Below are 57,671 nucleotides of genomic sequence, written 5' to 3'. Positions count from 1 at the left end.
GAGCCTCTTCCGCCTTAACAGCGAGTCGCTGGAGATGCTTGAGATCATGAAGTTCATCTAAATTCGTACTCGAATGACGCCAAGCTCCCCGATGAGAACCTGCATTTTGTAAAAACAAATTTAAAATCATTCTTCGCTTCGTTTCGCTCACCTTCATCACCTCTGCCAAAGTATGTTTATTATATTGTAATAAGGTTCCTTCTATTTGTAAACTATGCTTAGTGGATTACTCGGATTTAATTGAAATAAATGAGTCCATTTTATTGTAATTCCAAGCAGATGGAACAAAAAACAAGGTTCAATCAAAGAATAACTTCTCTGATTGAACCTTGTTTTTTTCACTGGTTTACTTTATTACTTGGCATCCCCTGCTGGCTCTGTCTCCACTTTATAGTTGGCGGAAACATAGGTCACTGTTTTGGCTTCCGTAATCACATCCGCATACATTTCATCCGGTTTTGGATCGCGAAGTGTATATGTAACGACGGCTCGACCATCTTGTTCAAAACGGATGCCCGTGATCGCAATACCGTAACCTGCGTTCGGTTTTTCACCGCGAGTCAGCGTTACTTTGTTCACATTGTCATTTACTTTCTCAACAGTAACCGCTACTTGTTCAACAGGTGCGGGTAACGCTGTGTTTCCGTCCAACTTACGCATTGCTTTGTATACCCAAGATGCTGCCTCACCACGAGTTAGCTCACTCTTCGGATAAAAGTTGCCATTGCTGTCAAGCGCTGCAATTTTATAAAGAAGCAAGCGCTGCAAGCTGCCTTGATATCCTGGCGTGATTTGTTCTTCATCCTTCACCTGAATAAACATTTTAATTAACGGGAAATTCCCTTTCTTTTCTAAAGCACGAACAAGCAAGTCGCCAAACTGTTCACGTGTAATGACAGCGTTCGGATTTACATCCTTCGGAATCTCCAAGCCATTGTAATGCGCAATAATAAAAGCATTTGCATACCACGCATCATTGGGAACATTTGAATAAGAATCGGAGGCCAAAGGCTGTTTAACAAAGCGCAGTGTGTCCAAATTCAAATTCAAGCCCTTGACAATCATTTGCACACTTTGTGCATAGCTGATCTTTCCCTTGGGAACAAAATGCTCATTATCGATTCCGCTCACCACGCCTCTGTCTTTCAATGCGGAAACAGCCTCTGATTGTGCCGCGTCTACATCCGAAAAAGCAAATGCCGAACTGAAAGATAAACTGCTTATTAATAAAGTAGCTGCCGTTATCGTTGCTATTTTTTTCATTATGAATGCCTCCATATGTTTCACTATTTTGTGTTGTATCCTCTAGAGTTACTCTATAAACGACCCCCGCAAGAAAAAAGTTGCAAAGATCAAATAAAAAAAGACCCCAAACGTTTTTTACGTTTGGAAGCCTTTAACGAAGTTTGGTTCGGTATAGAGCCATCTTCTCTCGACCCTTCGCAATTTTCTTTCGCCAGGTATGAATGAGTAAGAGGAAAATTGAACCTCGGGCATTTGACAGCCCACTCGCGAGCATAGATCTTGTAGAGAATATAGGATCGCATGCTGTGCCTCGTTACATTCAAGCTCGTTAACCTGTAAAGATATTTCTAACAGTTCTGGCGCATGCATAATCACATGATAAGCTTCAACCGCCCCGGAAGCCGAAATAATAGCTCTGGATATATAATCCGGAAATACAGTCACCCAATCATCACCCGCAATTGCGGGAAAATAAAATAGATCGTCACAACGGCCTTCAATCTGCGCAATAGCCGTAAACAGGGATCCACAGGCGCACGGCTCGCTTTGCTCTGTTAACAAGTCGTTCAACCGATAGCGAACAATCGGCTGAGTGAAGCGGGAGAAATCTGTAACGATCGGCACAAATTTGCCTAATTGGCGATCCACATACTCTTTTTGAATACAAACAATATCTTCATTCAGGTGTAAGGTTCCTTGTGAGCATGTCGCAGCGAGCAGCCCTTCCGTACATTGGTAGACCTGATGAACCTTACTCTCAAATACCTGCTCAATATACTTTCTATCGATGGGATCAAGGACCTCGGCAACAGCAACAATACGTTCAGGTCTAATGTGCAACATACCGGAATGCTGTAATTGAGCCAATACGCGCAGCATCGACGGAGGCGCGACCAATAGAGTAGGTTGCTGATCATTTAAACGCTCTAGATGATGCTCTATCTTGTCCAGCAAATCATAGAACAGAAACTGAAGTCTGCGACTACCCACAGTTCCGTACAAATTGCTATTGGCTCTCAGAAAAAAACTGATGCGTTGGGGCGTAAATATCGATTGGGGCAGCACCTTGGCCAGAATCGTCCCCGCCCAGGTGAGCCGTTCTTTGCGGTTTACAAGGAAGAGGCCTCGATTGCCGGAGGTTCCTGAAGAGAGACCCACTGTAATCTCACCGATCATTGGTGTGAACTGACGTGATTGCTCAGCATCAAGCGCTAGCCTCATCGCGTCTTCTTTCCGAATGCTTGCGGTATTCAATTGATCAAAATGGTCCATCATCATTTGTTTATCAATGATCGGAAATTCTCGCCATTCCTTCAGTGGCCGATCTTCCCAAAGCTTTGCGTAAAAAGGTGACTGTTGTCGTACCACGGCCAAGTGCTGCTGTATTTTTTTCTCTTGCCACTGCGCTAAGGCGTCACGATTGTTGAACTTTGGGCGGTATCGGGTGCGCACATACTGCGCCAAAACATGAAAAGTATCCATGCTCTTCATAGCCGTTCTCCTCCTTGTACCCACGACCATACTTCCGGACAATGGGATGGAATGATACGCACATGAGGATGCATTCTCTGCAGGTCCACAACTCGTTCGAAACTTTCCCGATATCTCGTTTTATCAGGCATAATCAGGCTCGCCACAGGATGTGGTGGACGATTTTCCTCCACCGCTTTCCTTGACCATGCAGCATCGGCGCAAAGAAAATAAGTGCGCTTCTGGGTAGAAAGAAATAGTCCAATCTGACCGTCTGCATGGCCAGGCAAATCAACAGCAAGCAATCGACCATCTCCTAATACGTCCCATGCATATGGAAATGGCGACGATTCTGTTCCAAGCTCAACCTTGCGGTCGTTAGAAATGAGAGTCGAACGAGCCTCTAGATCACTTGGCAGGAGCTCTGGTAAAAAGGCACGCCGCAGTGCAGCGATACCACTTAGTCCTTTCACACCATCGTATGCCTCAGCCACAAACATGAATCTTGCGTTGGGAAAATCCTTGAGACCCGCAATATGATCCGCATGAAAGTGGGATATAATCACGATTTTGATATCCTCAGGCGCAATGCCTTGAGCGCGAAGCTGGTTGACTGCGCTTTCCGAAGCTCGGTAGTTAACCGGCGTCAACATCCGATACAACCGCGCAGGGAACCGATGCGTCGCCGCCAAAAACCGCTCCGAATAACCTGTATCCCAAAGGATATAACCCTTCTCTGGGTGATCGATCAATGCAAACAGGGCAGGAATCCTAATACGGCCAAACTTACCTCCGCGTATTGTCACCCATTCAGGATGTATACAATACCCTGCTGCAAATAGTTGAAGCTTTACTTGAGGCAGCTTCCAATCGCTATTTCCCATGTTCGTTCCTCCACCACTTCGCAAAAGCATCCAGTCCAGCTGCCACACTGACTCGTGGCGAATAACCTAGTTCGTGCTGCGCTGCGCGAATATCCAGTGTTTGGCTGCGACCCAACATGCCCACCATCGCCTTGGTTAGTCTTGGCTCACGTCCATCCCGTGACAATCCGGCCATCGTCTCCATCACTGACGCGGCGGCAAAAGCCACGGGATACGACAGCTTTTTCATGCGCAATGGCATGCCCAGCTTGTCAAAAAGCGCTGCGCAGCTTGCACGAAAGGCATCGGTTCTCCGTTCGTAATATGATACGTGCGCCCAAGAACCTCGTCTGGCGCACGCTGACTTAAAACAAGCGCATCGACCACATTGTCGATGTACGTCAGATCGATAAGCGCGCGTCCGCCATCAATCATAGGCACACCAGTCGTCGTGTTCGCCTCGATGATGCGCGGTAAGATCGACGTATCGCCAGGACCGAAAATAGCCCGCGGCCTGATAATGACAGCCCGCAGCCGGCCTAAGGCCGCTTGTGCGATCGCTATCTCTGCTAACCGTTTCGTTGCAGCATAATGGCTTGCTTGTCTTTGGGGCAAAGCATACCTCTCGGTCACATTCTTCCTGTCACCATAACGGAAGCATACACTAGGTGTCGAGACATGAATAAGTCTTTCAACGTTATGGCGCATGCAACCTGCAATGACATGTTCAGTTCCCGTTACATTACTCGCATAGAAATCTTCGTAAGCTCCCCATGAAGCTGAGCGCGCCGCACAGTGGAATACAACATCTTGTCCTGAACATGCGTCCATCGCCTCTTTCTTTCGACGAATATCCAGCGAAATGTACCGGACACCCTGCTGCTCCAGCTGCGCGCCGATCTTGTCGTTGCGACCGATGACGGTAACTTCCCAACCCTCATCCCGCAATCGCCAAGCCAGTCTTTTACCCAGAAAGCCTGTTCCTCCGGTAACTAAAGCTCTCATATGACTTCTCCGTTCCATTCGATATCAGCCGTTGAAGCCTCGACTAACGTTTGTTGCCTTCGTTTGGCCATCTGCCTTATTTCCAACAGCATAGCTGCTTGTTGAAAAAAAGGCCTCCTATCTTCCCAACGAAAGATGACATCGCGAGTCGTTGCCAATTTCTTTAACCAGATGAGGCGTTTTTGTTTACGGCTTAACAGATTCTTAAATCCATACAGCAGCATTGGCAGAGCAATCATCGCTCTGGATTTAACTCCAGGTTTCAAAACCGAGCTCCTTACCTCCTCCGGTTTTAAAAACACATCAGCCATCCCATATTCAGCAGCAAGCAGATGAAGACCGCTTGTCGCTCGCGGATTGCATTCCAGAGGAAAAAGGTTGCCTTCGGCCGTTTCAATGAAATCGAAACCAATCTGTCCAGTGAACTGTTCTTCGCCCACAAATCGAGCTACCCACTGCTGTGCTTTATCGTGGAATAAAGGTTCGAAATAAATACAAGCGCCGCCATCTATCGCATACTTTGCTTCATAATCAGCGTGCGCGATAATCTTTCCTCGATGAACGACACTATAGGTGCAAATACTTTTTCCCGAAATAAATTGCTGAGCGACCCATGGATAACTCTCCTGATCTAGGTCATCAGTTGGAGGTTTGTGGTGTCGAATTACCCTTACTTTTGCTGCGAATCTCGAAAATTCAGGCTTCAGCACATATCCGTCTCTAAAAGTATCGGTTTTGGCTATGATTTCACCGGGAGACTGAATTAATAAGGTTTCTGGCACTTCAAATCCAAGCTCCTCGGCTCTTCGAATGAAGCTCCATTTGCTATGTAAACGCCGCAGCTGCTGAATCGGCGCACAATAAATACGGCAAAACTGCTGCAATTTTTCCAAACCTGACGCGATATAAAAGATCTCCTCACAAGTAGGGATTAACAGATCGATCTTTTCATTTTCAATAATTTGCACCAACGTCGCCAGAAAGCCTGCTGTGTTCTGAGCGGGACTCGGTACTGTGTGCCAGCATTTTACTGCCTTTGAACCGATGCATAGATGCTTCTTGGCGCTTTCGGCAACATGGACTTGGCAGCCTTCAGCAGCTAATAGTCGAACTAGTTCTAATGCTGCTGGTGCCCTTCCTCCCGTGATCAACACTTTCAATCCCTTAATCCTGTCGTTACCTTGCTCAGTAATCAAAGATAACGCCTCCCATTGAAAACCCGGCAGATGTGCCGAGAAGCAGGATACGATCTCCCCGCTCGATCCTCATCTGACGAATGGCTTCGTGAAGACCCATCGGAATCGATGCTGCAATGGTATTGCCATGATCTGGTGTAATATTCATCATCTGCTCTTCAGCAATCCCCAGTTTTCTGCGCAAAAGACGCATGGCCATCGCACTGCCTTGATGAGGAATCACCAACTTACAATCTTTCATCTGCGTTCCGGCAGTACGAAGCAAATCGCTTAAGAAATCAGGCAATAATCGCGAGGCCATGCGGAAGATGGCTTCCCCGTTCATATCGAACGAGTAATCCTCATCTTGTTCGGAACTATATAAGCGCGCAGGCAGCGCTGTGCCCCCGCCGCGGATTTCTGAATAATGGGCGCCTGAGCTGTAGGTCTCCATCTTCGCATGCACGATACAAGAGCTGCCCCCAGCCTCTGTTCGCTCAATAATGACTGCAACCGCCCCATCTCCGAATAAAGCCGCGCTTTCTTTCTGCTGCCAATTCAAGCCCTTCGATGCGATTTCGCTGGCGACGAGCAGTACTCGGCGGTATCGTCCCGCATCCACCATATAAGACATCACATCCAACCCAGCTACAAAGCTGAGACAGGTTGAATTAATATCAAAAGAAGGAATACCCGAATGCTCGAAGCCCATTTCTCGTTGAATAAGCGCTGCTGTGCATGGAATCGGCTGCTGCATCGTCCCGCTCGTACTGACAAGACAATCGATATCCCCAAACGCAAGACCGGCAGAAATAAGCGCGGCGTGAGCCGCACGTGCGCCCATGTAAGAAGCTGTCTCTTCTTCAACAAAATAACGTGTTTCAACACTTGTTTTTTTCAATACCCAACCTTCTGAAACTTGAAGCTTATCACTCATTTCTTTCGCAGAAATGTTACGTTTGGGCAAGTATTTACCGGATCCGATGATTCTGACTTTACGTGTTGACATCAACTGTCCTCCATTCACAGAAGTAACTCACCCTTATTGTAAAGGAATGCAGTTGGATAAAAAGTACTAATTTTCTGTAGTACCACAATTCGACACCATGTGGGAAGACCCTTTTCCTGCCGTTATAAAATGTGCCTATTTACTTCCTTCGCAGCATGTGATATCTTTATTTCGATAATCATAGAAATAAAAATTAATGACAGGGATGAGTTCATGATGATCGAAGATAAACCGGAAGTACGCCAAGCCGTCAAAGTATACAAAGCACTCGGTGAACCTACCCGAATCAAAATTGCTATGCTGCTTACCGAGGAAAAAAATATGTGCTGCTCCGAGATTATGAGCATGCTGGAATCAGTCGCTGGCTCAACATTATCTCACCATCTCAAGCAGCTAACCGATTGCGGTCTGTTAACCACGCGCAAAGACGGCACATATATTTACTACAGCGTGAATCGTGAACTGGCACAAAAATATGCGCCATATTTACTGGAATAAATTTTTGAGTTTATTTCTATATTTTTAGAAATATAAAATAATTGGATAGAAAGAAGGGAATTATTCGTATGTCTTACACATGGAAAATTTATATGCTGGCGGTCGTCAGTTTTCTTGTCGGCACATCAGAGTTTATTATCGCAGGTATTTTGGATAAAGTTGCTGTGGATATAGGGGTCTCCTTAGCATCAGCAGGTCAGCTCATAACCGTATTTTCGCTAGCTTACGCTTTCGGAACCCCTTTGTTGATGGCCATTACGGCTCGTATGGAGCGCCGCAAGCTGCTGCTCTATTCACTAGTTATATTCGTTATTGGAAACTTTCTTGCCTTATCCGTACACGGTTTTGAGTATTTGATTGCATCAAGAATCATTTTGGCTCTCAGTACCGGTGTATTCGTAGTTACCGGACTGACGGTTGCGGCGAAAATTGCTCCACACGAGAAGCAAGGCAGTGCCATCGCTACGCTTGTGATGGGCTTCAGCACAGCGTTAATCGTCGGTGTTCCTCTGGGAAGAGTTGTTGCTTCGGCGTACCCTTGGCAAACCATCTTTGGAGGAATCGGCCTTCTTGGACTGCTGGCGATTGTTGCCATTGCATTCACGATTCCACGCATGGAAGGTGAAGCCCCTATCCCGCTCCGAAACCAACTTGCATTATTAAAGCAGCCACGTATTGTGGTAGCCTTATCGATCACGTTTTTCTGGATAGCCGGATATTCAATCGCCTATACGTATATTTCTCCTTTTCTTCTTAAAGTTACAGAAATGAATGAAAGTGGAGTCAGCATTGGCTTGTTCGCATTCGGGATCGCCAGCTTGATAGGTTCCAAGTTCGGAGGCTACAGCACAGACCGCTGGGGGGCAGGCCGAACGCTAATTGGCGGGATGCTGTTTCATACCTTAGCACTCATTCTCTTATCGATTTCTGCCCATTCGCCGGCTATCGTGTTCCCTATGCTGATGCTGTGGTCCTTCTCAGCTTGGTCGTCAGGCCCTACGCAGCAGTATAATTTGATCTCTCTCGCCCCTGAGGCTTCCGGTATCATGCTTAGTCTGAACAGCTCTGTCCTACAGCTTGCCATGGCGGCCGGAGCCGGTATCGGCGGCGTGGTTGTGGAGAAATCATCCCTTACATCCATCACTTGGATCGGCGCGGCGGGTGTAGCCGTCGCCGCAGCAACAGCCATCGTTTCCTTTGGCCTATCTCATGCCCGGACTAGAAAAATGGTGCTGGACCGATAACATTAAAAGAACCGCTCTGCGATTTATGAGGCATGTCCCTGCCATAAATCCAAAGAGCGGTTTTTTTGTAGTTTTCGTTGCTTTGTATACGCTGTCAGATTCCCTCGACGATTCGTTTGGAACGCGTCATGACTTCTTTGAATAATTCATCCTCATCAATAGTAAGCAGCTGTCTATGCTTCATAAGCACTTTTCCGTTCACAATCGTAGTATCCACGTCTGATCCGTTAACACTATACGCGAGTAACGAGGCTACATTGTGCAGGGGCTGCAGGTGCGGTTTTTTCATATCGATTAAAATGATATCCGCTCTCTTACCAATCTCAAGCGTCCCTACTTGCTTGTCAATATTCAGCAGCTTTGCACTCTCCCTAGTCGCCATCCGCAGCACTAGGCTAGCGGGAAGCTGCCGGGGATCGCCGTACTCCAGCTTCTGCAGCCATGAAGCTGCTTTAATTTCTTCAAACATATCGACGGTTGTAGCGCTCCCTGCCCCGTCGGTACCTAAGCCAACTGTAATTCCTTGCCTCATCATGTCCAAGATGGGAGCGATTCCGCATCCCAATTTCAAATTGCTCACCGGATTATGAGAGACACCACCGCGCATCCCTTTTAAGTAGCCGATATCTCTTCTATTTACATGAACGCTATGAGCTAACAGGACATGTGATTTCTCCATCAAACCTAAGTTATACAAATATTCAGTTGGCGTTTGGTTATATTTTTCTCTGATTTTGATGACTTCTTCTTTGGTTTCTGCTAGATGGATGTGGATCGGAACATTTTTCTTTTCCGCAAGCTGAATCACTTCTTTTAATGGAGCCGGTGGACATGTGTATGGAGAATGCGGTCCTAGCATCGTCGTAATTCTTCCTTCTGCTTGTCCGGACCAACGATCAATCAGATCAATCGATTCCATGACCCTTCTTCCTCCGTCATCTTCCATAAACACCAACCCTCTAGTTAACGAGGCGCGCAAACCAACCTCCTGAACCGCTGCGGCAATTTCATTCATATGAATGTACATATCGGCAAAAGCTGTCGTCCCGGATTTAATCATTTCTGCCATCGAAAGTTTTGCACCCCAATAAATATCCTCAGGCGTCATTCTAGCTTCTGCAGGCAGCATTTTCTTTTCCAGCCAATCCATCAAAATCAGATCATCAGAAAATCCCCTTAATAAGCTCATGGGTGTATGTTGATGCGCGTTAATTAAGCCAGGCATGGCAACCATCCCGGTTCCTTGGATGACTTCACGGGGGTTTACAGACAGCCCCTTTCCCATAGCTTTAATTTCATGACCCTCGATCAAAATATCCCCGATATACGTGTCCTCATCCATCATAGATAATATGGTCACATCTTTAATCAAAATTGTCATCATCATTCGCCTTCCTCTCCTGTGTTACTCACAACAATAAACCTTTCCTTAAGGGAAAGGTCAATTGCCGTTAGGAACTTGAAAGACGATCTTACGTATCTATTTAGAAGGAAAAAACCTCATTTATGTTTATCATTAACCAATACTGCTTGCGTTTGTGGTATTTGACTTATAGGTTTAAAGTCATATTCGCATATAAACCCACTTTACATTTACGTAACGTGAATGTTTAATGTAAAAGTAGAGAAAGGCGGCTGCTATGAAAATTAAGGAAATTGCAGATAAACTTAAAATCTCTCCCCGGACTATTCGCTTTTATGAAGAAAAAGGGCTGATCGCCCCCGATAAGCAAGATGACAATCAATACCGCGACTTCACCGAGAAGCACATTTGGCGGCTGCAAACCATTATTTCCTTAAGAGAAGCAGGAATGAGCATTGATCACATCAAAAAAGCTCTGCAAGACATCGATGGACAGGATCATGAAGAGCTGCAGTATTATCTAGAACTTCAGCGTTCCGTCCTGTTTGCCAAATGGGTTGAAATCAAACAAATTATTGAAACAACGGACGATATGATTCAGATTGTAAAAAATCAAAAATCACTGCCCTTACCCGATATCTATGAACTCGCGGAAGGATCCCGCAGATTGCGAGAGCAGCGAAATAGCTGGCAAGACAAGTGGGGTTTTGATCATTTGGCAATTGCACATGACCAAACCGTTTTTAGCGATAATGGGGCATACAAAGATTATGAGCGAGCATTGGAGTTGACTGTAAAGTGGCTTTCACCAGCTTTCGGTGAAATGGGATTGGATTTAGGAACGGGAACAGGCAATTTGGCCGGTAAAATCATTATACAAGGAGCAAAAATGGCGGGAGTCGATCAATCGAGGGAAATGTTAAAACATTGCCAAAAAAAATTCCCTGGGATTGAAACTAAACTTGGGAATTTCCTAGCGATACCTTACTTGGATGGAAATTTTGACTTTGTCGTCACGAGCTTTGCATTTCACCATCTTACAGATGATCAGAAACTGCTCGCCATTGAAGAAATGCGCAGAGTCCTAAAACCCCATGGGCGTATTTGTATAACCGACTTCATGTACACGGATGAAGGATTCCGAAGCAGCAGCGAGCATCATCATTACACTTCGTTAAGTACTTTAGTCGTGGTATTCGAGAATCTAGGCTATGTAACCAAACACGAACAAATCAATGAAAGCCTCCATATCGTATATGCAGTGCCGATTAGATAAATCGTACCTTTCCCTTTGCTGTAAGCATGTTTTTCGAGCTTACAGCGGCACTTATGAGCCGCTCCACTTCTGTAACGCTGAAAATCAGTGTTACAGCTCCACCTAACGACCTTTTACTCCCTTTTCCTTTGCTGTAAGCATGTTTTTCGTGCTTACAGCGGCACTTACAAGCCGTTCCACTTCTGTAACGCTGAAAACCAGTGCTACAGCTCCACCTAACGCCCCTTGTTCTGAACGATGTTCTCCTAAAGTTGAAACTTTTTTGCCTATTGGATTTGCGAATTAACGGAGAAATAGCACCAACAAAAGGGCGATTAATCCAGGAAGCCCTTGAATTAGCAAGATCGATTTCTTAGCTGTAGCACCTCCGTAAAGGGCAGCAACAATGACACAAGCCAGAAAGAAAATCTCTATGTGCTTGCTTACCGAAGGATCCCGATACAGGATGCCCCAAATTAAACCAGCAGCCAAAAATCCGTTATACAATCCTTGGTTGGCAGCCAACGATTTTGACGCTTCTGCAAACTCTTTGGTCAATGAGAATGCTCTCAAACCCCTCGGCGATGTCCAAAGAAACATTTCCAAATACAAGATGTATAAATGTAAAAGAGCAACAAGACCGACAGCGATTAAGCTAATCATAGAACACCTCTTCGTGGTTAAGGCTTACCCCTCTATGAGCAAATAAGCTTGTTATTCTCATCATACTCATTTTCAATGGATAACTAAAGTCCTAATAATATGTCAATCGCCTTATTGTATTTGTTTAATCTTTCATAATCCTTCTCCGTTGGCTTCGGAATGCGGCTGATGTCTTTATTATCCTCAATATCCAAAAGCTTGACATTCGCGGCTAACGGATTTTGTTTGATTCGCCTTATAAACTGCTCATACGATTCGTCAGCTCTGCGCGTCAGACAATCCAATGCTTGAATAATCTCTTCACTGAAGCCTTCTTTTTTCAAATCAAACAGCGTATAACTAGAATCCTCCACGACATCATGCAAAACAGCTACGATGGATTCTTCCAATGTTCTTGTCTTGCTGGCTAGCCGAATTGGGTGCAAGATATACGGATTACCGCCTTTATCGGTTTGACCGTCATGAGCTTTGGCCGCTAATAATATCGCCTTCGTCAGTGTACCCATATGTACCTCCCCATTCACCTATGTTAATTGAAGCTATGAAGCAGACGTACGCTGATTTCCAAAAAGACAGAAAAAAAACCGGCAACGCTAGCTACCGGCTTCTTTTATGACCCTTCGAGCGTCTTTCTCCTTATTTGGAGATTCGATTTACGATTTTCAAAACCGCATCTCTTGTCAATTTACTTCCGCCCATGGAAATCAAATTGACTGTCGCATGAGCTAACGCTAAAGGAATCTTACAAAATTTCAAGGCCGGACCTTCCTTTAAATCAGCGATATAAGCATCCGCGATATCTAGGTTACGACGCGTATACTGCTGCATTTCTTTGAATCCCCAGCCATCAGGGTAAAAGTCAACGCCACGTTTAAGATCTTCTTCTCGATTTCGAAGAATATTAACAGCTTGCAAGCCTCTTCCGAATGCGACTGCTTTCGTAAGATCAGACTGCGTCCCGTCATTCCAAGCCCATAGTTCTGAGAGCATTTCTCCAACCATACCCGCTACACTATATGTATAACGATCCAAATCTTCTTCCGTATGAATATGCCATCCATGCTGCACCCATTCTGCCATTTCCAAAGCCATTTTCGCCATATAGCGGCTTACTATGGGAAAAGCAGTAGTCGGACAAAGTAGAGACCATTCATGAAGCTGCATCGTAACATCCGGTAATACCTCACGATACGGTGAAAGCACTTTTTGCGTTTCTTCAATAACATGCGGGGATTCGAATGCTTCGTGTATGCTCATGAGAAGTTGTACTTTCAACGGATCTTCAAGCTGTTCATGATCCTCGATTTCATCTATAGCTCGCATACATAAATAGGCAGAAGAGACAGCCTCTCTCAAGCCTAAATCCAGTTGACTAATCGGAATATAAAAAGTGCGGCTTGTCTTCTTCAACATGGTCATAGCGTCGTTCAGGACAATGTTAGTAATGGGTACTACCTCCAAGTAATCGCTTAGCTTAGCATATATACATAACTTAATATTATGATAACATACTTCGCCATTGTCAATGCAAATTCGTCCTCAAAAAAGTTCGCTACAGGATAGATGATGACATATTTGAAGTTCTAGCCTATTTACGCGTATAGTAAAGATAGATGATCTGCGAAGAGGAGTCAGAAATGAGAACAGAAAACCAAATTAAACGCAAAGTCAACGAGCTGCGCCAGCAGCAGCAAACCCTTCAATCGCGTGTAGCACAGGCGGGGAACGATGCCGAGCATGAAGCGCTAAACATTCATAACGAACGACTTACTGATATGATTGACCTTTTGGAATGGGTATTAAACGAACCGATGGGAAGCTATCACGCGTAAAAAAGAAGCGACGAAACAAAGAACGGAGCAAGGCTGCTGCAGCCCTTTGCTCCGTTCTTTGTTTCATGAAGCTCAGCCAAATTTATACGTGATTCCGTGCCCGCCTTTCGGATATACCCAGTCAATATTATAAGAAGGGCAAGCGATTCGGCAAGTTCCGCATTCAATACAATTTTCGAAAGCCACGGTCGTAATTTTAAGCTTCTTCTCCCATTCATATACATCCGATGGGCAGAAATAGTTGCAATCCTTGGTCACACAGTTCAGACACGTTTGCGTATCCTTAATAACGAGGTGCGATTTATCATCACATTTGTAACGAATGGTAAATAGCTTATCCGCAATATCGCTTTGCGTCATCCGTTCATCGCCCTCCATCCTTTATAGCCAAGCTTCATTAGATTCATCGTGCCTCCGGCAGCATTCCTAATCAGCTTCACGGCCATTTTTTGTTTGTCGGCTTTGGTGATCCCATCGACGAGGAACATGTTATAAGCGGCTTCATTCAACGCTCTTGGCAGCTTATCAAAAAGGAGTTCAGGGTCTTGTTCTCTGAGGAATTGATGCATTCCTTTATATTTTTGCAAGTCTTTGTGCACAAATGATTCACGAATCTTCATGTCGTAAGCTTTCAGCGATGCTGCTGAAAAATCGCCGCGTTCCTTTGCTTCGACAATGGCCTCCCCAGCCAAACGCCCTGAAGTCATCGCTAAATTCGTGCCTTCCCGATGCACAAAGTTGATGAGCTGCGCAGCATCGCCACATACGCACCAACCTTCGCCGGATAGAGGCGGAATGGAGTGAAAGCCACCTTCGGGTATTAAATGACCGGAGTACTCCTTGGTTTCTCCGCCTTGGATGAGCTTGCGGATCATGGGATGCTGTTTAACGGCTTCTAGTACAGCATAAGGCTTCACTTTTTTGTCTCGCAGGTGATTGACCATGACACCTACTCCGAGAGAAATGGTTTCTTTATTCGTATAAAGAAAACCCATGCCTGCCATACCGAGCGATGTTTCTCCCATGAACTCTATCGTGACGCCTTCATCGCCTTCCAAGCCGAAACGATCCTCGATCTTCTCTCTCGGCAGCGCAATCACTTCCTTCACAGCCAAAGAGACTTCATCCGGCATCCATTCTTTATGAATGCCCATCGCTTTGCCAAGCAGCGAGTTGACTCCATCGGCAATGATGACAACGTCGGCATACAAGTCGCCATCTTCTCTATCCGTACGCACACCGACTACACGATTACCTTCTCGTATCACATCCAAAGCAACTGTTTCGTAAATAGGGATTGCCCCTGCTGCAACAGCTTTCTCGGCGAACCATTGGTCGAATTTCACGCGCAGACCTGTAAAGCAGTTGTAAGGCTCTTTATACGCTTCATTCCGATGTCCGAACGTTACCATCGATTCTTTCCCCATCATCCAGATCCGTTGTTCGACAATATAACGCTCCATTGGAAAGTTTTTTTCTTTCCAGAACTCAGGGACAAGCTCCTCGATTTGCTTGCGGTAAAGAACACCGCCGAAAATATTTTTGGCTCCTGGGAACTCACCGCGTTCTAATAAAACAACGGATAAGCCAGCCCGAGCCATCGTCAAGGCAGCTGCGACCCGGCAGGCCCACCCCCGACAACAATGGCATGAAACTTCTCATTCATCCGGCTTCACTCCTTTCGCGAATATCCGTTTCCTCGGAAGATGTACTTCGAGCGGATACGGGAGTATCCGTTGCAGTCGGCGGCATGCTTGATTGCGGTTTGCGTTTCCTCGCTTCTTCCGTTATCGCGGGTACGATTTTAAATAAATCGCCCACAATTCCGTAATGCGCAAATTGAAAAATCGGTGCTTTGGCATCCTTGTTAATTGCTACAACAACGTCCGCCTGACCCATGCCAACGGTATGCTGGACGGCGCCGGAGATCCCGACGGCGACATACAGCTTCGGCCTTACGGTCGCACCGGTCTGACCGACCTGGTGCTCATGTCCGATCCATCCCGCATCGACGGCCGCGCGGGATGCGCCAACGACACCGCCGAGCGCCTCCGCCAGCTCGGCGAGCAGCTTGAAGGCCTCGGGGCCGCCCAGTCCCCGGCCCCCAGCGACAATAATCTCGGCTTCCTCGAGATTCAGCTTGCCAGTCTCGCGCAGGAAATTCAGTACCTGCGCGGCGATCTCCTCTTCGCGCATCGTCGAGTCGATGCGCACGATCTCGCCTTGACGCGCCGCGTCCTTCGGCAGCGCCTGAAACACGCCCGCGCGAGCTGTCGCCATCTGCGGTCGGTACTGCTTGCAGAGGATGGTTGCCATCATCTTCTCGGAGAAAGCCGGCCGACTGGCCAGCAGCAGCCGCGACGGCGGCGGCTCGACATCGAGCTGCGTCGTGTCGGCCGTAAGACCTGTCGGCAGGTGCGTCGCAATCGCACCTGCCAAATCGCGCCCTGTGGCTGTCGCGCCAAACAGCACGATCTCGGGCTTCGCTTCCTCGATCAGCTTCAAACAGACCCGGCTGTAAGGCCGGGTACGATAGTCGCGAAGCTCCGGCGCTTCGCATAGATAAACGCGATCAGCGCCGTATTGTATGGCTTCCTCAGCGAGATGTGCCACATCCTCGCCGATGACGAGCGCCATGAGCGGCGCCTCCAGCTTCGTCGCAAGCTTCCTCCCTTCGCCCAGAAGCTGCCACGAAACCTTCTTCGCTTCGCCATCACGCTGCTCCACTACAATAAGTACCCCGCGATATGCCGACCAATCCGGCATTGCCGCTTCCGTAAGCTCGTCTGCTTGTTCTTTTGCCATGATTCCTGCCCCCGTTCATTTGACATGTTCAAGCTTTGCAGCCTGTCTCATCCCTTACGAGCCCCAAAGCTTATCTATGAGTATATGAGCCGCCTCTTCCGGTGAATCATACGTAATAAAGTGTGAATGAACCGCTCTTACTTCCGGTACCCACGTTTTGGCTACAATCGTCGGAGATCCCTTCAGCCCAATTTTGGCTCGCTCCAAATCCGGAAAATCCGCCGTTGTCCATACGGTCGGCTTGTAACGAGCTGCTCTAACCATGCCCGGAAGCGATGCTCGCCTCACCTTGTTCATCTCTTTGAGAGCCGTTATCAAAACAGGCATGCTTGTCTCAACAACTTCGATACCGTCTTCCAGAAGCCGGTGCACCGTTACTTTTCGCTTCAACTCATTGACCTCAACCACTTTGTTCACATATGTCAGTTGCTCCAAATCCAGCCTACACGCGACGCCAGGACCTACCTGTCCGGTATCGCCATCCAGTGTCTGTTTACCGCAGAAAACGATATCAACCTCGCCCCATGTTTCAGCAATCTTACGAATGGTCCGTGCCACCACATATGAAGTGGCAAGCGTGTCCGCTCCCGCAAAACCACGATCCGTCACTAATACGGCTTCGTCCGCGCCCAAAGAAATGCATTCCTTCAAGCCCTTCTCCGCAGGCGGCGGCCCCATTGTCACAACGGTGACTCTAGCTCCTAGCTCATCTTTGATGCGAAGTGCCTCTTCCAACCCATGCATATCATAAAAATTCACAATGCTTGGCACACCTTGGCGAATTAATGTATTATTTTTGGGATCAATACGAATTTCTCTGGAGTCGGGCACCTGCTTGATACAAACGACAATATGCAGCATAACAGAACCTCCGTATCTTCTTAATGAGCAGCTATCTTCACTTTTAATCCCTTGCAATTTCTTTTGTAATCGTTCGCATAATACTATATGCCGATTCCTTGTCTATATGACAAGGGAATCATCGAAACAAAAAAAGAAGTACATTCGAGTGGGCAACACCCACGAATGCACTTCTTTAATCTTTATTCCTCTTCGTTTGCTTCTTCTACTTCGTAGACACATAAGAAGTTTTCCATACCTGGGTATTTCTCCCCTAGGCTGCTTATACGGAATCCAATATTGCGGTAAAACTGGACCGTCTCTTCATCCGCTTCCACTTCAATCGTAACAGGATGCATGTCTTCGATAATTTCCAGAATGATCCCGCGCCCGAAACCAACGCCTCTGCTTTCAGGTTCTACAGTCAAGTGGGTAATCCTCATCTCTTGGCCATCATTGATTCGGAAGCCAATTATACCTACAAGCCTGCCTTCCGATTCATAGCCGAACAACCATAAGTTTTTATCGGTCTCATATTCCTTTGTTGCCTGTTCGAGTCGATCCGGGTCGGGAAACACGCTATAACTCAATAACTCTTGAATGAGATCCTCATGGAGTCGGGATTTAATGTCGATCAGCATATACAGTCACTTCTCTCTTATTATCTTTTGAACATCTATAAATAATCTAACAGATCCAATATATTGTCAATGTGAGCAACGACCTTAACGCCCTTCTTTTCCATCCATTCCTCTTCGCCTCCATAGCTAATGAATGGAATGCCAGCTTCCATTGATGCCATCCCGTCTATCCATGAATCACCGATTGAAATCCATTCCCTATCCTGAATGTGTGGAAAATGCTTTTTGGCAGCCAAATATCCCGAAGGGGAAGGCTTCATGGCTTCCATTTGTTCTCTTCCTATCACCCTATCAAAGTAACCTGCAATTTCTGTAAGCTCAAGTACATGCTGCGCTGCCGCATAGGCATTATTCGTTACGATGACAAGAACATAACGGCCCATCAATGTTTCCAGAAGTGGTTGAACAAAAGGCTCCAGACCCGCCCCCTCCATACCTGCTAACTCGTGCCGAGCAGCGATTCCCATAACCTCATAAAACATGTGTTCCGAAAGACCACGCTCCTTGGCAAATTGAATGACCGTGGAAGTCGTATGCTCCTGCATACAGAATGATTTCGGCAACATATCTTTTTCCGTTAAATAGCTGACTATTTCCTGCTTCATGGCTTGAAAATTAATGTGAGAACGAAGTAAGGTATTATCCATATCAAAAATGATCCCTTTTTTACTCTGTTTATTTCTCATTTCGTCTCCTGCCATTCATTTATTTTAAATATTTGTGCGTTTCGACACAATTCGATGAAATGAAACATTTCCCGCTATGTACATGTCATTTTTTGGATACTATAATAAAACACAGATTACAGGAAGCACAGAAAATGGTCAACTCGGTTCCCTCGATTTTTTATGTCGCCTCTAATACTTTACTGAAAAAAGGAGAGGAATTACGCGTGCCTTACGCTGTAATCAATGAGTATCATTTCCATCTTATTCTACTATCCTTCTTTATCATTTTGTTTGCTTCTTACACTGCTTTAAGTCTAAGCAAAAAAATCTCCATATCAAAAGGCTGGTATCATAAGTTATGGGTTTTTTGCTGCGCCATCGTTATGGGAGTAGGCATTTGGTCCATGCATTTCATTGCGATGCTGGCATATCCGTTACCTCAGAGCATTTCATTTCAATTTCAGACGGTGCTTGTCTCCATTCTTCTAGCTTTAATCGGTTCTGTCGTCGGTTACTTCATAACCTTTCTCTCTCATCTAAAAGTAGCCCATTTAATCATCGGCGGTATTTTTATGGGACTTGCCATAAGCGGGATGCATTATACTGGCTTGACGGCTCCCACAGATATGAAAATCAGTTATCTTTCGATCCCTTTTACCTTATCAATCGTCATAGCGATAGGAGTTTCTATAACAGCACTTTATTTATGCCGTTATCATTATCAACGATTTATGATTAATAGTATATTCATGGGTGTGGCCATCACTTCCATGCATTATATAGGAATGGTTGCGACTGAGATCACCTACTGCAATCTTGACTATCCTAATTCTCCAATGTATGACGTAACCATGGGCCCCAGTCTTCTCGCGATGTATGTAGCTTTTGGCGCCGTCATTCTCTTTTCCATCAGTTTGATCAGTTCATTGAAGCATGATCGCCTGCATGAAGAACAAATAGGACTTAAAGCCTCCATGATGGACTCAAACCCGGACTGTATCCTTTTATTTAATCATCGTGGATGGACTATTGATCTTAATCCGATTGCGGAAACAACCTTCGGTTATTCAAGGAAAGAAGCGCTGAATCGTACGCTATTTGATTTTCTGTTTCCCTTCGACCAAGACGGGCAAGCTGCTGCTTCCATGTATCGGTTGCTTATCCGACAAGATATCACACTCATCGGAAAGCGCTTCGAAACGATTGCTTTTCGTTCTGATCGTACGAGCTTTCCTGCGGAAATGTGGATAACCAGCAAGCCATTTGAAGGCAAGTTTATTTTTGCTGCTTACATACGCGATTTGAGCGCTGCTAAGAACTCCGAAGCTCCCGATAAGCAGCCTGCCTATTATGATGTCCTGACTGCACGGCCTACACGAAATTTCACTTCTTAATTTCGATCAGCTCAGTAAGCTCATTAAATCACTCAGCTTTATACATAAAGGAAAAGAGCCAGGAAGCGGTTTTCACCGCCTTCAGGCTCTTTTCCTTTTGCTTTCAGACCTCAAATTCCTTAGCCCATTTGTTTTGCTTTGGAACGAATGGCTATCGGAATGAGAAAGGACAGTAAACTGACTAATAAACCGAACACGAACATTCCATGAATACCCGCATAGAATGTACTTGATTTCGTTATGATTGCCCCCATGATGGTTACACTCACAGCCGTGCCGATATTGCGAGCAAACAACTGTAAGGATGTAGATATCCCCTTCTGATGCACTTCAACAAGCTGTTGTGATCCAATCGTAGATACAGTGAAAATTAATCCAAATGCTAAACCGAGCATGGTCAAAGCACCGAAAGCGTACCAGAAAGAAGTTTCTTCATGAATGAAGAACAACAGAATGGCCGTGATCACAAGTAACCCGTTGCCAGCCAAAAGCAGAGGCTTATACCCAAAACGCAGTACCCATTTCCCACTGGGAACAGCAACAGCCATCCAGCCGATCGACGTTCCCAATAAGGCAATTCCACTAATAAATAACGAATGTCCTTGGTTTTGAAGGAATAGCGGTATAAAGCTGGACGTTCCAAACAATGCGGCACAACTGACGAAAGAGCCCGCGATCATAATGGCAACTGGACGATTACGCAATAAATTCAAAGGCACGATAGGAGCTGGATGCCTTTTTTCATAAAAGAAGAAAGCAATCATAAGCAGGATTCCTACTGCTCCATACACAAGACTGTAATGATCAACGGCAGTTGTGAGCAGCAGCAGTGATATGCCTCCGGCGAATAAAATCGCACCGCCATAATCAATCGAAGCTTTTTTCGGTTGATACACTTCCTTGTATGGCTTTAAGGTAAGCAGCGATATGAGACAGATGGGAACATTAACGAAGAAAATCCAACGCCAGCTCAAATAGGTAACAAAAAATGTTCCTAGAAGCGGAGCCAGTACAGCCGATAAACCCCACATCGCCGTAAAGAAAGCTTGCACTTTGCCACGTTGTTCGACGGGATAAAGATCTCCGGCAATAATCGAAGGAAACGGCATCATAACCCCTGCCCCGATCCCTTGAATCGCCCGAAAAATGATCAATTCCACCATACTATGAGAAAATCCACAAAGTACGGACCCGAACAGAAATAATACGATCCCCGCTGCGTATATCCTTTTCCGTCCGAATAAATCAGACAAACGGCCAGCTACTGGCGCAAGGACCGTTGACAAGATCATATAGGAAGTAAATGCCCATGCATATAAATCATTTCCGCCAATTTCATTTACGATTATCGGCATGGTCGTATTGGCAATCGTTGTATCCATCGAAGCTACGAGCATGGCAAGAACAATACTTACCATGACAGTCGTTCTATTGCTCATTCCTTTTCCTCCTAATCAACCTCTCTTTTTGACACATCTTCCCATTGTAACGCAAAGTTAAAAATATTTCTTTACAAATTGGTTTTATTTATAATAAAATAAATCCAATTTGATTAGTAGGAATTCGATTGGGGACATGACAACATGACTTTGAGTATCTTACTGATGGGTGTATTCGTCGGTTTTTTAGTCGGGCTGACCGGTGTAGGCGGAGCTTCGCTGCTCACCCCCGTGTTAATCCTGATAGGCATTCATCCTTCGATTGCCGTAGGAACTGACCTTCTGTACAATTCCATCACCAAGCTTTTTGGTACGATCCAGCATTGGCGGCAGAAAACGATTGATTTCAAGCTCGTTAAAATGCTGGCAACAGGCAGTATCCCAGGCGTAATTATCGCCGTCATCCTTTTGCGATTGTTTGAATCCTCCTACCATAATCAAGAAACGATCATTAAACATGCTCTGGGGTATGTGTTGATTATGGTAGCCGTTGCAACCATGTTCAAGGTTTTTTTCGGCCACAAGCTGAAAGAAAACCGTTGGCAGCTTCGATCGTTAGAGGAAAAGCGCGGACTCGTCATCACGATTGGAGCCGTGCTTGGATTTATCGTGGGCCTAACGTCCATCGGCTCCGGCTCCCTATACGCGATAGCCATGTTGTACTTGTTCCGTATGAGCCCAGCACTGCTTGTAGGTACAGATATCGCGCATGCTTTTTTCCTTGCAACGACGGCTGGCATCTTACATGCAAGCATAGGCAATGTGAACTATACCCTCGTATTGAATTTGCTCATTGGTTCCATTCCCGGCGTAATCATTGGCAGTATGTTATCTACGAAAGCACCAACGAACGTTTTGCGGACGATTATTGCGAGTTTAGTTTTAATTAGCGGTCTAAAATTAATTTAAAAAACGGAGCTGCGGCTCCGTTTTTTTATCGTTGTCCTTGTCGATTCCTGCGCTTCCCTGGGAAATAAACAGCTTATTTCAAAGTCATTTCCCTGGTAAACCACAAATTATAGCTAAGGAGGCTAAGGAGGATACTCGTGATTGCAGCCGATGCCGCAAAGGCACATAATATCAATATTTGATAGCGAACAGCTTCGATCGGATTTGCGCCTGCAATAATCATGCCCGTCATCATCCCCGGCAGTTGCACAACGCCTACGGTCTTCATGCCGTCGATCGTTGGTATCATACTCGCTTTCACGGAACGCTGCAGCGCTTGTTGGATCGCCTGTCGAACCGTTGATCCCAGTGCAAGCAGCGCCTCAATCTCTCCGCGGGACGAAGCTACCTCACGGTTCATATGGTTTAAGAATAATCCGCAAACAATCATGGAGCTGCCAATCGTCATGCCACTGATAGGGATAATGTATTGCGTCGTTGACTCAATGATATGCAAGCTGAGCATAAGCGACAAAGTCAGTACCTCAGTAACCGCGATGGCAATGGCAATGCGCCAATAAATGCCTTTCAAGCCTTCTCCACGCTTGCCTGCGTTTCGGGTAGCTATAACAATCATGACAGCGATAATAAGCAGGATAAGTCCAATATGATTCGTTTTAAAAACGAAGTGAAGCACATAACCAATGAACAAAAGCTGCAAAGCGCCCCGAATCGTTCCCAACGCGATGTCTTTCTCCAGTCCAAGCTTCTGCCATTTGGATAAGGCTATGGTTATCATGACAAAGGTTAATGTAAACCCTAATGCTAAAGTAGACAATTACTCCGCCTCTCTTCTGCCTGTAAAAAATGAATGCGAGATTGTCGTCAGGCGATCCCCGGCTTCCTCGATAAGTGAACCGCTATCCAAAACCAAAATCGTTGACTGACCCTTGCCGCCTGCTCATGATCATGAGTAACCCAAACAAGACCCACACCCTGCTCTTCATTCCATTGCTTCAACATATGCTCCACGGCTAATTTACTTTGAGCGTCCAAAGCAGATGTGACCTCATCAAGCAGAAGAAAATCGGCTCTTAACAGCATAGAACGAACAAGCTGAATCCGCTGCTTCTGGCCGCCGGAAAGTTCGATTGCTTTCTGCGACCATTTCAAATCCGCGAGTCCAACCTGTTCCATTAGCTTCCTTGCCAATGGTTGATCAAAAGGACGCTGATGTAGTTTGCTCGCCAGTGCCAGATTATCTTCAACCGATATCGGCAGCATGACAGCCTGCTGTGGGACATAACATACTTTTTTTCGCCATTCGCTTGGGTTCCATACAGAAACAGGTCGACCGTCTAAAATCAGACTTCCACTGTCAGATTGCTCTAGGGCAGCCATCATACGTAGCAGCGTGCTCTTTCCTTGGCCTGAAGGTCCCAGAATCGCAATCCGGTCACACTTTGCTACTTGTGCGCTTATACATTCAAATAACGGCGTTTGGCCTCCGTTTGGGTGTTTTTTATGTATGTGTTCAATAAGTAGGTTCGGCTCCAGTTGTATCACTCCCATCTGCTAATTTCCATTATTCGTCTACTGAGTATATCACAGCCGAGCACGTTCGGGTCATCTTCCCATTTTTCATCCTCGTAGGTCAATGTCTCTATCAGGATGCCGCGTGTGCTCATACCTTGTGAGGAACAACCCATGTGACTATAAAGGAGCATTGCTCATGCAGCGACTCATGTGTAAGGGTAAAATTCATCGAGCCACCGTAACGGAGGCTGACTTGGATTATATAGGAAGTATAACAATTGATGGTTTACTCATGCGGAAAGCGAACATTTCACCCTACGAAATGGTACAAATCACTTGTCTGCGAAACGCCACGCGTTGGAAAACTTACGCGATTCCTGCTCCTGAAGGCTCCGGTAAAATTGGCTTAAACGGCCCTCCAGCGCACCTTTTTGAACCCGGAGATTTGGTCATTATCCTTAGTTTGGGGCTCATGAATGAAGAAGAAATTGCCGCATTGAAACCTCAGATCGTGTTTGTTGACGACCATAATCAATTGATACGAGTTGTAGAACATAACCTGGTGATTAAAGAGCAAGAAGTGAAGCCCCATGACTAAGCTGAGCACAAGTAAATGGACGAAATACAAACTGCTCAAGAAATCGGCCCAGCTTCAAACCTATTTGCCTGAAACCGCATGCCTCAAAGAAGCTGCTTTCTGGCGAATGATCAAATCTTATCAAGAAGTCATCATTAAACCAACTGGCAGTTACGGAGGCAAAGGCGTTATCTGCATCAAGGAGATAGCTCCTTCCGCTTACGAACTGCATGATGGTGCCAAAAAGAAGAATTTTCAAAATCCGAAGGAGCTTTATTCCTATATAAAAAAGCTAACCGGCAAAAACTTTCTTGTTCAGGAACGTATCCCGCTCGCCACCGTTAAAGGCCGTCCATTTGACCTTCGAGTCATGGTACAACGACGCCCAAATTCTTCCTGGCATGTTACAGGCAAGCTCGCGAAGGTTGCAGGTGCAGGCTTTATCGTTACGAATATACGCAGAAGCAGCGGCAAGGTTGTCTCCGTCGATGAAGCGATAAAACAATCCAACATGAACAACGTTCCACTTAACAAGATTCTTACGCAATTAGACACTGTGGCCTTACGAACCGCAGCGCAGCTGCATCGTTATTATCCATCGATTCGCACGATGGGAATCGATATGGGGATAGACTCACGGGGACATGTTAAGATCATTGAAGTTAATTTCATTCCCATGCTCAGCTTATTTTTGAAGCTTAAAGATAAATCGATCTTCCGACTCATTCGATCATTTCACAAGAAATAACCATTCCGAATGACACAAGCCGTTTCCTTCTGTATGTCCTAATAATCTATGCAGAGTGCCAGTTGCACTCACTCCGAACTTATTATTAAGGAGCATTTTAGTAATAGGAAGCTGTATGGTGAGGAGGCCGGAAATGAACCAATTGGGGCTTTTTTGCTCACGATGCTCAGCAAAGCTCGCTTTTCGTTATGAGCAATTAAAGTGCAGCTGCGGCGGCACTCTGCTTGTTGACTATGATCTGGAGCAAATTCGCAGAAATGTAAAGAAGGAAGCGCTTCAGACTCGCTACCCATCCATGTGGAGATACAAAGAACTGCTTCCTGTGAGAAGCCCGGAGGCCATTATCAGCTTAGGTGAAGGCTGGACACCACTACTACGCTTACAGGCTTGGGAACACAAATTACCACTTAGACAGCTTTGGATAAAAAGAGAAGAGCAGAACCCGACAGGCAGCTTTAAATCAAGGGGCTTCTCCGTTGCTGTCTCCCTGCTCAGAGAAGCCGGAGCGTTGAAAGCAGCCGTTCCCTCCAATGGCAATGCTGCTGGAGCATTAGCTGCCTATGCGGGGCATGCTGGTATTCAAGCTTACGTCTTTATCCCTTTGGATTGCCCACCGTTGATTGTGCAGGAATGTCCCCTCTATGGGGCTCATACCTTCCTTGTCGATGGACTGATTCATGATGCCGCGGCCATTATAGAAGTTGGAAAACAGGAGCAAGGTTGGGTAAACGTCGGCACGCTGAAAGAACCAGGACGCGTAGAAGGCAAGAAAACCATGGGGTTTGAGCTTGCCGAGCAGTTGGGTTGGACGCTCCCTGACGTTATCATTTTCCCAACCGGTGGGGGTTCCGGCGTAATCGGCATGTGGAAAGCTTATCAGGAGTTGAAGACTTTGGGTTGGATAGATGGCGATATGCCCAGATTCGTTTGCGTCCAGGAAAAGGGCTGCCAGCCCCTTGTCGACGGCTTGGGCGCACGCGGCAAGTTAGCTGCAGCGCAGATACCCGACGTAACAGAAGCGAGTCCTACAGGGATGCGCGTGCCGAATCCGCCGGATTTGGAGCTCATCCTATCGATTATTGAGCAAAGCGGCGGCACGGCTATCGCCCTTTCTAAGGAGCAAATCGCCGAGGCTGCTTTGGCCTTAGGCTCACAAGGCATCTCTTCTTCGCCGGAAGGTTCAGCAGCTTGGGCAGGCATGCTTTCGCTTTGCGACAGCGGTTGGCTGCATCCAACGGATTCTGTCGTTTTATTCAACACATCTCACGCAATGAAATATGCCATATTGGATGCAAAGTCTCAAATGCCTGTCATTAAAAATTACGGCGACTTTCTGCAACGTCTGAAGTAAAGATAAACGAACTCCAGAAACGTTATTTCAATAAAAATCTCCGCATTATACAGTTTGCTTAGCCATAACGCTGCGTCAGTTCGTTAGAACGATAATCATGCAGTTTTCTCGTCCATAAAGACCATACAGTTCGTTAGAGCAATAACGCTACCCATGCGGACTTTGAGTGGGCTCCACAGTAAAAATTCTATATACAGCAAATAGCCAAGAAAAATTTCTCTTGGCTATTAATCTTGACTGAACCGTAACATGAAGCTAATCATTATTGACCTAAATTATTTTCTTCATACAAACGATACATCGCTTGAATCAAGGGCTCCGCAGGGTCGCGATTTAATAAATATAAGGTCATTAAATATTGCAGCGGCAGCGCGCACGTATTGTTGCCGGTTTCGACAGCTACGAAGCCGGCTTCCAGGACGGGGCCATGCTCTTCATGCAGTTCAAGGTCCACGTAAATCTTTTGATCCGGGAACTCTTCACGCACCGTGGTTGCGCAATAAGGAACGATATGCTTATCCAACAGCTCTTTGGCATCATCTTCGGATTGCGGCGGATTCGGCAGTGGGTGACTTTCCGGGCTTCTCAGCAAGTCAACGAAAAAGGAGGAAAGCCAAAGTCCTGCATTCGGATTTGTTTGAAAGTTTCTCATGATTTCATTCAGGAAATATCCGCATGAGGTGGTCTTCTCATCTTTTGTTAGTGTAAAGGCAAACATCGGACCATAGGTAGGATTATTACCGATCTGTCCGTCTACTTCATACTCTTCGAATTGTTCTTTCAATACACCTTGAATGTGCTGAAACCAAGTCATAATGATCTGCGCTTGTTCGCGTTCTTGATCTTGTTCGTTATCTACTTCAACTTGTGTATCGATATCTTTGTCTGTCATTGTGGTTAAAGCCTCCTGAATCATTCAAATTGGCACGAATATTTCTATTGTACCGCATTTGGACAAGTTCAGAAAGCTATTGTTGTATTCGATCATCACTTGGCTATACTTCTCTCTTTCTCAACCTGCTGATTCATAATACCGCTGCCTACGAAAACAAACAGAGAAATGATAAATAAGAGCGAAGTAAACAGAGATACCGCTTGGAATCCGCTGAAAGCTGCATATAAAGCGCCGCCGGCAAAGCCGCCTATTGTTGTTCCACCATACATGGCCGCATTGGAAAGAGCCGCAATGGTTCCTCTTGCTGTAACACTCAGTGATTGAAGCAACGACAGCATGATTGGAAACACGACACCGCCGATGAAAAAAATAACGAGAAAGTGAATCTCGACCATAGTCAGTTGAGCAGCAAAAGGTAAAACCACATAACAAGCGGCCAAAATAAGAAGACCCAAAGATAAGCTTACTTTGATTCCGAATTTACGAACAAGATAACTGCCGCTCAAACTGCCGATCGTATTCCCAAGCCCTAAGATCAGCATCGCAGTCCCCAATTGTTGGACGGATAGAGAAAAATCATTCGCTAGCCAGGTCCCGAAAAAGGAGAAAGCAGCGAAATTTCCCGTCTGAAATAGGAAATAGGCCACAAACGCTTTAATTGCCTTTGTTTGGCTAAAAATTGAAGCGTACCGGGACCTCATGGTTTCCTTTGTATTCGCCATATTCACAATCGGTTCCATATTAGGAATAATGAAACTCACTCATAGCAAAGAAAATCGATAATGATTTCCCCACGCTTCCACTCCCCTAAGTTTTATAGTTTTAATATCATTGAACTATATGTATAAGAAAAAGACTCTTAAAGAGTCTCTAGAAATCCTGGTAAATACGTTTCGAAGGTTTCCAAGTTGAGTTTTACAAACTTCGTTCTCGATTCTTTTCGAAGTGTTGTTAGACCTGCTTCTCGTAAAGTCCTAAAATGATAAGAAGCAGTCGACTTTACGAGATTACATTTCTCACCTATCTCTCCGCAATTAAGCTCCACTTTGTTGGTATATAGTACCCTTACGATTTCTAATCTGGATTCGTCGGCTAATGCTTTAAAGATCTGAGCGCGTGCAGCATCTGATTGTTTTATATTCATGGAACTATCATACAATTAGATCAAACAAATGTAAATACGCCATTTATTCCACGACCAATTTCATCAAGATAATTCCGATAAAAGCCATTGTCAGACCGGATTGCTCCATTTTAGAAAATTTGTCTTTTAGTACAAATCGCGTGTACAGCAATACAATAAGCACATTCAGAGCCACCACTGCAGAAACAAGTCCCGTCTTCCCGAGATGAAAGCCTTGAATAATGAGAATCATCCCTACCACATTCGTAATGCCTACCGCCATCCCGAACAGAAACGTTTTTCGTTCTGACCAGTTAGCTCGCTTCTTGCCTTCATCCACTTTTTTACCCTGAATGTGGTCTTTCAGCCACCATAAGCCAAAGCAGCAAGTTCCAGTTGTAAACATAAAAAATAGTGTTGGGAATAAAGGCGCATCCACCAATGTCGTCCATTTACCGGAAAGATCATTGCCCGCAAAGAGTAATAAAGCAAGCAGACCCCAGCCTGCTCCTTGTAAATTCTTAAGCGTAATATCATTCGAATAACGAACAAGTAAGATACCGGCTACAATAACGACAAAAGATAGAAGCTGAAATACATTCAAACGCTCTCCCCAAATAACAAAAGCCATAACGACAACCACGACAGATGGGAGCCCTGTCAAAATGGCAACCAAAGAAGCTTTCCCAACAGCAAAGCCTTTGAACATACTTGCGTTAGCACCGAAGGAAAAGAGTCCCATTTGTACACCAATAAGGGCAGATACCGTCCACTCTTGGTGAAAAATGATCGCGCAAACGATACTGATCAACGTCCCCATAAAGAATGTACCGCATAATAGCACATTCCGATTCAGCGATTGCTGGCTTGCCCAATGATATAGTATGCCTCGCAGCCCGAAACTAAACGCTGCAAGTACTGAAAAAATAAGCCACATGAAAATACGAACCCCTCTCTTTTACTCCAAGGTATTTCACGTACTTGTACTTGGCTGCGACAAGAGTCGCGCCAGAATCGTTCACTTCGCCGCCCTTGGAAACTTTCAATCGGCGAATTTGGCATTCCGTTTATACGCTCTCCCTGATGGAGGAGGCGCTGTGCGCTTTATCCATATTTCCTTGCGCATATAGAAACAGCTGTTCATAGTAGCCGTGAAGCTTAAGTAATTCGGTATGGTTCCCCTCTTCCACGATCTGTCCCTGCCTCATCACAATAATGCGGTTAGCATGCATAATCGTTGAAATGCGATGGGCAATAACAAGTGACGTTCTGCCCTCTGCGACAACCTGTAGAGCCGATTGAATCAACTGCTCCGTCTGTGAATCCAGATTCGCTGTCGCCTCATCGAGAATAAGCACCTTCGGCTGAAAAACAATAATACGCGCGAAGGAAATTAATTGCCGTTCTCCGGCTGACAGCCCGCTCCCTCTCTCCGAAATGCGCGTCTCATAGCCATCCTTCATTCGTCCGACCAGCACATCCGCGCCGACCAAACGACAAGCCTCCACGACGAATTCGGGAGAGATGGTTTCATCAAACATCCGAACATTGTCCATAATGCTTCCCGCGTACAGATAAGGCTCTTGCTGCACCAGTCCAACCATCCGGTGAAGCATAGACTGCGGAATATCCCGAATGTCCGTGCCATCAATCTGTATGCTTCCTTCCTCCACATCATAAAAACGACAAAGCAAGCTGATTAACGAGCTCTTCCCTGCACCGGTCGTACCTACAATACCAATCATTTCACCTGGCTCGACATGAAGCTGAAGATCATCAATAATCGTCCTGTCCTTTTGATAGCCAAAGCGAACATGATCGAAACGAATATCTCCTTTTACAGACTCCAAAGTCATTTTCGCAGGGTTCTCCTTGTCCTTAACCTCAGGTACGATGGAGAAAATATGCCAGATCCGGTTCATCGATACCGTCGTCGATTGCAGCGTATTCCATTGCTGAGTAATGTTATTGATTGGTTGGAAAAATTGCCGAATATACGTAATAAAAGCATACAGAACCCCGAATTCTATCGCTTTGTCAAATACGGCCATACCGCCAATCCAGGTAATAAAGGCGACCGATAAATTACCCAAAATATCAAAAGAACGGTTAAACAGGACATTCGTACGAATTTCTCTCAGATTCGCTCGAAAATAGCTATGATTGCGTTCCGAGAAGCGACTCATCTGTTCCTTCTCCTGATGGAAAGCTTGGATGAGATGCATACCAGATAAATTTTCAGCGGCAAAAGCAACCATCTGGGACAGCCGCGTCCTGGAAAGCTGATATGTCTTACGCATATACCTTCGAAAACTAACCGCGATAAGGACGATAATTGGAATCACGATCATACTGTATAGCGTCAGCTGAGGGTCCAAATGAAACATAAGCACAATAATAAAAATTAAGGTCATTCCATCCCGTACCAAGCTAAGAAGCACTTGAGTGAAAAACTGATTCAGTGTTTCTGTATCACTCGATACATGTGTAATCAAGCTCCCGCTCGGTGTTTTATCATAATAGGACATAGAGAGTTTGAAAATATGCGCAAACAAATCCTTACGAATACGAGCGACGATACTTTGCCCTGCAAATTGCAGTAAATTATTTTGCAAATAGCTGAAAAACAAACTGCTGACAGAAAGACCTACATAAACAAACAGATCATTAGCAAGGAGTGATAGTCATTCTTCCCAACCATCAAATTATCATCAATCGCGATCTTCACCAAATAAGGCTGAAAAAGATCGGCAGCGATGCCTAGCAACGCGCAGAACAAAATAGCTATAAAAGTGAATCTATGCGGCTTCGCATAGGCAGCTAAAGAACGGAAGGATGCGATTGTTGCTTGCCGTTCTTCTGGCGGTTTGCTTTTAAACAAGGGCATCTCGACTCCCTCCTTCTTGTATCGCATAGAGTTCTGCATACAAGCCTTCCTGTAAAAGCAATTCCTGATGCGTGCCGCGCTGAACGATCCGCCCCTCATGAAGCACAATAATTTCATCCGTATGCTTCAATGCAGAGATACGATGAGCAATCCAAATCGTCGTCTTATTCAAGCGTTCTTGGCGAATGGTGTCAATGATATGCTTCTCCGTCACTGAATCAACAGCACTCACACTATCATCCAAGATCATGAACGGCGAGTCTTTGATGATTCCCCGCGCCAAACTTGTTCGCTGCCGCTGCCCGCCGGATAAGGTAACTCCACGTTCACCAAGTTTCGTCTCGAACTGCTCCGGAAATGACGTGATGCTTGAAAGAATTTGCGCCTTCTTAGCAGCACCTTTAACCTGTTCAAGTGGTGTTTCTCTTTTGTAAAATGCGATGTTGTCTCGAATTGTTGTACTGAACAGAAAGCCTTCCTGCGGCACATAAGCAATCTGATTTCGCAAGCTCTCCAAGGTTACTTCGCGAATATCTGTCTCTCCAATCCACATCGTGCCCGCTGGCGGTTCATAAATCCGCAGCATGAGTTTGACTAAGGTCGATTTGCCGCTGCCCGTTTTACCGATTATACCGATAGATTTACCCGGCTCAATTGACAATGTAATGTCATGAAGAACCTCTTCCTCATCATCGGGAAAAGCAAAAGATAAGTTTTCAATTCGAAGCACCTCATGATCAAGATCTGCTGTTTGATCGAGTTCATGCTGAACGATATCGGACTTCAAATCCAGTAGATCATTGATTCGTTCTAATGAAGCCTTGGATCGCTGCATCGCATTGATAACGCGCCCAATTTGCTGCAGCGGATTGACCATCATGCGTATGTACAGGGTCAGTTCCACAAAATTACCAATCGTAATCCGTCCTTGAATGGTCAGATAGCCGCCAAAAGCAATCGCAATAATCAGCGATACGGCGCCCAGAAACGGAATAAGAGCTTCAAAAAGGGAGGAAAGACGAACTAATCTCAGTTGGTTGTCTCGAATCCGATCTACCGTTTCTCCAAACCTGCGAACCATGATCGATTCAACTGCAAACTTCTTTGCAACGCGGATTCCACCAAACTGTTCTTCCGCTGACTCCGTCATTTTGCCAAGAGCTTCTTGCACTTGCAATGAATGCTTCTTAATATGCGGTTGGAACCGAACGGTAAGAACAGGAATCAAGAGCAAAGGCAAAATACATACAATAATTAAGTAAAGCGGTATCGCACTGAATAACATCGTCACAATAACGGCAGCAATCAATATCGTGGAGTTGACAACTTGATTAATCCCCATCGAGATGGATTCCCGAATCACGGTTACATCATTCATAACATAACTTAGAAGTTTGCCTACACCGTGTTTGGAATAAAAAGTAGCACTTAAATGTGTAAAATGGTCGAACAACCGATTGCGTGACACATACTCGAAGCGTCTACCGTTTCGCATAATGATATACTGGCCAATCGCCACCAAAATGCCAAAGGATATACCGATAAAGAGCAGCTTCAAACTGTAGTCTATAATGAGGCCTTTGTTCAAACCGCCCTGCTGCAATTGGTCCGTAAACATACCGAGCTGCTTGGGATAATACGATTGAATAATGTTGCCTGCCGAAATTGATAATGCAGCAACTACGTACAACGGCCATTTCTCCTTGAAGAAATCAATCAGTAACCGTGTAGATTTCAAAACCACATCACTTCCTAATACTTGGTGTGAAAACGCATACCTTTACTCGGAACATCAGATTGTTTCATTTTTACATTATACGCCTATTCAGTACTACTTCCTATATCAGAAATTGACGTTATAATAGAAGAGCATTCAAACATTTCACTATCGAATTTTAAGGAGTATGCCGCATGGACTTTATTCTGGACCGCATTGACAATAAAATCGAGTTTTTTCAGGCCTATGATATGAGAACGCTGGAAAAACAAATCAACGAACAAGTCGATAACAACAAAGCGCTGTTGCTCGATGTGTTCGCTATTCAACATCATATTGTTTTTGACCCAAATGCAGGGAAAATGCTATATAGTGCAGTTGTGCATTTTAAAGTGAAGTGATTTTCACCCATCTCAATCATCCAGTAAAAGGAAAGGGAACCTCCACGGAGGTTCCCTTTGTGCTTCTACATCTCGTAGCGCTCCACGATCCCGTCCATTCCGTCCGGGATGCGGATCTCTACCTCTACGCTGCGCGGTGCCCAAACCTGCAGCCGCATGACGCGTCCTGCCTCTTCGAGTCGCCATGCGACATCGATGCGTCCCTCCCGCGGCAGCGGCACACTCCCTCTCGCCCACTGCAAATCCGCCGGCTGCGGCGCGACAACAACCTTCCGCCAGCCTTTATCCGCGGCGGTGACGCCAAGCACATGCGCGCCGAGGAAATAGCCCGGCGCTGCCGACCACGCATGGCAATGACTGCGTGTCAGCATATCGGGATTCGCCCTGTTTTCCGCGAAATTCGGGTACATTTCCCAGCAAGTCGTCGCGTCGTACTCGACCATTTGACCAAAACGATAGCGCATGTCTGCGATCATTTGATCAATGCCTTTGCTGCCCATTTTGGCGAGCGCCTCATAGTAGAAGAACGACATAAACGGACTGCCAATTTGCACAAAATCGGTTGGTGGAGCAAACAAATATGCTTCGATCTGCTTAGCTCGCTCCTCATCAGCGATGCCACACAGGTAGGCCATTACCTGCGTCTGCATACTGAACACCTTGGACACGGGTCCATTTGCATGGATACAGTCCAAGTATGCACTGCGCTCCTCACTCCATAAATGGTCATTAATCGCTTGACTTAAACGCAATGCTTGCTGCTCATACGCAGCCGCCTCCCCGCTCTCTCCGATCGCTTCGGCTAAACGAACTGCGCTGCGCAAGGTTTTGACCAGAATCATATTCTGATGGGTAACGACACCATGACTCGGCTGATCGATGGGCGCCCAATCCAGCAAATTCCATCCTTTAATGAACAATAATCCTCGTTCATCCAGATTCTGCCCATAATGCTCTAGCGTGAAGCGAATATGCGGCCATAGCTCCCTCGCAAAATCTTCATCATCTGTATGCTCATAGTATTCGCAGCAAGCCATTGCCCAAAAAAATGTCCAATTCGGAATGACACTGCTCCACCCACTAGGTACTTGATCGGCATATAAGGGCGTCTGTGTCCTCGAGCCAGGCACTAGCCGCAGGCAGCGCTCAACAATCTCCGTAGCTCCGAACACGTAATAGTTCACCAACGCTTCATTCCTGCTGTCGCCTACCCAGAATACTTGTTCATAAGCTGGACAATCAACAAACGTATCTTCCATACATAGTCTCGTTGTGTGCTTGCTAATTTGCCATATATCGTTTAACAGCGCATCCGAACTTTGGAACTTTCCTACCTCAGCTACAGGATAATTGCTCTGCAGAACCTTTACGCCATAAAGCTTAACAGCTCTCGCCTCAGCAGCACTCCTCACAGTTACCATCAAGTAACGGAACCCGCGGCGTACATAGGAGCAATAGTCTTGATGTCCTTCCAGACATGTATAACGCAGCGTGTTATCCAGATCGTAAGTATCCTGACGCCAACCATCGCGCATGTACTCAAAACCATAAAAATCAAGAATAGTCCCTGCTGCTGCATCGACCTCAAATTGAATAAAGCCGGATAGCTCTCGTCCAAAATCAAGGATGAATTCCGTATCCGCACCTTCATATTGAGGCAAAATCGCTGGATCAACACTTGGGATGACAGCCTGCTGCAGCGCATACGGGACTGCCTGTGTTTCGGATTCTTTCTTCCAAATACTGAGCACGAAAATGGAATCTCGGCTAACCAACGCAAGGGGAAACGGCCGAATCCATTCGGAAAAAACACTCAAATCATTGGCAGATTGCACCGAACGAACAGCCAAATAACGATTAAAGGAAGGAAAGGCGTCTGCATCTAGTTCATCCTTCAACTCCTCATCTGAAGAAAACAAATCAAATCCTTTATACTGAAATATGGGATTGCTCAGTAATTGGTGATCCACATATTCAAAAGAAGTAAAGGGCCCCATAGAAATAAATGGCGAATCCTCCGTATTTACGACTCCTAAAGGCGAAATGACTTCAAATGATGATCACAATTCACACCCATTTGCAATGCTCTTCCATGTTCTACGCCAGTTGTCTCAATAAGAATAAAATTATCGCCTAACTTCAGATCAACCTCTGCATACCGCTCTGGTAGAACACCCGTATATTGATCAGCATCTAGCCATTCCCCATTCACACTGCATCCTCGGAAACATCCCGCCTGTAGGAAGCCGAGCATCGCCTTGCCAGCTCTCTCCATCCTGATCACTGTCGCTACATAGCCGACGAACCCAATCGGGTTCGCGTGATTGACACTTTCCGGCACCATTTGGTTGCGAATATCCAAGGAGGCTGTCCATGCGACCGGCTTCACCTTCTTTAAAGCTTCAACTCGAACAGGCCATATAAGCTCTTCGGTAAGAAGCGGAATATCTCTGGGGACAAGTGTAGACCAAGGCTCCGAGCCTACAGATCCAACTAAAGAGGCTTGACTCCATGTGGAATCATCGAAATCCGGCTTATGCCAATCTGCCGACCAATCTCTTGCATCCATGCGTTCCGCAAAGCCTTGCTGACAAGCCATACGCCCTGAACGTCTATCATAACCAAGGTGTAAAGAGGTTTTCCAGCTCTCATCTGTGATTTGTTCGTCGATGAAACGGCCATCTGACTCACTCTCAATCTGTACCAACAAACCACCGCGGCCGCGCAAATAGTAGAAATTGGAAACACCAAAATGCTGTACCAATACGGCAACCGTGTTTCTATGCCCTTTGCGTAGCAAGTCAGCAATCTCATAGGTATCATAGGATTGTTCAAAAGGCCATGAGCGAACAGGCCCCCGTCCCACTTTCGTCCCATTCACATATAACGCATACCGCGAGTCCGCTGTTATCAATATGCGAGCTGCGCCCCAACCATCCGCTGGCACTTCAAATGATTTTCTGAAACAATGCCATTCATTTCGCGGACTCGCCTCCCCGTCATTCCATATCCATTGTGCCTGCCATTCTACAAATTCTTGTTTAACTCGTTCTAATGGTTGTGTTGCCGCCTCGATATGTACCATTTATTTTGCCTCCATCTAAACAATGATTGATTCTTCTTTGTCCTTATTTTATGATGAGAGCATGTAAAATTTCAGGGTTAATTCAGACATTCATTAGGGGCAAAGTAGCCATTATAGGAGTACATCACATGACCATCAAACGCAGCGTATCGGAAACACCGGGAGAATTATTTTTTCTTCCGGATCTGCCTCTTTATGTTAACCGCGTTTATGAATCGTTCCATTTGCAGCAGCACACGCATGATTTCATTGAGATTAGTTATGTGGCTCAAGGCAGCGGCGCTCATTATATCAACGATTCGTCGTTACCTGTAACCAAAGGAGACCTCTTCTTCATTCCGGTCGGTGTCTCCCATGTCTTTCGACCATCCTCCACTGAGCAAATGAAACCTCTCGTTGTTTATAATTGCATTTTTACTGCCGAATGGTTAGGACAATTATTACAAGCTCAACCAAGTCGCAGCTCGGATGATTTTACCTTGCTGTTTGCAGAGGCTATGGATAATTGTTACTGGCTATCTTTTAAAGAACGCGATGGTGAATTTCAACCGTTGTTTGAAAGATTGCATTTCGAATATACAGCTCGCCGCAGCGGTTTCATGACGATCCTGCAAGCATCTGTCGCCCAGCTTCTTGTCTATATGCATCGTACTACCGATGCGGATTATTTAAAGGAGATACCCAAGAGTACCTTACAGGATCTAGATAGCTTGCTCGCTCATATTCGCCAACATGTCAACACACCTCTTACGCTAAAACAAGCAGCCGAACGCCTTTCCATTAGTGAACGTCAACTTCATCGCCAATTCAAAAAGCATACCGGCATGTCTTTTATGGCCTATGTTCAGCATGCAAGAATAGAGGCTTGTTGTCAGCAATTGCGGGATACAAACCACAAAATCAGTGATATTGCAGAACGAATAGGCTATCAGGACATGAAGTACTTCAATCAGCTTTTCAAAAAAATGACCGGAATCACCCCTAGTTATTATAGGAATCAGATGCATACAATGAAAAAAAGTGCCCTCCCATCTAAATGATGAGAAAGGCACTTTTGATTCTGGTGAACGTGTAGCGCTACAGACCCAACATAAACTGGAGCGTCTTATCGCTAAAGCCTGGCAAGGTTTCATGACCGAAGTCCGGATAAATTTCCAACTGTTTTTTCGCTGTAATTTTGTTGTAAGCAGCAAATTGCGTAGAAGGAGGACAAATCGTATCGCTAAGCCCTACGGCTAACAGCACTTCGCCTTGGATGCGATTTGCCAAAAATTGAATATCAATGTAACCTAGCTTTGTGAAAATTTCTTCAGCCCGCTTATGCTGTGGATCATGTCTACGGAAATAGTCCTTCAGCTCTTGATACGCGTCCTTCGCCTGGTCCATTTCCCAGACACGTTTATAGTCGCTGAGGAACGGAAATACGGGTGCCAAACGTTTGATTCGCGGTTCCAACGCCGCACAAGCAATGGTCAATGCGCCACCTTGCGAGCCACCTATCACGCCTACACGCTCTGCATCCACTTCCGGCATACTCATCGCAATACCTGCAAGCTGAGCCGTATCTAAGAAAATATCTCGGAACAACAATTGATCAGGATGATCATCGATCCCACGGATAATATGGCCTCGAAGTGTCGTGCCCTTGATACCGCCAACGTCCTCAGACAAACCGCCTTGACCGCGACAATCCATCGAAAAAAACGAATAGCCGAGCGCCGCATATTGAATTTTATCAGACCAGTCACCTGAATTACCGCTGTAGCCATGAAATTGGACAATTGCTGGATGAGGGGTTGCTGCATGCTTAGGACGGATGTATTTCGCATATACCCGCGCCCCTTTGACACCTGTGAAGTACAGATCGAAGCACTCGGCGAAAGGCACTTGAAACTCACTTGGACGAAGCTCGATTTGAGGATCAACAGCTTTCATTTCTTTCAGAGCCCGATCCCAATATGCATCGAAATCGTCCGGACGAGGATTGCGTCCTTCGTACGTATGAAGCTTCTCCAAAGGCAAATCAATTAATGGCATTGTTATGACCTCTTCTCTTTTTTTTCAAGTAACTGTATAGGTAGTGAAATCGACAGCTTTACCGTTCACAAGTCTGGACATCTCGCTATCTGGGCCACTGCCTAACACTAGGATTTCGTTCTTGAAATTCATATACGTGATGCGGAAATCTCCCTCAATTACTTGTGTAAAGCTTGGTTGTTTCTGCTTAGCCGTCTTTGCAAATTGATGGACATCCTCAATCCCTAGGCTATTGGCCGTGTTCTTGTCGATGCACGCTACGACTACAGCGTTCGATCTGCCTCTACTTGTAACGATGGAACGATCCTCCAACACTACCCGTTGATACGGTTGCTGCACATGAATCGCGATATACACATTTCCGCAAAACCCGAACAGCCCGCTCGTTTCTTCAACCCAGTCGCCTACAGGCAAACAGCCAATAATCGTATCAGGTTGATCTTCTGGGAGCTGATAAGACGCGATTATGGTATTCTCGTGAAAAAGCACTTCTGAGTATTCGCTTTGATGACGTAAATCTCCTTCTGAATAACCAGAACCTGGATGAAAAAAATAAACATGATTGGCGCCTTGAACAGCATCCAATGGCAAAGCAATATCCCAGCGATGCTGCTCGTTATCAAATTCAAGCGACCGCTCCCAGATACCGCCCATCGCATAATTTTCTGTGATATATACATAACTGTGCAAGCAGTCATCTTTGTGAGCAGCTAGTGCAGCAGCCTTGGGAACCCGACGTTTGACTTCCATGGGCATAGCTCGTGTTAAAGCCTTATGTTTAACTTCAGTTGAAGCTTCATAGGCAAAAAATCCCGCATACTCCGTTCTAGGCATCTCTTCTAACCATTTGAAATCCCCAAACTGCACATAATCATGAAGCACATTCGTGTCTCTTGGCATATCATGCGGCCAAATTCTTGCATGCGGTCCGACAAAGGCTCCGCCCAAGTAAAAGGTCGAACGCTCTGCCCATAAATAATCCAGCATTTGGGCTAACGTATGTTTGATTTCGACGTTTTCCGAAAGCTCCCACGCGCAAGTAAAAGCTTGTACCCAATGCCAGAACCAAGGTAGGCTTCCGTATTCCGACATCCCCATGGACGTTATACGACTCAATGTGTTTTGCAAGCTTTGATAGCCGTCTTCCAGCAGTTCTTTGTCCTTATAGCGTTGTCCGAAAATTAGCTTTGCAGCTGTATACTTGGCTTCATGGTGCCCGAAATGCTCAAGAGGTTTACGATAAAAGTTACTTTGATAAATATGAAGAAGTGCTTGCTCGAATGAAAAGCGCAAAGATTCATTTAGAACATTCGCATATCGCTCGTAGAAATAAACCATAAGACTGCCCATTAATTCTACTGGCAGCGTGTTTTTGGAAGCTTCTCGTGGCGTAGGTCTGAGTTTTAAAGGCCAATGACCGTAAGTACTGCTGTCTGAATGCTGGTCTTGGAGCTCTAAAACACGAAAAAGAATCTCCTCTGCTTTGCGTTTGCCTTGCTCCCGATCCCACTCTACCTGCTCGTTCTCCTCCTGTGAGGCGGCAAACAAGTATGAAGCATAGTAAAAATTATCACGGATATCATCAAGAAACAATAACCCACTGTCTAAGAGAGGCTGCCAAAAAGCTTTTGCAGCAATTTTCCCTATAACTTCGTCTTTTCTTCGTTGCAAATTCGTCAAATAGGTCATCCCCTTGAATAAATCTAATAAAGCATATGTACATCGTGATCCTAAATGCTCTTAATTGAAACGTTTAATCACAGTTTATATGTAAACAATTTCAGCGTCAATGCGAAGCTGCGGCTTCCTCCTCCCTTTTCTGATGATGTCCTCTTCCAATGTTTTTCTTACACATGACAAAGAGACTCCCGACAAAGGCGGAAGTCCTCTCAGAACATACTTTTTTACTTCAAAAGTGAATAAATGTCTCTATAAGTATAGCCATGCGCCTCTGCTACAGCTTGATAGGTGACCTGACCCGCGACCACATTGATTCCCTTTGCTATTGCCTTATTGTCCAAAGCGGCACGAATATAGCCTTTGTTGGCAATTTGCAAACCGTACGGCGTCGTTACATTCGTTAAGGCAAGCGTGGATGTGCGGGCTACTGCCCCAGGCATGTTCGCCACCGCGTAATGGATAACACCATGTTTGACATACGTCGGTTGATCATGTGTCGTAATGCGATCGATCGTTTCAATCGATCCGCCTTGGTCGATAGCCACATCAACAATCACACTGCCCGGACTCATCGTTTGCACCATCTCTTCGGTAACTAGGCGTGGCGCGCGAGCACCCGGTATGAGCACAGCACCAACAACCAGATCGGCGCGACGCACAACCTCAGCGATATTATAAGGGTTCGACATGATCGTTTTTACTCGTCCTTGAAACTGGTCGTCCAACTGGCGAAGGCGATCCGGATTAAGGTCAATTATGCTAACATCGGCGCCTAACCCCACGGCCATTTTGGCTGCGTTTGCTCCGACGATTCCACCGCCGATAATCGCTACTTTAGCTGGCTCCACGCCGGGCACACCACTCAATAGGATTCCTTTTCCGCCATGTGCTTTTTCCAAGAAATGCGCGCCGATCTGCACGGACATGCGGCCTGCTACTTCACTCATCGGCGTAAGCAGCGGCAAACTTCCATTGTCTAATTGTATCGTTTCATAGGCAATAGCTGTTACTCGATGTTGAGCCAGTGCATGCGTGAGTTCAGCCTCAGGAGCAAGGTGCAAATACGTATAAAGAATGAGCCCCTCATGAAAGTAAGCATATTCTTCGGGAAGCGGTTCTTTTACTTTTACAACCATCTCAGCCGACCACGCTTCTGCAGCCGTTGCAACGATGGTTGCACCAGCTCCTCTATAATCCTCGTCCGTAAAACCGATGCTGTGTCCTGCTAATGTCTCAACAAGAATATCATGTCCTGCTTTTTGATAAGAAAGAACGGAGCTGGGTGTCATACCGACCCTGTACTCATTATTTTTAATTTCCTTAGGAACCCCAATGATCATCGTTCATCTTCCTCTCTTGATGATCCTTAATTAGATATGGATTCATCTCTCTTGTCTCCAAGTATAGGACGAATCGATACCTGTTCCATTAGACAGAATGTAAGGAAACTTCACATTTTATTTTCACAATTTCACGTCTGGATTCAGCAGTTGATAGGCGCGAATGCCAACTTGCAGCGCCAAGCGTTTTTCCGGAAGCATATAGTCGGATCCTAGTAGCTCCTCTATCTTCTCCAAGCGATAATAAAGCGATTGCCTAACGATAAAAAGCTGCTGTGCCGCAATTTGTTTGGAGCCGTCGTGATCCAAGAGCACCTTAAGCGTACGCAGCAGTTCGCTGCCCTTTATCTGATCGTAGTCCAGAACAGGTCCTAGGTAGGCGCGGACGAAGGCATGCAGCACCTGTTTGTCTGCAATGTGAAACAACAGCTGAAAGACACCAAGTTCATCAAAAAACAAAACTTTTCCTTGCCAAGTCGGAGCCAAAGAAATGGCTTGAATAGCTTCCCGATAGCTGATATAAGCTTGCATAAACCCTTGGTTGCTTTGACCAACACTAATGGTCAGCTTGATTTCTTCCTCGGCCTTCATCTGTTGAAGCGACTGAAAAACATGCTGCAACCGTTCTTTGGGCGGCCTTTTCGTCCCTTTATCGAAGGCAACAACAACCAGTCTGTTATTTTTCAGCGTCATAAGCGGATAAAACGTATGCTGCTCAAACACCGATCGTACAGTCAGTGATAGATGAAGTCCTAAGGATTCAATGCCTTCTCCCTCATTCTCTTGTCCACCTAAATGTTCTTGTTCAAATTCAATGATACATACATGGTAGGACCTTTCATTAAGCCGTTTGTACTCGGCCCCGATCAGAGCCTTGATTTGCTCTTCGTCCCGCATGCGAAGATGGAGGAGATCATCTACCCACAGCGTTTGGGAATACAGCTTGCGTTCTTCCATGTACCGTTTGCGCAGCAAATCCTGTGCAATGGACAATGAGGCAGAATCCAGAATCAAATACTCATATTCCGTCGGCTTGCGACTGAGCACCATCATCATATGCGCCCAAGTCTTCCCCATGGCACCAACGGACTGCACGATGATGGTTTGTCCCCCGATTTCAAATAAGAAAGGTGATTCCCTATGTCCATTCTCTAAGTTCTCTGTCAAATGATCCTGCAGCAAAGCTAGCCAACGCCCTGACTCTCTGCTTCCCAGATGCGGAATAAACTTGGGTTGTCCGTCAAGCGGTACGTAAATGACATGCGCCTTCGTGCTGCTTTGGAGCAGCCCAAGCACGTGTGACACGCCTTGCGAAGATAAGGTCATGCGATGAAATTCACGTGAAATTTTTTCTAGATCCTGCAGCGCTTTATGATGTTGATTGATAACAAGCGAATGGATATCTTGTGTAATATCGATGAATCTCACAGCTTGAGGAAAAATGATGAGTGGAAAATCATAGTCCTCGGCAGCAGCAATCCATGCTTCAGGAATTGAACTTAAATAATGTCCCATTTCGATACACAGGCACGACACATTCCTTTTGATCAGCTGTTTCAAATAAGTCATAAACGATTCTGTGTCGTGCTTAAATGCTGCCCCTGTCGTAAGAATCATTTCTCCACCTTGCAGCAATTGTTCAAACTGAATAACCTCGATGATATGAACCCATCGGACAAGGCGCTGTAGACCCTTTTTCCCGGCTGCAAGATAGGCATGCTGGAACACTGGACGATCCAACACTTCTTGTACGGTTAGCTGATATTGTTGATTCACGACAGTCACTTCACTTTCAATCAGTTCGTCCATAATTAAGTTATCCACAATTTATATTAGCTATTGAATGTGGATAACGATAGAAACCATTAGAGCTTGCATCAGGCTAATACCTTGTCTTGAAACATGGTGAGGAAGTGAGATAAACCTGGCCTGAAGCTAGCTTCTCTACCATTCTGTGATCGGGAATAAAAAAACAAAGTTCCACAACAGGAGCCATTCAAACAATGAAGCAACTCCATACTTATGTTGTCTATGCTAACGAACCGTAGCGTTTCTATCGACGCGAAATGAGCCTCTCCATTCATCTAACGAACTGAAGCGACGTTATGTAGTCCATAATTATTAAAATGAGGAGCTTTTACTTGAAATAAAGCGTCTGGAGTTCGTTAAAAAAATAACTCTATGTATTTTAATCAAATAAGCCTTGCTGAGTTCATTAGGCGTCCCCTTCAATCAAGGAGGCTCTCAACATGTTGAAACCGAACCCTAAGTCCAAAAGCATGTTCGGAGTTGGATAAAACAATCAGAAACTAACCATCTTCCCGCATCATAAATAGGATAATCTCAGGCAGCAGAGGCTTTCTCGACACCCGAAGATTATCTATGAAAAGAGTAACTAGCCATAACCACGTTCATCGAAAAAATGTCATCTTAAAAATGGTCGATTCTCGCTAAAAAAATCTATAGCTTTAACGCAATATCCCTACCTACAACTCTATATTACATGAAAAAAGCGTCAGTTTCATTAAGAAACATAACGCTTGCTGATTGATAAACTATAAGGCTTTATCTATGTTGAAATCTTGCCCCGACCATGCTTTCTGAGACGTCCAAGGTGCTGCTGCATGGCTCCAGAATGCATCCGCCGCCGGTAATCCAAGCGGCAAGAAGACAGCAGAACACAGATAGAGGCTGCCTGTGGAAATATAGGATTCCCCGATTTGAGGTTGGTGACCGCTTAAGCCGATCTGGAGCCAGCCATTCTCATCGAATGTACCCGGTGCTTCAATCAACCTGCGGATGACAGCACTAAGCGCGCATCTCACTTGGGCAGGATCAATTTCAGACGGCAGTTCGTGACGAAGCGCAGTTTGAGACAAAGTTTGAAAAGCACCAAAGCGATAAGCGAGCGAGCGACCTGTCACCGGAAAAGTTCCCTCTGGTGAAATCGATCTTTCCAACACCGCCGCATAACGCTGAGAGCGAGCCAATATGGACTCCCGCAGTTGTGCCCAGTCTTCGTATTGCCCACTGACGTGTTCGATAATATCGACAAGCATGGGCTGAATGACGAAGCTGTTGTAATAATCCGCGTGGTAATGCGGGCCATCGCTGTATAAACCATCGCCCAGGTACCATTGTTCGTGTTGTTTAAGTGCAAAATCGACACGCATCGGGTCCCACTCTTCTCCTAACTTGAAGAGAGCTGTTTCCGTCATCGCCGCGAAAAGCAGCCAATTACTAAATACAGGTTTACGAGATCGGGTAGCCTTCATCGCACTCACAATATTACGCTGCACGCGAGGCTCTAAGCTATGCCATAATGTCTGCGGAGCTCTAAGCACAGTATGAGCCAGAAAGGCCGTATCCACAATGGGCTGCATGCCTTCGCCAAAGTTCATAAAATCTGGAGAAGCCGGGTCCGTGGCTGCATCTAGACCGGCTCGAACAAGCTCACCATAGTGTAAGCGAAGCTGTTCTTCCTCTTCATCCTGTGCAGGGTTTTCCAGCCACGGAGCAAGGCCGACCACTGTACGAGCGAATGCCTCCAGATGCGTATAGTTCAGCTGCTCCTCCTTTTTACATTCCACTGGCATGGTTGCTCTTAGCTTTCTGTCAGCCAGAGCAACAAGTACAGGATCAGCGATCCGTACCATTGTACGCAACCAATAAGTCCGGTCATCCAGAGGGGCAGTTGTTTTATTCATACCAATATCCTTTAATCCCTTTCTCCAAACGAACCAAGGCTTCCAAATAGTAATAATCGCCCCAGATCACATAATCGTCAGGTGACACTCCGGCACGAACGCTGTAAGAACCTCGTTCAAGCAAGCCTTGTGCATCCGCTTTGCCAATCGTAGCATATGATTTCACCAAGCCTGTCATCGAACGTTGAACGGCTTCTTCCAGAAAAGCGCGCTCAGGATCATCTTGTGCCATATGCTCAAGCAATTCCAGGGTTCCAGCGGAAGCAATAGCTGATGCTGAGCTGTCCCTTTTGGTATCGGCATGAATTGGAGCATCAAAATCCCAATATACGACATCATCTTCCGGCAAGCGTTCAAAGAAATAACGAGCTAAGCGTTTTGCGGTAGTTAAATACAATGGATTTCGGGTGTAACGGTAGGATAGCGCGAAACCATAAATCCCCCATGCTTGACCGCGAGTCCATGTAGAGCCGTCTTGATAGCCTTGATGCGTGCCACCATGTAATGGCGCACCATTTTCCGGGTCAAAATAAAACGTATGGTACGAAGAGTCGTCTCCACGAACCAAATAACGTCGGCTTAAATCAGCATGAATGACGGCAATATCTTTGTATTTCGCATCGCCTGTTTGTTCGTAAGCCCAATAGAGCAGAGGTAGATTCAACATGCAGTCGATGATGATGCGCCCGCCATTTTCCGCATCGCCCTCAAGACCCCACGCTTGCAGATACTGACCTTTAGGTCGCCATCTTTTTAGAAGGACATCCGCTGCTCGAATCGTCAGCTCCTTTGCGGTTTCGTCCTTCTCAATGATCCATTGCGCCTTGGAAGACAGCGAATATAAAAAACCAATATCATGGTGATCCAAAGCAACATGATTGTCCAATCGATGTTTAAAGCTTGCAACGGTTTTTTGGGCCGCTTCTTGGAACGCCTTGTCCCCGCTATATTGATAGCTTAACCACAGAATGCCTGACCAGAACCCATCGGTCCAATCATTATTGGCATTCAATTCGTACACATCATTGCTACTGACGTGAGGAAATAAATCCCCGAATCTTTCTATATTCACTTTCGTTTTCTGCAAAGCATCTTCAATCGCCTGTTTCCACATCTTCTTTCACTCCACTCTTTTAGATTTAGGTTGTTTCCCTCTGTATGAGAGTAAGGGGGACCTCGACGTCTCTGGCCTCAGGTTCCTGATTGGAATCAGACTTATGACCAATCTTGATCAAAAGCTTATTTATTGCCGTTTGAGCTTGGAAGGTGTAAGGAATATCCCAACTTGTTAGACCTGGAAAGCTATGCTCTGCAATGTAATCATTATTAATGCTAATTATTTTCAATTGGTTAGGAATTACGATTCCGAGTCTTTGCGCCGCTGTTAACAACGGTAAAGATACGTGATCATCAAATGCAACAATTCCCACAGGTGTCGAGTGACGTTGAATGAAGCTTTTCAGAAAATCGTCAACACCTAATCCCTTGCCATCCACCAATTCATGTGGAATTCCATTTCCGTATTGCTGAATACCCGCGATAAAACCGATGCGTCTCTGCTCATCTATGACATTCGATCGTTTGCTGCCCACATAGCCTATGGCCTTGCAGCCACTTGCGGCAAGCAAAGCAACGGATTGCTTACAAGCCCCGGCAAAATCTAGGTTCACCGCACCGATGGCGATGTCTTCCGGCCAGTTCCAGCCGTTTATCAGAACTAACGGGGTTCCGCTGTTCACGATCGATCGTGTAGAATCAAACCCCATCGCCAAACCGTGGCAAATTAACCCTTCCACTCTGCGTTGCAGCAGCACTTCTAAATTCCTGCGTTCAATATCCGGATCAGACCCGCCTGATGAGAAGACAGACAGATGAAATCCTGAATTGTGGGCTTCAATCTGCAAATGCTCAGCTAACTGTCCATAATAACCGTTCAAGCCCGGCACAATGAGTCCAAGCTCGGAGGTTTTGTTTCGACTTAAACCCGCAGCCATTGTATTTCTTCGATAGCCCAATTGCTCAGCGATAATTTCTACCTTGCGTATGGTTTCTTGCGAAGAACGGATACCACCTCGATTTAACACATTGGAGACCGTGGCAATCGATACGCCAGCTGCTTCAGCCACTTCTACAATGGTAATTGACTTTCGCTTGCTCATGCATTCAACCCCGTTTTGTTAAACGTTTAACATCCTCTATTAGCTTAAATTGAAACGTTTAACCTGTCAAGAAAAAAGTACGGATTATATTCGTACAAAGTGAACCATAAATAATAAAACCAAGCCTCTCTATGGGTTGAGAGAACTTGGTTTTACTTCGGCATTTTATTGCTTGTTCTTAGCTAAAATGGCATTAGCATCTTTACGGAATTTGACTGCTGCCTCTTCTACGGTCGTTTTCTTGTACAAAATTTGCTCACTGGCGGATCTCAGTAATTTCTCGATCTCTACGGCTCCTACAGGATTTGGCGGATCCATTGGCGAGCTGTTTTGCTCGGCCCAAGCAACATACTCGAATACCTTCGTTTCATTCAGTGAAAGCAGCGGTTTAAGCGCTTCTTTGACTTTGGAAGATACCGGAACACCACGCTCGCCTTTAATCAGTTTGTTAGCTTCAATATCATTAACGAAGAAGTTGATGAATTTAACCGCTTCTTCCTTTTGTTTGGAACTGTTCGTCACAGAGAAATACATGCTTGGTTTCAAGAATAAGCCTTTGTTGCCATTAGGTCCGGGCAGCGGGTGCATTTCAAGCGGGTGCTTGGAAGCGCCTGCTGTCGCTACATATTGGTTTGACCAGGCATTCGTGGAGATGGAGTTCCCCATCAACATTTCATCATCTTCCGGCGTTCCTTTCTTCTGTGCTTCTTTGTCGAGTGGAAGAATGTAACCAGCGTCATACCATTTTTGGTAACGTTTAAAGTAATCAATGAATGGTTTATCGTCAGCAAAGCCAAGCGAAGTTCCATCCGCACTATACATTTTTTGATCAACGGTTCTCAAGTAGTAAGGGAAAAAGACATCATGACGGAAAGCGAATCCACCGATCATTTTACCTCCGGCTTTAGCCTTTGCTGCAATCGTTTCGAAGTCATCCCACGTCCAATTATTCGCCGGTGCCGTAATTCCGGCAGCTTTAATTGCATCAGAGTCCATCATTGTCATCAAAGCATTGACTCCCAAATTCATGGCGACAAGCTTGCCGCCGACCTCACCACCCGATAAGGCATTTGGGCTTACAGCGGTTACATCCAGTAGACCATTCTTCGTGTAAGGTGCCAAATCCACAAGCTGATTCTTACCACCGTATTGCGTCAAGTAGGAGATATCCATTTGGATAATGTCAGGCAACTGGTTCGCTGATGCTTGTGGCGCAAGTTTTTTCCAATAATCATCAAAAGCTGCAAACTCCGTTTCGATCTTCACGTTCGGATTTTTCTGTTGATACAGCTCAATTACTTTGTTGGTGTAATCATTTCTAGCTTGCCCCCCCCACCAAGCAATACGGAGTTTTACCGGTTCCTTGCTTGCTGTTGTTGGTGCAGCCGTTGCAACTGTCGGTTTGGTTGGTTCACTGCTTGCAGTTGGTGCGGACGTTTTGGTACCTGACGAGCAAGCCACAGCTGTGAACATCATGGATAGTGACAAAGCTAAAGTAAATACTTTTTTCATCTCTATTCCTCCCCTAATTGAATCGAGTGTAATGGATAACGCTTACATGTTTATTATGTATCTTTCTCGTATAAAGTTTAATCCACTTACTAGAGGTGTTTGTTCAAAAAACAGTGATATCCACAGAGCGGCTACCTGAATGCTGCCTTTAACAAAAAATCAAAAAAATAAAACCATTTCCTCGCTTCCTACGTAGTACTTTTCATGCATAACATTCTTACAGGGTTAGGGAGGTTTCTTGCTTATGACAATGACACTTGCTTTTCACCAAACCGTTTCAATCCGTGATTCAATCTCCATGCTGGTCTGGTATTTACGTAAGAAACGAAAAGCGTAGCCTGACTCGTATCCCTACGATAAGAAATGCGTAAATAAGGCTTTTCCTACGTAGAACCAAGACGTAGGAAGAGCCCTTTTTACTGTGGATCACAAGTTATTATTGAAAGACGGACACGGAAGATAAGGTGTTTTTTCATAACAAAAAAAGTCAGATCATTTGATTTGATCCGACCTGTACGGCGACTTGCAATTGGCGGTTTGTATAAGTATGGTTTCAAACCAAAACTAGAGCCAATTCAGATCATTTCCTCTTGTCGATGTAGGATAGCAAAGTGAGTAAAAATAACCCAAATGCAAACATGATTGAAATCGATTGAAAGATATCCATGTTTACAGCCTCCACCTTTCCAGTAAGGTGTCCGCCTTTGTACAAGTCGACTTACTGTAAAGTTTACATCTAATTGGATAATTTTGGTAGTGACTCCAGAACTACTCCCGCACATTTTCTTTCTACATAATTCGATTTAATAATTACTTAAAATCAACCTATTTACAGGAGAGGCCCTCTGGGGTGTTAACATGAACGGACATTGAATCCCATGAACAAGTTTCACCGTCCTCAGGGATATTGACTTGGCCTAGAATACCTCTGGCTTCCAGCTCGTTGCGCAAGTCGGTTCTTGTGACCAGACAATGATTAATCGTATCCATATGGACCGCAATTACTTTCGTATAGGGTGCGTATTGAGTTAAACTATCTACATCATCCGTATCCATCGTAATTGGATCGCCTACCGCGAACCTTGCCCCGCCAGCATTGACGACAGTCACGTCAGGACGATAAGTGTCCAATGCCTGCTTCACCTCGTCACACCAAATCGTGTCCCCTGCTATATATAGAGTAGGTTCGCCATCTGCTTGAAAAACAAACCCTGATACACGTCCCATTAGCTCTCCAATATCGCCTGTTCCATGCTGTCCGCGTGTTCGACTAATCGTTACACCTTTGAACTTTACTGTCGTATTGACCACGGTCACCGATGTGAAACCAGCGGAACTAATCGAAGCATCATCCTCCGGTTGGCACAAGATAGGTATGGATTTCGAAAGCGCTGCTGCAGCCACATCATCCCAATGGTCTGGGTGCAAGTGTGTCAGGAGAACCGCATCAGGAGCAAGATAACGATCAAGTGAAAACGGGAGAGGTACAAGTGGATTCCGCCTATCATTCGTAGAGTTGATGATCGGAGGGTTCGCCCCAACGTCACTAAACATTGGATCAATTAAAAAATGTACACTTCCATATTGCAGCCATATTGTAGCATTGCGAACCAGTTGGAGTTTCATTGTCATGCACCTCTTCATTTGTTATCATTTATTGTTCTGATACAATTATAGGATATACCTAATGAAGCACATACAACCCGGTGAAATAAAAAAACAGGTTTCATTTTCACAATGAAAGGAATTCTCTATAGATGAGTAACTTTATTATTGACGAGATTGATCTACGAATTTTGCAATTTTTGTTGGAAGACGCTACCCGGTCTCACAAGGACATCGGACGGCTCGTCCATATGACAGGGCAGGCGGTTGGTGCTCGTGTTCGAAAACTTCAGGATATGGGTGTCATTGAAGGCTATACGTTACGCTGGAATCCTGAAAAAATCGGACAAATGGTTCATGCCTTTGTTACCGTTTTTACATTATCCAATACGGCCCATCAATCCTTTCAGACATTTGTCCAGCATACCGATCAAGTCGTTGAAACACACCGGGTAAGCGGCGAAGGCTGCTACTGGATGCGTTTGCGGGTTGGCACATTAATTGAGTTAAATACCATTCTCGACGAACTTTTAAAATTCGGAAACTACAAAGTTAGCCTATCGATTGGACAATTGAAATAAAAAACCTTGAAGAAAGTCCTCAAGGTCAATTCCTTACATTCAATTGGCTCAAACTCTATAATGGTCGGCTCTCCAATGTGTGATGGATTTCTTTATCATTTTAGGCTCAATTCCTGTTTCGGCGGCCTTCTTGCATAATTGAGGAAAAGACTCATCCTCCGCGAAACGAAGTGAAATGATCTGCTGCAAGCTGAGTCTTGGGTCTAAAGGTTTCCCAGTAAGATGAACGTGTCGAAAGTTCTCCTCATTAAAAATGCTGCGATCCTGCAACTGAGTAGCAAATTGCCGAACAAGCACCACCAAAATAACCATACATACTGTAACACCAAAAATCAAGAGAGAAGAAAAACTAAATTGCTCTATGAAGATGTGTACAATTGATGCAATGAAAACAATAAGTGAAATCGGTGCTAGGACAAAATGGTACAAGGGTACAAATTTTTTATGATTGTCATAGCTTTGCAATTTGAGATTACTCAATTTTATACCTCCCTTTACATTGACTTGCGACATCGCACTCTCTCCTCATCCCACGAAACGTTTCTGGAGCCTCAACCCTTCCCTCAATAACGGAAAGACTCTTTTCTCCCTTCGGCAAACGGATCGTTTGTAGTTCATTTAACCGTCAACTATGACTGATATGGTGGAGGCTCCAACACCTTGTATGTTCCTTCTCTTTTTTCTACAGAATAAAAAAATGTGTCTGATCTTCTTTGAGTATCACCCACGTCGAATAAGGTCCCATCTGAATTCCGAAAGTTTACTTTATACATAAAATGATTGTCATCTATTTTTGTACATTCCATGATTTCATTCAGGTAGATATGGGTCGGGATCACTTTTAAATAATTTCCGAATATTTTTTTCTTGTTATCTCTTTGTTTAACCGGAGAAAATTGTTCCAAGAATGTATATTCTCCCCCGAATATTTTCACTAACATACCGGCATCTTGATCTGAAATCGCCTGCAAATACATTTTCAACGCTTTCTCGGGATCATCTATCTCTTTATCTGCACCACAAGATGTCATGAGAAGAACAATAGCAATTGTTAAGAACATGACTAAAATCGTTTTTTTCAATAAGACCCTCCCAACTTTTATCAGAATGAATGATTTATCATTTCAATTTCCAATAGTAAAATTATACCATATTATCGAACAGCCGAAAGCAATTAATTCCCCAAATGAGCCTCTCCATTCTTCTAACGAACTGAAGCGACCCTTAAAAAGGCTCGATTCCATCCTTTTAACAAAAATTAAATAAGGTTAAGCTTCCGCTTCATTTAAAAAAACCACTTCATAGGAAGTGGCTTGAATTTATGGTTTGGTAAGGCAAAGCATCAAAGGTTTAACTTTTCACGTGCAAAATTCCTTGTAGAATCACCTCAAGCCCCCATAGAAAGCGTTCATGCCCTTCGGAAGTCATCTCTCCCCCAGTCATCACGTCCTTCAATGCGGTAAGCATCGGATATTTCATCGCATTAAGAGATTGGTAAGAAGCGGAGAGCGCATGCAGCGGTGTCCCTTTCTCAATGCGTGAGACTTGTTCGAATGCCACGGATGAAGTATAAAGTAGCAATAGATCTACTCCCCACGCCGCTGAAGTCGAGCTGATTCCTCCTTCATGCAAACGTGCCAGAATATACTCCGTGATCGCTAATGAATAAGGTCCGATCGGAATCGTCGTAAGTGCGAGCTCTGCGATACCCGGACATTCATATAGTACTTTTTGATACGAGAAAAGCATCTCGAACAGCAGCGATTTCCATGATCTTTCATTTACATCCGGCAATACAACTTTGTGCAGCCCGCCATCCAGCACATAAGCGCTTAGCTCCTGTAGATTCGTCACATAGACATAGAGTGAAGAAGGCCCCGTATCCAGCGCTTTTGCGACCCTGCGCATACTCAGACCGGGCGCACCTTCGTTTTCCAATAATTCTAAAGCGGTTTTTACAATAAGTTCTTTACTTAGCGGCTCCTTAGCAGGCCGAGAACGACGACTAATCACGGTTCGATTTGTATTATTCATAATTATCTTATAGCATACCCGCCAAGAATAGTAAATTATCGATTTAAAAAATCAATGAGATACCGCCTGATCATGAAATCCGTCAAACAATTTCTTCAAATTAGCCGCCGCATCATTGGAGAAAATAAGCTTGAGATTATTATCCGACTGCTCGGCTGAGCGGGAAGAATAAGCGAACATTTTCTCCTCATAGATACTGATTGCTTTATTGATGTCGTCATTTTCAGCTATTGCAAGCGCCAATTCCGATGCATCCAGCATCGCTAAGTTCACACCTTCTCCCGCAAATGGAGACATCAGATGCGCAGCATCACCGATTAGTGTGACACCAGGTTTGTGATCCCATTTCAAATCTACAGGCAGCATATAGATGCGTCTTGGCATAATGGTATCGTTGGCCCATCGGATATAATTTTTCAGCTGCTCATCCCAATCGCTAAAATAGGCCATCAGTTGACGTTTCGCATCCTCGGGTTGGTTGAACGGAATGTTGCAGGTATCTACCCAGTCTTGTTCGGTTCTAAAACTTAGGTATACCTTTATACGACCATCCCCGTTCAGCTGCGCAAGAATCGCTTTATGATCCCCACGGCCAAACAGCTTGCCGCGAGCATTAAAGGCAGCGAGTTCAGGATGTGCTACAGCGGCATCGTCCACATTAAGCTCCACCATACTGAGTCCGCTATATTCAGCTTTGGCATCCGTGAGTAACTGACGAATACGGGAGAAAGCGCCGTCGGCACCAACGACAAGATGGACAGTATCCACATGACCATTCTCGAAGTGAAGCTCATGCATCCCATTATCCAAAGGAATCGCTTCAATTAACTTGTATCCATACCGAAGACACTCAGGATCGATGGCGTTCAGCAGCAGTTCACACAAAGTTCCGCGGTCGATTTCGGGCCGCTCTCCCGCATCATCCATGTCCGCCACTTCATCTATATATACTTTGCCCGTTTTATCGAGCAGCCGGAAGTCTTCTCCTTCATAGCGGGCAATAGCTTGGAACTGCTCGTAAAGGCCCGCTTCTCTGAGCGCAATTTGCCCGGAATCATGATGAATATCTAAAGATCCGCCTCTATCACGGTTTGTATCGGAAAGTTCACGTTCATAAACAACGGGTTTAATGCCATGTCTTTGCAAAATTAAAGCCAGAGTCAGACCCCCTGGTCCTCCCCCAATAATGGCGATACGTTGTTGATCTTTATTAGTTGTTGATGTCATGAAAATCAGCTCCTCAGCTAGTTTGTGAATGTCTTGTAAAATTTATTAAAAATTGAGTTTTGTTCGATCGCAATCATTTACTCTGATTCTGAATCTATTCATGCTTAGGTTTATGAAGAAATAAGCTAAGAACGAGTCCGATAACGGCCAATCCAAATGGAATGTAAAAAGTGTGACTGAATGCTTTGGAAAGTGCGGATAAGTTATGAATATCTTGTACAGCAGTAATCTGGTGAGATAAATAGGCAGTAATTATGGTAATGCCAAATGAGGCAACTATTTGTTGAGCCGAAGTCGTAATGGGCGTGACTCGACTGACAAGATCCTTTGGAGCAGATTTCAAGACATGAGTATTGATCTGCATCATGGTAAGACCTTGACCCAGTCCGAGAAATGCAAGACAAATTGTAATGACCAACGTGCTGGTATCCACTGATATTTGGGTCATGGCGAAGAGTGAGCACACGGTAGAGAGAATACCCATAAAAACAACAGGTCTCGGACCGAATTTATCAAACAGCCTGCCTCCCACATTGATTCCGATGGATGACATAATGGCTTGAGGAATGACGAGCAGACCCGCATCCAAAGGAGATAAGCCCTTAACTTGCTGCAAATATAAAGGAAAAAGCAGGATGGAACCGAATAAAGCCATCATATTGACCCAGGCAAGAATGATACTTCGCGTGAATTCCACGGATCGAAAGGTACGAAGTTCAAGCAAAGGCTGTTTTTGCCGCAGTTCTACCCTTATAAACACTAGCAGTGCAGTAATTCCGATCGCTAGCGTTATCATTGTCGAAAAGTCGGACCATCCGTTATTTCCACCTTCATGAACAGCGTAAACAAGCGACGCGAAAGCAATGGGGGCAAGTATGGCACCCACGACATCTAGTTTCACCTTTGCGCTTGCTTTGGCAGAAGGAAGATATTTTTTGCCCATAAAGAAGGCAACAATACCTACAGGAAGGTTAATTAGAAAAATCCAGTGCCAGTTTACATATTCAATTAACCAACCAGATAACACAGGACCCAATATAGGAGCTAGAAGCATCGGGAGTCCCAAGATCCCCATAATAGACCCACGTTTGTCAGGTGGTGAGATTTGAAATGCCATGGCAATACCGATTGGAGCAACCATACCTCCTCCTAATCCTTGGATAATTCGAAACACAATTAACTGCTCTGATGTTTGCGCGAACGAACATAATAATGAACCTAGCACAAACATGATGATACTCCATAAAAATACCCGTTTTGCCGAAAAACGAATCTGAAAACCATCCCGCTAATGGAATTACAGCAGATAAAGCCAACGTATAACCGGTAATTACCCATTGGATCGTTTTGAGATCAGTATTGAAAATCTTCACGAATTTGGGAATAGCGACATTCATTATTGTGCTATCCAGGATAACGAGAAACATTCCGGTGGCAATGGCTAACAGGGTTGGCAGAATGGCTTTTAATGAAAATGCAGCTTGAGAACTATTTGCTTGCTGATTCATCTTATCTATCCCTCCCTTCTTATTTTCATCTGATTTATTTGAGTACAGCTATAGTTATATCATAACGAACACTGTTCGTAAAGAACAATGTTCGTTAAACAAAAATGGAATTACAGGAAAACAAACATCAAGCTTAGGTACTTACAAATTGATATATAAGGTTCGGTACATACGGTGTTAATACGGTCCTTCTATCGAATCGAGTACTTGACAGCGTGGTTCATATCCTATACATTTTATTTATTCCGTCTGTTCGGTATAAATAAAGTGATCAGTACTCTTTTCATGAAATGAGGAAGCAAAAAATGCCTAAAGTAGGAATGGAACCAAAACGCCGAGCAGAAGTAATTAACGCCACACTTATGTGTATTAGCACACATGGGATTGATGGCATGACATTGGATAAAGTCGCAGAGTATGCGGATTGCTCAAAGGGTGTTGTCACTTATTACTTTAAAAATAAGGATAACTTGATTATCGAGGCTTTCAGGTCGTTCTTAGCCTATTATGGTTTGAAAATCCAATCACAAATTCAGCATACAATGACTCCGGAGGCCATGATTGAGGTTACACTGAAAAATATCCTTCCATCCTTTTGTGAGGATATGCAAGGGTCCGTCAATGTATCGGATCTTGAGGGTATTGAAAGGATGCATATCCCACACGAGGCTCAAGCAAAGCTTTTTCTTCATTTTTTTTCCAAAGCAGCATTGGATCCCCGATTACAAGAAGTCGTTTCAGCGGGCTATAGAGAAGACATGGCAGGTATTGTGAAAATTTTTGACTATGGCAACCTGCTAGGCAATATGAAGGTCAATGATCCGAACAGCGCGGCTTATGGGCTCCTAGCCATGGTGGTAGGATTAAGCTTCTTTCGAGTAGCAAATGTACAGCCAATGAACGGTCAAGATAATCGATATATTTGTGAGGACTATGTTAAAAAACTAATTGGAGGATGATGATTATGAAAATAACTAAAATAATAGAGAATGATGTGGAAATTGCCATTATAAGCAGCAGTGAGATGCTAATCACGGATGCTCAGTCGGCATTAGATTTGATAGCAACCGTAAATTATGAGTCTGGCTGTAATCGAATTATTTTGAATAAGTCAGCCATTTGTGAAGATTTTTTTAACTTAACAACACGGCTTGCAGGGGAAATATTACAAAAGTTTATTAACTATCACGTAAAAATTGCCATAATAGGTGATTTTTCTGAGTATTCAAGTAAGAGTTTTAAAGATTTTATTTATGAGTGCAACAAAGGGAAAGATATATTTTTCATGTCTGATGAGAAACAAGCTATACATAAGTTGAGCATCAGTTAGGGGGATCGAAGGGTGACGGTTTTGAAGAGTGATTTTGGCTATCCCATGGTGAAAATTCCAGGCGGAGAAATAGAATTAAGAGACGATCGAACAAAAAGGATATGGAAGGCCCAAATACGACCGTTCCTTCTTGCCCAGTATCCTGTAACCATGGAATTGTATTGTGCGATTACTGGGAAATCACCCATTTCAATTGACAAAAATCAAAAGCCTGCTGTGAATATGTCATGGAATGAAGCCATTTGCTTATGCAATCTACTTTCTCAGAAAGCTGGACTGAACGAATGTTACTCGATAAGTCATGACAGTGAGGAAATCATCTGTGATTGGGAAT

At 45.0% G+C, this 57,671-nt stretch carries 56 protein-coding genes and 3 pseudogenes (1 of these 59 running past the window's edge); 15 read left to right on the top strand and 44 right to left on the bottom strand.

Going from position 1 to position 57,671, the window contains the following annotated elements:
- The 8 genes from FU659_RS16000 to FU659_RS15970 all read right to left on the bottom strand — a co-directional run.
- Positions 1–151, bottom strand: partial view of an LLM class flavin-dependent oxidoreductase gene (locus FU659_RS16000; protein ID WP_397355857.1) — the 5' end (the start) only. Its footprint begins 1,160 nt before the window's first position; only the first 151 of its 1,311 coding nucleotides appear in the window; it begins with the start codon at positions 149–151; its stop codon lies beyond the left edge, outside the window.
- Between the two features lie 203 nt (positions 152–354).
- Complete coding sequence (locus tag FU659_RS15995) at positions 355–1,263, bottom strand: S-layer homology domain-containing protein (protein WP_147948501.1); 909 nt, start codon at positions 1,261–1,263, stop codon at positions 355–357.
- 117 nt (positions 1,264–1,380) lie between these two features.
- A complete protein-coding gene (locus tag FU659_RS15990; RefSeq protein WP_261807848.1) occupies positions 1,381–2,736 on the bottom strand; it encodes a F390 synthetase-related protein in 1,356 nt (451 codons plus the stop codon).
- Positions 2,733–3,599, bottom strand: a complete 867-nt coding sequence (locus tag FU659_RS15985; RefSeq protein ID WP_147948500.1) for an MBL fold metallo-hydrolase — start codon at positions 3,597–3,599, stop codon at positions 2,733–2,735. The genes FU659_RS15990 and FU659_RS15985 overlap by 4 nt, the downstream gene beginning before the upstream one ends.
- Positions 3,589–3,828, bottom strand: a complete 240-nt coding sequence (locus FU659_RS38320; protein WP_315971326.1) for a Rossmann-fold NAD(P)-binding domain-containing protein — start codon at positions 3,826–3,828, stop codon at positions 3,589–3,591. The genes FU659_RS15985 and FU659_RS38320 overlap by 11 nt, the downstream gene beginning before the upstream one ends.
- Positions 3,825–4,583, bottom strand: a complete 759-nt coding sequence (locus tag FU659_RS15980; RefSeq protein ID WP_315971325.1) for an NAD-dependent epimerase/dehydratase family protein — start codon at positions 4,581–4,583, stop codon at positions 3,825–3,827. Before FU659_RS15980 ends, FU659_RS38320 begins: the two co-directional genes overlap by 4 nt.
- The gene (locus tag FU659_RS15975) at positions 4,580–5,779 is read right to left on the bottom strand and encodes an ATP-grasp domain-containing protein (RefSeq protein ID WP_187274182.1); all 1,200 of its coding nucleotides are present in this window, start codon (positions 5,777–5,779) and stop codon (positions 4,580–4,582) included. The genes FU659_RS15980 and FU659_RS15975 overlap by 4 nt, the downstream gene beginning before the upstream one ends.
- Positions 5,769–6,767 (bottom strand): beta-ketoacyl-ACP synthase III, encoded by a 999-nt coding sequence (locus FU659_RS15970; protein ID WP_147948498.1) that lies wholly within the window; start codon positions 6,765–6,767, stop codon positions 5,769–5,771. The genes FU659_RS15975 and FU659_RS15970 overlap by 11 nt, the downstream gene beginning before the upstream one ends.
- 216 nt (positions 6,768–6,983) lie before the next feature.
- Here FU659_RS15970 and FU659_RS15965 point away from each other — a divergent pair, with 216 nt between their 5' ends.
- Together FU659_RS15965 and FU659_RS15960 are read left to right on the top strand one after the other, a co-directional pair.
- Positions 6,984–7,265 (top strand): ArsR/SmtB family transcription factor, encoded by a 282-nt coding sequence (locus tag FU659_RS15965; protein ID WP_147948520.1) that lies wholly within the window; start codon positions 6,984–6,986, stop codon positions 7,263–7,265.
- 68 nt (positions 7,266–7,333) lie between these two features.
- Complete coding sequence (locus tag FU659_RS15960) at positions 7,334–8,509, top strand: MFS transporter (RefSeq protein WP_147948497.1); 1,176 nt, start codon at positions 7,334–7,336, stop codon at positions 8,507–8,509.
- Positions 8,510–8,603: 94 nt separating this feature from the next.
- Here FU659_RS15960 and FU659_RS15955 read toward each other — a convergent pair whose 3' ends face one another.
- Positions 8,604–9,893, bottom strand: coding sequence for an amidohydrolase (locus FU659_RS15955; RefSeq protein ID WP_147948519.1), 1,290 nt, complete (start codon positions 9,891–9,893; stop codon positions 8,604–8,606).
- Positions 9,894–10,149: 256 nt separating this feature from the next.
- On the opposite strand from FU659_RS15955, the gene FU659_RS15950 reads away from it, so the two are divergent.
- Entirely contained in the window at positions 10,150–11,148 is a 999-nt protein-coding gene (locus tag FU659_RS15950) for a MerR family transcriptional regulator (RefSeq protein ID WP_147948496.1), read from the top strand.
- A 282-nt stretch (positions 11,149–11,430) separates the two neighbouring features.
- Here FU659_RS15950 and FU659_RS15945 read toward each other — a convergent pair whose 3' ends face one another.
- The 3 genes from FU659_RS15945 to FU659_RS15935 form a co-directional block, all read right to left on the bottom strand.
- Positions 11,431–11,790, bottom strand: coding sequence for a DUF1304 domain-containing protein (locus tag FU659_RS15945; RefSeq protein ID WP_147948495.1), 360 nt, complete (start codon positions 11,788–11,790; stop codon positions 11,431–11,433).
- Positions 11,791–11,873: 83 nt separating this feature from the next.
- Entirely contained in the window at positions 11,874–12,296 is a 423-nt protein-coding gene (locus FU659_RS15940; RefSeq protein WP_147948494.1) for an HD domain-containing protein, read from the bottom strand.
- Between the two features lie 130 nt (positions 12,297–12,426).
- Positions 12,427–13,209 carry a squalene/phytoene synthase family protein gene (locus FU659_RS15935; protein WP_187274181.1) on the bottom strand — a complete coding sequence of 261 codons (783 nt, stop codon included), beginning with the start codon at positions 13,207–13,209 and terminating at the stop codon, positions 12,427–12,429.
- Between the two features lie 218 nt (positions 13,210–13,427).
- Between FU659_RS15935 and FU659_RS15930 the strand changes: the two genes are divergently transcribed.
- Entirely contained in the window at positions 13,428–13,622 is a 195-nt protein-coding gene (locus tag FU659_RS15930; protein WP_147948492.1) for a hypothetical protein, read from the top strand.
- A gap of 72 nt (positions 13,623–13,694) precedes the next feature.
- Here FU659_RS15930 and FU659_RS15925 read toward each other — a convergent pair whose 3' ends face one another.
- From FU659_RS15925 to FU659_RS15900, 6 genes and pseudogenes are all read right to left on the bottom strand, one after another.
- On the bottom strand, positions 13,695–13,982 hold the full coding sequence (locus FU659_RS15925) for a ferredoxin family protein (RefSeq protein WP_147948491.1): 288 nt from the start codon (positions 13,980–13,982) through the stop codon (positions 13,695–13,697).
- Positions 13,979–15,288: pseudogene (locus tag FU659_RS15920) on the bottom strand (FAD-dependent oxidoreductase). Before FU659_RS15920 ends, FU659_RS15925 begins: the two are co-directional and overlap by 4 nt.
- Positions 15,285–16,427 carry an electron transfer flavoprotein subunit alpha/FixB family protein gene (locus FU659_RS15915; RefSeq protein ID WP_147948490.1) on the bottom strand — a complete coding sequence of 381 codons (1,143 nt, stop codon included), beginning with the start codon at positions 16,425–16,427 and terminating at the stop codon, positions 15,285–15,287. The pseudogene FU659_RS15920 and the gene FU659_RS15915 overlap by 4 nt, the downstream one beginning before the upstream one ends.
- Before the next feature lie 54 nt (positions 16,428–16,481).
- The gene (locus tag FU659_RS15910; protein WP_147948489.1) at positions 16,482–17,288 is read right to left on the bottom strand and encodes an electron transfer flavoprotein subunit beta/FixA family protein; all 807 of its coding nucleotides are present in this window, start codon (positions 17,286–17,288) and stop codon (positions 16,482–16,484) included.
- A 182-nt stretch (positions 17,289–17,470) separates the two neighbouring features.
- On the bottom strand, positions 17,471–17,908 hold the full coding sequence (locus tag FU659_RS15905; protein ID WP_147948488.1) for a GNAT family N-acetyltransferase: 438 nt from the start codon (positions 17,906–17,908) through the stop codon (positions 17,471–17,473).
- Positions 17,909–17,943: 35 nt separating this feature from the next.
- Positions 17,944–18,594, bottom strand: coding sequence for an HAD family hydrolase (locus tag FU659_RS15900; protein ID WP_147948487.1), 651 nt, complete (start codon positions 18,592–18,594; stop codon positions 17,944–17,946).
- Between the two features lie 206 nt (positions 18,595–18,800).
- Between FU659_RS15900 and FU659_RS15895 the strand changes: the two genes are divergently transcribed.
- Entirely contained in the window at positions 18,801–19,970 is a 1,170-nt protein-coding gene (locus FU659_RS15895; protein WP_187274180.1) for an MHYT domain-containing protein, read from the top strand.
- 119 nt (positions 19,971–20,089) lie between these two features.
- Here FU659_RS15895 and FU659_RS15890 read toward each other — a convergent pair whose 3' ends face one another.
- A complete protein-coding gene (locus FU659_RS15890; protein WP_147948485.1) occupies positions 20,090–21,409 on the bottom strand; it encodes an MFS transporter in 1,320 nt (439 codons plus the stop codon).
- Between the two features lie 144 nt (positions 21,410–21,553).
- On the opposite strand from FU659_RS15890, the gene FU659_RS15885 reads away from it, so the two are divergent.
- Positions 21,554–22,318, top strand: a complete 765-nt coding sequence (locus tag FU659_RS15885) for a sulfite exporter TauE/SafE family protein (protein ID WP_147948484.1) — start codon at positions 21,554–21,556, stop codon at positions 22,316–22,318.
- Between the two features lie 73 nt (positions 22,319–22,391).
- On the opposite strand, the gene FU659_RS15880 is transcribed toward FU659_RS15885, so the two are convergent.
- Both FU659_RS15880 and FU659_RS15875 read right to left on the bottom strand, forming a co-directional pair.
- Entirely contained in the window at positions 22,392–23,135 is a 744-nt protein-coding gene (locus FU659_RS15880; RefSeq protein ID WP_147948483.1) for an ABC transporter permease, read from the bottom strand.
- A 47-nt stretch (positions 23,136–23,182) separates the two neighbouring features.
- Entirely contained in the window at positions 23,183–23,869 is a 687-nt protein-coding gene (locus FU659_RS15875) for an ABC transporter ATP-binding protein (protein WP_147948482.1), read from the bottom strand.
- Positions 23,870–24,029: 160 nt separating this feature from the next.
- On the opposite strand from FU659_RS15875, the gene panD reads away from it, so the two are divergent.
- The 3 genes from panD to FU659_RS15860 all read left to right on the top strand — a co-directional run bounded on the left by panD (position 24,030) and on the right by FU659_RS15860 (position 26,509).
- Positions 24,030–24,431, top strand: coding sequence for an aspartate 1-decarboxylase (gene panD / locus FU659_RS15870; RefSeq protein ID WP_147948481.1), 402 nt, complete (start codon positions 24,030–24,032; stop codon positions 24,429–24,431).
- Positions 24,424–25,158, top strand: a complete 735-nt coding sequence (locus FU659_RS15865; protein ID WP_147948480.1) for a YheC/YheD family protein — start codon at positions 24,424–24,426, stop codon at positions 25,156–25,158. Before panD ends, FU659_RS15865 begins: the two co-directional genes overlap by 8 nt.
- 133 nt (positions 25,159–25,291) lie before the next feature.
- Positions 25,292–26,509, top strand: coding sequence for a threonine synthase (locus FU659_RS15860; protein WP_147948479.1), 1,218 nt, complete (start codon positions 25,292–25,294; stop codon positions 26,507–26,509).
- A 262-nt stretch (positions 26,510–26,771) separates the two neighbouring features.
- Here FU659_RS15860 and FU659_RS15855 read toward each other — a convergent pair whose 3' ends face one another.
- From FU659_RS15855 to FU659_RS15830, 6 genes and pseudogenes are all read right to left on the bottom strand, one after another.
- A complete protein-coding gene (locus FU659_RS15855) occupies positions 26,772–27,401 on the bottom strand; it encodes a hypothetical protein (protein ID WP_147948478.1) in 630 nt (209 codons plus the stop codon).
- A 95-nt stretch (positions 27,402–27,496) separates the two neighbouring features.
- A complete protein-coding gene (locus FU659_RS15850; RefSeq protein WP_147948477.1) occupies positions 27,497–28,165 on the bottom strand; it encodes an MFS transporter in 669 nt (222 codons plus the stop codon).
- Between the two features lie 98 nt (positions 28,166–28,263).
- On the bottom strand, positions 28,264–28,548 hold the full coding sequence (locus FU659_RS15845; protein ID WP_147948476.1) for an ArsR/SmtB family transcription factor: 285 nt from the start codon (positions 28,546–28,548) through the stop codon (positions 28,264–28,266).
- 43 nt (positions 28,549–28,591) lie between these two features.
- Entirely contained in the window at positions 28,592–29,464 is an 873-nt protein-coding gene (locus FU659_RS15840; protein ID WP_147948475.1) for an EamA family transporter, read from the bottom strand.
- Positions 29,465–29,594: 130 nt separating this feature from the next.
- Positions 29,595–31,414 (bottom strand): annotated as a pseudogene (locus FU659_RS15835) (ABC transporter ATP-binding protein).
- Positions 31,401–33,152 (bottom strand): ABC transporter ATP-binding protein, encoded by a 1,752-nt coding sequence (locus tag FU659_RS15830; protein ID WP_147948474.1) that lies wholly within the window; start codon positions 33,150–33,152, stop codon positions 31,401–31,403. Before FU659_RS15830 ends, FU659_RS15835 begins: the two are co-directional and overlap by 14 nt.
- Before the next feature lie 173 nt (positions 33,153–33,325).
- Between FU659_RS15830 and FU659_RS15825 the strand changes: the two genes are divergently transcribed.
- Positions 33,326–33,532 carry a YrzA family protein gene (locus FU659_RS15825; RefSeq protein ID WP_147948473.1) on the top strand — a complete coding sequence of 69 codons (207 nt, stop codon included), beginning with the start codon at positions 33,326–33,328 and terminating at the stop codon, positions 33,530–33,532.
- Positions 33,533–33,597: 65 nt separating this feature from the next.
- Here FU659_RS15825 and FU659_RS37220 read toward each other — a convergent pair whose 3' ends face one another.
- Both FU659_RS37220 and FU659_RS37215 read right to left on the bottom strand, forming a co-directional pair.
- A complete protein-coding gene (locus FU659_RS37220; protein WP_261807847.1) occupies positions 33,598–35,529 on the bottom strand; it encodes a family 78 glycoside hydrolase catalytic domain in 1,932 nt (643 codons plus the stop codon).
- Positions 35,530–35,564: 35 nt separating this feature from the next.
- Positions 35,565–36,617, bottom strand: coding sequence for an alpha-L-rhamnosidase N-terminal domain-containing protein (locus FU659_RS37215; RefSeq protein ID WP_261807846.1), 1,053 nt, complete (start codon positions 36,615–36,617; stop codon positions 35,565–35,567).
- A 128-nt stretch (positions 36,618–36,745) separates the two neighbouring features.
- Here FU659_RS37215 and FU659_RS15815 point away from each other — a divergent pair, with 128 nt between their 5' ends.
- Positions 36,746–37,657 (top strand): AraC family transcriptional regulator, encoded by a 912-nt coding sequence (locus FU659_RS15815; RefSeq protein WP_187274179.1) that lies wholly within the window; start codon positions 36,746–36,748, stop codon positions 37,655–37,657.
- 37 nt (positions 37,658–37,694) lie between these two features.
- Here FU659_RS15815 and FU659_RS15810 read toward each other — a convergent pair whose 3' ends face one another.
- The 10 genes from FU659_RS15810 to FU659_RS15770 form a co-directional block, all read right to left on the bottom strand.
- Positions 37,695–38,654, bottom strand: a complete 960-nt coding sequence (locus FU659_RS15810) for an acetylxylan esterase (RefSeq protein ID WP_147948471.1) — start codon at positions 38,652–38,654, stop codon at positions 37,695–37,697.
- A 24-nt stretch (positions 38,655–38,678) separates the two neighbouring features.
- A complete protein-coding gene (locus tag FU659_RS15805) occupies positions 38,679–40,334 on the bottom strand; it encodes a hypothetical protein (protein ID WP_261807845.1) in 1,656 nt (551 codons plus the stop codon).
- Positions 40,335–40,558: 224 nt separating this feature from the next.
- Entirely contained in the window at positions 40,559–41,674 is a 1,116-nt protein-coding gene (gene ald / locus FU659_RS15800; protein WP_147948469.1) for an alanine dehydrogenase, read from the bottom strand.
- Positions 41,675–41,797: 123 nt separating this feature from the next.
- Positions 41,798–43,483, bottom strand: coding sequence for a PucR family transcriptional regulator (locus tag FU659_RS15795; RefSeq protein ID WP_147948468.1), 1,686 nt, complete (start codon positions 43,481–43,483; stop codon positions 41,798–41,800).
- 746 nt (positions 43,484–44,229) lie between these two features.
- Complete coding sequence (locus FU659_RS15790) at positions 44,230–45,381, bottom strand: DUF2264 domain-containing protein (protein ID WP_147948467.1); 1,152 nt, start codon at positions 45,379–45,381, stop codon at positions 44,230–44,232.
- The gene (locus FU659_RS15785; protein WP_147948466.1) at positions 45,374–46,495 is read right to left on the bottom strand and encodes a glycoside hydrolase family 88 protein; all 1,122 of its coding nucleotides are present in this window, start codon (positions 46,493–46,495) and stop codon (positions 45,374–45,376) included. Before FU659_RS15785 ends, FU659_RS15790 begins: the two co-directional genes overlap by 8 nt.
- Positions 46,496–46,520: 25 nt before the next feature.
- Entirely contained in the window at positions 46,521–47,540 is a 1,020-nt protein-coding gene (locus FU659_RS15780; RefSeq protein ID WP_147948465.1) for a LacI family DNA-binding transcriptional regulator, read from the bottom strand.
- 165 nt (positions 47,541–47,705) lie between these two features.
- The gene (locus FU659_RS15775) at positions 47,706–49,052 is read right to left on the bottom strand and encodes an ABC transporter substrate-binding protein (RefSeq protein ID WP_147948464.1); all 1,347 of its coding nucleotides are present in this window, start codon (positions 49,050–49,052) and stop codon (positions 47,706–47,708) included.
- A gap of 580 nt (positions 49,053–49,632) precedes the next feature.
- The gene (locus FU659_RS36390; protein ID WP_222708561.1) at positions 49,633–49,719 is read right to left on the bottom strand and encodes a putative holin-like toxin; all 87 of its coding nucleotides are present in this window, start codon (positions 49,717–49,719) and stop codon (positions 49,633–49,635) included.
- A gap of 158 nt (positions 49,720–49,877) precedes the next feature.
- Positions 49,878–50,678, bottom strand: coding sequence for an MBL fold metallo-hydrolase (locus FU659_RS15770; protein ID WP_147948463.1), 801 nt, complete (start codon positions 50,676–50,678; stop codon positions 49,878–49,880).
- Between the two features lie 131 nt (positions 50,679–50,809).
- Here FU659_RS15770 and FU659_RS15765 point away from each other — a divergent pair, with 131 nt between their 5' ends.
- The gene (locus FU659_RS15765; RefSeq protein ID WP_147948462.1) at positions 50,810–51,238 is read left to right on the top strand and encodes an Lrp/AsnC family transcriptional regulator; all 429 of its coding nucleotides are present in this window, start codon (positions 50,810–50,812) and stop codon (positions 51,236–51,238) included.
- Between the two features lie 48 nt (positions 51,239–51,286).
- On the opposite strand, the gene FU659_RS15760 is transcribed toward FU659_RS15765, so the two are convergent.
- From FU659_RS15760 to FU659_RS15740, 5 genes are all read right to left on the bottom strand, one after another.
- Complete coding sequence (locus tag FU659_RS15760; RefSeq protein ID WP_261807844.1) at positions 51,287–51,718, bottom strand: DUF6526 family protein; 432 nt, start codon at positions 51,716–51,718, stop codon at positions 51,287–51,289.
- 149 nt (positions 51,719–51,867) lie between these two features.
- Positions 51,868–52,320: a hypothetical protein gene (locus FU659_RS15755; protein ID WP_147948460.1), complete on the bottom strand. Its 453-nt coding sequence runs from the start codon at positions 52,318–52,320 to the stop codon at positions 51,868–51,870.
- 268 nt (positions 52,321–52,588) lie between these two features.
- Positions 52,589–53,272 carry a TetR/AcrR family transcriptional regulator gene (locus FU659_RS15750; RefSeq protein WP_147948459.1) on the bottom strand — a complete coding sequence of 228 codons (684 nt, stop codon included), beginning with the start codon at positions 53,270–53,272 and terminating at the stop codon, positions 52,589–52,591.
- 51 nt (positions 53,273–53,323) lie between these two features.
- Positions 53,324–54,499, bottom strand: a complete 1,176-nt coding sequence (locus FU659_RS15745) for an FAD-dependent oxidoreductase (RefSeq protein WP_147948458.1) — start codon at positions 54,497–54,499, stop codon at positions 53,324–53,326.
- 94 nt (positions 54,500–54,593) lie between these two features.
- Positions 54,594–55,730, bottom strand: a complete 1,137-nt coding sequence (locus FU659_RS15740) for a DHA2 family efflux MFS transporter permease subunit (RefSeq protein WP_261807843.1) — start codon at positions 55,728–55,730, stop codon at positions 54,594–54,596.
- Positions 55,731–56,312: 582 nt separating this feature from the next.
- On the opposite strand from FU659_RS15740, the gene FU659_RS15735 reads away from it, so the two are divergent.
- The 3 genes and pseudogenes from FU659_RS15735 to FU659_RS15725 all read left to right on the top strand — a co-directional run.
- Positions 56,313–56,966, top strand: a complete 654-nt coding sequence (locus tag FU659_RS15735) for a TetR/AcrR family transcriptional regulator (RefSeq protein ID WP_147948457.1) — start codon at positions 56,313–56,315, stop codon at positions 56,964–56,966.
- A 5-nt stretch (positions 56,967–56,971) separates the two neighbouring features.
- Positions 56,972–57,337, top strand: coding sequence for a DUF4180 domain-containing protein (locus tag FU659_RS15730; protein WP_147948456.1), 366 nt, complete (start codon positions 56,972–56,974; stop codon positions 57,335–57,337).
- A 45-nt stretch (positions 57,338–57,382) separates the two neighbouring features.
- Positions 57,383–57,671 (top strand): annotated as a pseudogene (locus FU659_RS15725) (formylglycine-generating enzyme family protein); the annotation flags it as partial.

Origin of the sequence: Paenibacillus sp. N3.4 (assembly GCF_008017805.1) — a bacterium.
Classification (GTDB): Bacteria; Bacillota; Bacilli; order Paenibacillales; family NBRC-103111; genus Paenibacillus_E.
This window is presented reverse-complemented; position numbering and strand designations above follow the sequence as displayed.

Excerpts from the sequence above, each read along its gene's own strand:
- FU659_RS15995 (WP_147948501.1), bottom strand. The coding sequence starts at position 1,263 with ATGAAAAAAATAGCAACGATAACGGCAGCTACTTTATTAATAAGCAGT.
- FU659_RS15990 (WP_261807848.1), bottom strand. The coding sequence starts at position 2,736 with ATGAAGAGCATGGATACTTTTCATGTTTTGGCGCAGTATGTGCGCACC.
- FU659_RS15985 (WP_147948500.1), bottom strand. The coding sequence starts at position 3,599 with ATGGGAAATAGCGATTGGAAGCTGCCTCAAGTAAAGCTTCAACTATTT.
- FU659_RS38320 (WP_315971326.1), bottom strand. The coding sequence starts at position 3,828 with ATGAAAAAGCTGTCGTATCCCGTGGCTTTTGCCGCCGCGTCAGTGATG.
- FU659_RS15980 (WP_315971325.1), bottom strand. The coding sequence starts at position 4,583 with ATGAGAGCTTTAGTTACCGGAGGAACAGGCTTTCTGGGTAAAAGACTG.
- FU659_RS15970 (WP_147948498.1), bottom strand. The coding sequence starts at position 6,767 with ATGTCAACACGTAAAGTCAGAATCATCGGATCCGGTAAATACTTGCCC.
- FU659_RS15965 (WP_147948520.1), top strand. The coding sequence starts at position 6,984 with ATGATCGAAGATAAACCGGAAGTACGCCAAGCCGTCAAAGTATACAAA.
- FU659_RS15960 (WP_147948497.1), top strand. The coding sequence starts at position 7,334 with ATGTCTTACACATGGAAAATTTATATGCTGGCGGTCGTCAGTTTTCTT.
- FU659_RS15955 (WP_147948519.1), bottom strand. The coding sequence starts at position 9,893 with ATGATGACAATTTTGATTAAAGATGTGACCATATTATCTATGATGGAT.
- FU659_RS15950 (WP_147948496.1), top strand. The coding sequence starts at position 10,150 with ATGAAAATTAAGGAAATTGCAGATAAACTTAAAATCTCTCCCCGGACT.
- FU659_RS15945 (WP_147948495.1), bottom strand. The coding sequence starts at position 11,790 with ATGATTAGCTTAATCGCTGTCGGTCTTGTTGCTCTTTTACATTTATAC.
- FU659_RS15940 (WP_147948494.1), bottom strand. The coding sequence starts at position 12,296 with ATGGGTACACTGACGAAGGCGATATTATTAGCGGCCAAAGCTCATGAC.
- FU659_RS15935 (WP_187274181.1), bottom strand. The coding sequence starts at position 13,209 with ATGACCATGTTGAAGAAGACAAGCCGCACTTTTTATATTCCGATTAGT.
- FU659_RS15930 (WP_147948492.1), top strand. The coding sequence starts at position 13,428 with ATGAGAACAGAAAACCAAATTAAACGCAAAGTCAACGAGCTGCGCCAG.
- FU659_RS15925 (WP_147948491.1), bottom strand. The coding sequence starts at position 13,982 with ATGACGCAAAGCGATATTGCGGATAAGCTATTTACCATTCGTTACAAA.
- FU659_RS15915 (WP_147948490.1), bottom strand. The coding sequence starts at position 16,427 with ATGGCAAAAGAACAAGCAGACGAGCTTACGGAAGCGGCAATGCCGGAT.
- FU659_RS15910 (WP_147948489.1), bottom strand. The coding sequence starts at position 17,288 with ATGCTGCATATTGTCGTTTGTATCAAGCAGGTGCCCGACTCCAGAGAA.
- FU659_RS15905 (WP_147948488.1), bottom strand. The coding sequence starts at position 17,908 with ATGCTGATCGACATTAAATCCCGACTCCATGAGGATCTCATTCAAGAG.
- FU659_RS15900 (WP_147948487.1), bottom strand. The coding sequence starts at position 18,594 with ATGAGAAATAAACAGAGTAAAAAAGGGATCATTTTTGATATGGATAAT.
- FU659_RS15890 (WP_147948485.1), bottom strand. The coding sequence starts at position 21,409 with ATGAGCAATAGAACGACTGTCATGGTAAGTATTGTTCTTGCCATGCTC.
- FU659_RS15885 (WP_147948484.1), top strand. The coding sequence starts at position 21,554 with ATGACTTTGAGTATCTTACTGATGGGTGTATTCGTCGGTTTTTTAGTC.
- FU659_RS15875 (WP_147948482.1), bottom strand. The coding sequence starts at position 23,869 with ATGGGAGTGATACAACTGGAGCCGAACCTACTTATTGAACACATACAT.
- panD (WP_147948481.1), top strand. The coding sequence starts at position 24,030 with ATGCAGCGACTCATGTGTAAGGGTAAAATTCATCGAGCCACCGTAACG.
- FU659_RS15865 (WP_147948480.1), top strand. The coding sequence starts at position 24,424 with ATGACTAAGCTGAGCACAAGTAAATGGACGAAATACAAACTGCTCAAG.
- FU659_RS15860 (WP_147948479.1), top strand. The coding sequence starts at position 25,292 with ATGAACCAATTGGGGCTTTTTTGCTCACGATGCTCAGCAAAGCTCGCT.
- FU659_RS15855 (WP_147948478.1), bottom strand. The coding sequence starts at position 27,401 with ATGACAGACAAAGATATCGATACACAAGTTGAAGTAGATAACGAACAA.
- FU659_RS15845 (WP_147948476.1), bottom strand. The coding sequence starts at position 28,548 with ATGAATATAAAACAATCAGATGCTGCACGCGCTCAGATCTTTAAAGCA.
- FU659_RS15840 (WP_147948475.1), bottom strand. The coding sequence starts at position 29,464 with ATGTGGCTTATTTTTTCAGTACTTGCAGCGTTTAGTTTCGGGCTGCGA.
- FU659_RS15825 (WP_147948473.1), top strand. The coding sequence starts at position 33,326 with ATGGACTTTATTCTGGACCGCATTGACAATAAAATCGAGTTTTTTCAG.
- FU659_RS37220 (WP_261807847.1), bottom strand. The coding sequence starts at position 35,529 with ATGGGGCCCTTTACTTCTTTTGAATATGTGGATCACCAATTACTGAGC.
- FU659_RS37215 (WP_261807846.1), bottom strand. The coding sequence starts at position 36,617 with ATGGTACATATCGAGGCGGCAACACAACCATTAGAACGAGTTAAACAA.
- FU659_RS15815 (WP_187274179.1), top strand. The coding sequence starts at position 36,746 with ATGACCATCAAACGCAGCGTATCGGAAACACCGGGAGAATTATTTTTT.
- FU659_RS15810 (WP_147948471.1), bottom strand. The coding sequence starts at position 38,654 with ATGCCATTAATTGATTTGCCTTTGGAGAAGCTTCATACGTACGAAGGA.
- ald (WP_147948469.1), bottom strand. The coding sequence starts at position 41,674 with ATGATCATTGGGGTTCCTAAGGAAATTAAAAATAATGAGTACAGGGTC.
- FU659_RS15795 (WP_147948468.1), bottom strand. The coding sequence starts at position 43,483 with ATGGACGAACTGATTGAAAGTGAAGTGACTGTCGTGAATCAACAATAT.
- FU659_RS15790 (WP_147948467.1), bottom strand. The coding sequence starts at position 45,381 with ATGAATAAAACAACTGCCCCTCTGGATGACCGGACTTATTGGTTGCGT.
- FU659_RS15785 (WP_147948466.1), bottom strand. The coding sequence starts at position 46,495 with ATGTGGAAACAGGCGATTGAAGATGCTTTGCAGAAAACGAAAGTGAAT.
- FU659_RS15780 (WP_147948465.1), bottom strand. The coding sequence starts at position 47,540 with ATGAGCAAGCGAAAGTCAATTACCATTGTAGAAGTGGCTGAAGCAGCT.
- FU659_RS15775 (WP_147948464.1), bottom strand. The coding sequence starts at position 49,052 with ATGAAAAAAGTATTTACTTTAGCTTTGTCACTATCCATGATGTTCACA.
- FU659_RS36390 (WP_222708561.1), bottom strand. The coding sequence starts at position 49,719 with ATGGATATCTTTCAATCGATTTCAATCATGTTTGCATTTGGGTTATTT.
- FU659_RS15770 (WP_147948463.1), bottom strand. The coding sequence starts at position 50,678 with ATGAAACTCCAACTGGTTCGCAATGCTACAATATGGCTGCAATATGGA.
- FU659_RS15765 (WP_147948462.1), top strand. The coding sequence starts at position 50,810 with ATGAGTAACTTTATTATTGACGAGATTGATCTACGAATTTTGCAATTT.
- FU659_RS15750 (WP_147948459.1), bottom strand. The coding sequence starts at position 53,272 with ATGAATAATACAAATCGAACCGTGATTAGTCGTCGTTCTCGGCCTGCT.
- FU659_RS15745 (WP_147948458.1), bottom strand. The coding sequence starts at position 54,499 with ATGACATCAACAACTAATAAAGATCAACAACGTATCGCCATTATTGGG.
- FU659_RS15740 (WP_261807843.1), bottom strand. The coding sequence starts at position 55,730 with ATGTTTGTGCTAGGTTCATTATTATGTTCGTTCGCGCAAACATCAGAG.
- FU659_RS15735 (WP_147948457.1), top strand. The coding sequence starts at position 56,313 with ATGCCTAAAGTAGGAATGGAACCAAAACGCCGAGCAGAAGTAATTAAC.
- FU659_RS15730 (WP_147948456.1), top strand. The coding sequence starts at position 56,972 with ATGAAAATAACTAAAATAATAGAGAATGATGTGGAAATTGCCATTATA.